This is a genomic window from Segeticoccus sp., assembly GCF_035708005.1.
Genome location: NZ_DASSTI010000074.1, coordinates 56,269 through 111,731, shown reverse-complemented (window position 1 = coordinate 111,731; position 55,463 = coordinate 56,269). Strand labels below are relative to the sequence as shown.

General features: G+C 72.6%; 58 protein-coding genes (2 of these 58 only partly in view). 29 read left to right on the top strand and 29 right to left on the bottom strand.

What is annotated here, in order from left to right; all coding sequences use genetic code 11:
• Together VFL99_RS08585 and VFL99_RS08580 are read left to right on the top strand one after the other, a co-directional pair.
• Positions 1-185: the 3' portion of a hypothetical protein gene (locus tag VFL99_RS08585; protein WP_325105927.1), read on the top strand. Its footprint begins 181 nt before the window's first position; 185 of the gene's 366 nt are visible here — the last part of the coding sequence; its start codon lies beyond the left edge, outside the window; its stop codon occupies positions 183-185.
• A 79-nt stretch (positions 186-264) separates the two neighbouring features.
• Positions 265-450, top strand: coding sequence for a DUF5302 domain-containing protein (locus VFL99_RS08580; protein WP_325105926.1), 186 nt, complete (start codon positions 265-267; stop codon positions 448-450).
• 134 nt (positions 451-584) lie between these two features.
• On the opposite strand, the gene VFL99_RS08575 is transcribed toward VFL99_RS08580, so the two are convergent.
• The gene (locus tag VFL99_RS08575; protein ID WP_325105925.1) at positions 585-2,159 is read right to left on the bottom strand and encodes a leucyl aminopeptidase; all 1,575 of its coding nucleotides are present in this window, start codon (positions 2,157-2,159) and stop codon (positions 585-587) included.
• 110 nt (positions 2,160-2,269) lie between these two features.
• On the opposite strand from VFL99_RS08575, the gene gcvT reads away from it, so the two are divergent.
• Complete coding sequence (gcvT, locus tag VFL99_RS08570) at positions 2,270-3,373, top strand: glycine cleavage system aminomethyltransferase GcvT (RefSeq protein ID WP_325105924.1); 1,104 nt, start codon at positions 2,270-2,272, stop codon at positions 3,371-3,373.
• A gap of 80 nt (positions 3,374-3,453) precedes the next feature.
• Here gcvT and VFL99_RS08565 read toward each other — a convergent pair whose 3' ends face one another.
• From VFL99_RS08565 to VFL99_RS08555, 3 genes are all read right to left on the bottom strand, one after another.
• Positions 3,454-4,395 carry a hypothetical protein gene (locus tag VFL99_RS08565; protein WP_325105923.1) on the bottom strand — a complete coding sequence of 314 codons (942 nt, stop codon included), beginning with the start codon at positions 4,393-4,395 and terminating at the stop codon, positions 3,454-3,456.
• 90 nt (positions 4,396-4,485) lie between these two features.
• Positions 4,486-4,779 (bottom strand): hypothetical protein, encoded by a 294-nt coding sequence (locus VFL99_RS08560; RefSeq protein ID WP_325105922.1) that lies wholly within the window; start codon positions 4,777-4,779, stop codon positions 4,486-4,488.
• Positions 4,776-5,444, bottom strand: a complete 669-nt coding sequence (locus VFL99_RS08555; protein WP_325105921.1) for an RNA polymerase sigma factor — start codon at positions 5,442-5,444, stop codon at positions 4,776-4,778. Before VFL99_RS08555 ends, VFL99_RS08560 begins: the two co-directional genes overlap by 4 nt.
• Before the next feature lie 229 nt (positions 5,445-5,673).
• On the opposite strand from VFL99_RS08555, the gene VFL99_RS08550 reads away from it, so the two are divergent.
• A complete protein-coding gene (locus VFL99_RS08550) occupies positions 5,674-6,405 on the top strand; it encodes a hypothetical protein (RefSeq protein WP_325105920.1) in 732 nt (243 codons plus the stop codon).
• Between the two features lie 64 nt (positions 6,406-6,469).
• Here VFL99_RS08550 and ggt read toward each other — a convergent pair whose 3' ends face one another.
• The 7 genes from ggt to VFL99_RS08515 all read right to left on the bottom strand — a co-directional run bounded on the left by ggt (position 6,470) and on the right by VFL99_RS08515 (position 14,377).
• Positions 6,470-8,317 (bottom strand): gamma-glutamyltransferase, encoded by a 1,848-nt coding sequence (ggt, locus tag VFL99_RS08545; RefSeq protein ID WP_325105919.1) that lies wholly within the window; start codon positions 8,315-8,317, stop codon positions 6,470-6,472.
• Between the two features lie 131 nt (positions 8,318-8,448).
• A complete protein-coding gene (locus VFL99_RS08540; RefSeq protein WP_325105918.1) occupies positions 8,449-9,303 on the bottom strand; it encodes an adenosylcobinamide-GDP ribazoletransferase in 855 nt (284 codons plus the stop codon).
• Complete coding sequence (cobU, locus tag VFL99_RS08535) at positions 9,300-9,851, bottom strand: bifunctional adenosylcobinamide kinase/adenosylcobinamide-phosphate guanylyltransferase (RefSeq protein WP_325105917.1); 552 nt, start codon at positions 9,849-9,851, stop codon at positions 9,300-9,302. The genes VFL99_RS08540 and cobU overlap by 4 nt, the downstream gene beginning before the upstream one ends.
• Positions 9,848-10,711, bottom strand: coding sequence for an ECF transporter S component (locus tag VFL99_RS08530; RefSeq protein WP_325105916.1), 864 nt, complete (start codon positions 10,709-10,711; stop codon positions 9,848-9,850). Before VFL99_RS08530 ends, cobU begins: the two co-directional genes overlap by 4 nt.
• On the bottom strand, positions 10,708-12,423 hold the full coding sequence (locus tag VFL99_RS08525) for an ABC transporter ATP-binding protein (RefSeq protein WP_325105915.1): 1,716 nt from the start codon (positions 12,421-12,423) through the stop codon (positions 10,708-10,710). Before VFL99_RS08525 ends, VFL99_RS08530 begins: the two co-directional genes overlap by 4 nt.
• Positions 12,420-13,559 (bottom strand): energy-coupling factor transporter transmembrane component T, encoded by a 1,140-nt coding sequence (locus VFL99_RS08520; RefSeq protein ID WP_325105914.1) that lies wholly within the window; start codon positions 13,557-13,559, stop codon positions 12,420-12,422. Before VFL99_RS08520 ends, VFL99_RS08525 begins: the two co-directional genes overlap by 4 nt.
• Positions 13,560-13,576: 17 nt before the next feature.
• Positions 13,577-14,377, bottom strand: a complete 801-nt coding sequence (locus VFL99_RS08515) for an SCO2322 family protein (RefSeq protein WP_325105913.1) — start codon at positions 14,375-14,377, stop codon at positions 13,577-13,579.
• Between the two features lie 313 nt (positions 14,378-14,690).
• On the opposite strand from VFL99_RS08515, the gene VFL99_RS08510 reads away from it, so the two are divergent.
• Entirely contained in the window at positions 14,691-16,295 is a 1,605-nt protein-coding gene (locus VFL99_RS08510) for a cobyric acid synthase (RefSeq protein WP_325105912.1), read from the top strand.
• Here the strand turns inward: VFL99_RS08510 and VFL99_RS08505 are convergent.
• From VFL99_RS08505 to VFL99_RS08495, 3 genes are all read right to left on the bottom strand, one after another.
• Positions 16,285-17,349 carry a cation diffusion facilitator family transporter gene (locus VFL99_RS08505; protein ID WP_325105911.1) on the bottom strand — a complete coding sequence of 355 codons (1,065 nt, stop codon included), beginning with the start codon at positions 17,347-17,349 and terminating at the stop codon, positions 16,285-16,287. The genes VFL99_RS08510 and VFL99_RS08505 overlap by 11 nt on opposite strands.
• Positions 17,350-17,353: 4 nt before the next feature.
• Positions 17,354-17,758: a secondary thiamine-phosphate synthase enzyme YjbQ gene (locus VFL99_RS08500; RefSeq protein WP_325105910.1), complete on the bottom strand. Its 405-nt coding sequence runs from the start codon at positions 17,756-17,758 to the stop codon at positions 17,354-17,356.
• 95 nt (positions 17,759-17,853) lie between these two features.
• The gene (locus VFL99_RS08495) at positions 17,854-18,594 is read right to left on the bottom strand and encodes a PIG-L deacetylase family protein (RefSeq protein WP_325105909.1); all 741 of its coding nucleotides are present in this window, start codon (positions 18,592-18,594) and stop codon (positions 17,854-17,856) included.
• Between the two features lie 40 nt (positions 18,595-18,634).
• On the opposite strand from VFL99_RS08495, the gene cobT reads away from it, so the two are divergent.
• The 6 genes from cobT to VFL99_RS08465 all read left to right on the top strand — a co-directional run bounded on the left by cobT (position 18,635) and on the right by VFL99_RS08465 (position 24,366).
• On the top strand, positions 18,635-19,699 hold the full coding sequence (gene cobT, locus VFL99_RS08490; RefSeq protein ID WP_325105908.1) for a nicotinate-nucleotide--dimethylbenzimidazole phosphoribosyltransferase: 1,065 nt from the start codon (positions 18,635-18,637) through the stop codon (positions 19,697-19,699).
• 70 nt (positions 19,700-19,769) lie between these two features.
• Positions 19,770-19,985: a hypothetical protein gene (locus tag VFL99_RS08485; RefSeq protein ID WP_325105907.1), complete on the top strand. Its 216-nt coding sequence runs from the start codon at positions 19,770-19,772 to the stop codon at positions 19,983-19,985.
• Entirely contained in the window at positions 19,982-21,343 is a 1,362-nt protein-coding gene (locus VFL99_RS08480) for a serine hydrolase domain-containing protein (RefSeq protein WP_325105906.1), read from the top strand. Before VFL99_RS08485 ends, VFL99_RS08480 begins: the two co-directional genes overlap by 4 nt.
• Before the next feature lie 76 nt (positions 21,344-21,419).
• Entirely contained in the window at positions 21,420-21,827 is a 408-nt protein-coding gene (locus VFL99_RS08475) for an SRPBCC family protein (protein WP_325105905.1), read from the top strand.
• 70 nt (positions 21,828-21,897) lie between these two features.
• The gene (locus tag VFL99_RS08470; protein ID WP_325105904.1) at positions 21,898-22,395 is read left to right on the top strand and encodes a DinB family protein; all 498 of its coding nucleotides are present in this window, start codon (positions 21,898-21,900) and stop codon (positions 22,393-22,395) included.
• 132 nt (positions 22,396-22,527) lie between these two features.
• The gene (locus tag VFL99_RS08465) at positions 22,528-24,366 is read left to right on the top strand and encodes a hypothetical protein (protein WP_325105903.1); all 1,839 of its coding nucleotides are present in this window, start codon (positions 22,528-22,530) and stop codon (positions 24,364-24,366) included.
• A 140-nt stretch (positions 24,367-24,506) separates the two neighbouring features.
• Here VFL99_RS08465 and VFL99_RS08460 read toward each other — a convergent pair whose 3' ends face one another.
• Together VFL99_RS08460 and VFL99_RS08455 are read right to left on the bottom strand one after the other, a co-directional pair.
• Complete coding sequence (locus VFL99_RS08460; protein WP_325105902.1) at positions 24,507-25,439, bottom strand: LLM class flavin-dependent oxidoreductase; 933 nt, start codon at positions 25,437-25,439, stop codon at positions 24,507-24,509.
• 100 nt (positions 25,440-25,539) lie between these two features.
• Positions 25,540-26,112 carry a peroxiredoxin gene (locus VFL99_RS08455; protein ID WP_325105901.1) on the bottom strand — a complete coding sequence of 191 codons (573 nt, stop codon included), beginning with the start codon at positions 26,110-26,112 and terminating at the stop codon, positions 25,540-25,542.
• Between the two features lie 122 nt (positions 26,113-26,234).
• Between VFL99_RS08455 and VFL99_RS08450 the strand changes: the two genes are divergently transcribed.
• The gene (locus tag VFL99_RS08450; RefSeq protein ID WP_325105900.1) at positions 26,235-26,654 is read left to right on the top strand and encodes an MmcQ/YjbR family DNA-binding protein; all 420 of its coding nucleotides are present in this window, start codon (positions 26,235-26,237) and stop codon (positions 26,652-26,654) included.
• On the opposite strand, the gene VFL99_RS08445 is transcribed toward VFL99_RS08450, so the two are convergent.
• The 3 genes from VFL99_RS08445 to VFL99_RS08435 form a co-directional block, all read right to left on the bottom strand.
• Positions 26,647-27,120: a class I SAM-dependent methyltransferase gene (locus tag VFL99_RS08445; RefSeq protein WP_325105899.1), complete on the bottom strand. Its 474-nt coding sequence runs from the start codon at positions 27,118-27,120 to the stop codon at positions 26,647-26,649. The genes VFL99_RS08450 and VFL99_RS08445 overlap by 8 nt on opposite strands.
• Positions 27,121-27,129: 9 nt before the next feature.
• Complete coding sequence (locus tag VFL99_RS08440; RefSeq protein ID WP_325105898.1) at positions 27,130-27,399, bottom strand: class I SAM-dependent methyltransferase; 270 nt, start codon at positions 27,397-27,399, stop codon at positions 27,130-27,132.
• An 83-nt stretch (positions 27,400-27,482) separates the two neighbouring features.
• Positions 27,483-28,064: a DUF3043 domain-containing protein gene (locus tag VFL99_RS08435; RefSeq protein WP_325105897.1), complete on the bottom strand. Its 582-nt coding sequence runs from the start codon at positions 28,062-28,064 to the stop codon at positions 27,483-27,485.
• Positions 28,065-28,175: 111 nt separating this feature from the next.
• On the opposite strand from VFL99_RS08435, the gene VFL99_RS08430 reads away from it, so the two are divergent.
• The 4 genes from VFL99_RS08430 (at position 28,176) to VFL99_RS08415 (ending at position 32,588) form a co-directional block, all read left to right on the top strand.
• Complete coding sequence (locus tag VFL99_RS08430; RefSeq protein ID WP_325105896.1) at positions 28,176-29,564, top strand: dipeptidase; 1,389 nt, start codon at positions 28,176-28,178, stop codon at positions 29,562-29,564.
• Between the two features lie 9 nt (positions 29,565-29,573).
• Complete coding sequence (locus VFL99_RS08425; RefSeq protein WP_325105895.1) at positions 29,574-30,644, top strand: glutathione S-transferase family protein; 1,071 nt, start codon at positions 29,574-29,576, stop codon at positions 30,642-30,644.
• Between the two features lie 80 nt (positions 30,645-30,724).
• On the top strand, positions 30,725-31,411 hold the full coding sequence (locus tag VFL99_RS08420) for a pyridoxamine 5'-phosphate oxidase family protein (RefSeq protein WP_325105894.1): 687 nt from the start codon (positions 30,725-30,727) through the stop codon (positions 31,409-31,411).
• Complete coding sequence (locus tag VFL99_RS08415; RefSeq protein WP_325105893.1) at positions 31,404-32,588, top strand: GNAT family N-acetyltransferase; 1,185 nt, start codon at positions 31,404-31,406, stop codon at positions 32,586-32,588. Before VFL99_RS08420 ends, VFL99_RS08415 begins: the two co-directional genes overlap by 8 nt.
• Here VFL99_RS08415 and VFL99_RS08410 read toward each other — a convergent pair.
• Positions 32,585-34,000 carry a dihydrolipoyl dehydrogenase family protein gene (locus VFL99_RS08410; RefSeq protein ID WP_325105892.1) on the bottom strand — a complete coding sequence of 472 codons (1,416 nt, stop codon included), beginning with the start codon at positions 33,998-34,000 and terminating at the stop codon, positions 32,585-32,587. The genes VFL99_RS08415 and VFL99_RS08410 overlap by 4 nt on opposite strands.
• A gap of 10 nt (positions 34,001-34,010) precedes the next feature.
• Positions 34,011-35,072: a lipid II:glycine glycyltransferase FemX gene (locus tag VFL99_RS08405; RefSeq protein WP_325105891.1), complete on the bottom strand. Its 1,062-nt coding sequence runs from the start codon at positions 35,070-35,072 to the stop codon at positions 34,011-34,013.
• A gap of 172 nt (positions 35,073-35,244) precedes the next feature.
• On the opposite strand from VFL99_RS08405, the gene VFL99_RS08400 reads away from it, so the two are divergent.
• The 9 genes from VFL99_RS08400 (at position 35,245) to VFL99_RS08360 (ending at position 43,797) form a co-directional block, all read left to right on the top strand.
• A complete protein-coding gene (locus VFL99_RS08400; protein ID WP_325105890.1) occupies positions 35,245-36,060 on the top strand; it encodes a metallophosphoesterase in 816 nt (271 codons plus the stop codon).
• 37 nt (positions 36,061-36,097) lie between these two features.
• The gene (locus VFL99_RS08395) at positions 36,098-37,288 is read left to right on the top strand and encodes a glycerate kinase family protein (protein ID WP_325105889.1); all 1,191 of its coding nucleotides are present in this window, start codon (positions 36,098-36,100) and stop codon (positions 37,286-37,288) included.
• A 144-nt stretch (positions 37,289-37,432) separates the two neighbouring features.
• Positions 37,433-37,822, top strand: a complete 390-nt coding sequence (locus VFL99_RS08390; protein WP_325105888.1) for a HesB/IscA family protein — start codon at positions 37,433-37,435, stop codon at positions 37,820-37,822.
• A gap of 169 nt (positions 37,823-37,991) precedes the next feature.
• Positions 37,992-38,894 carry an LLM class F420-dependent oxidoreductase gene (locus VFL99_RS08385; protein WP_325105887.1) on the top strand — a complete coding sequence of 301 codons (903 nt, stop codon included), beginning with the start codon at positions 37,992-37,994 and terminating at the stop codon, positions 38,892-38,894.
• Between the two features lie 26 nt (positions 38,895-38,920).
• Positions 38,921-39,907 (top strand): carbohydrate kinase family protein, encoded by a 987-nt coding sequence (locus tag VFL99_RS08380; RefSeq protein WP_325105886.1) that lies wholly within the window; start codon positions 38,921-38,923, stop codon positions 39,905-39,907.
• Between the two features lie 23 nt (positions 39,908-39,930).
• Positions 39,931-40,605 carry a leucyl/phenylalanyl-tRNA--protein transferase gene (aat, locus tag VFL99_RS08375; protein ID WP_325105885.1) on the top strand — a complete coding sequence of 225 codons (675 nt, stop codon included), beginning with the start codon at positions 39,931-39,933 and terminating at the stop codon, positions 40,603-40,605.
• 119 nt (positions 40,606-40,724) lie between these two features.
• Positions 40,725-41,621, top strand: a complete 897-nt coding sequence (gene ctaC / locus VFL99_RS08370) for an aa3-type cytochrome oxidase subunit II (RefSeq protein WP_325105884.1) — start codon at positions 40,725-40,727, stop codon at positions 41,619-41,621.
• Positions 41,621-43,393 (top strand): aa3-type cytochrome oxidase subunit I, encoded by a 1,773-nt coding sequence (ctaD, locus tag VFL99_RS08365; RefSeq protein ID WP_325105883.1) that lies wholly within the window; start codon positions 41,621-41,623, stop codon positions 43,391-43,393. Before ctaC ends, ctaD begins: the two co-directional genes overlap by 1 nt.
• Before the next feature lie 2 nt (positions 43,394-43,395).
• Entirely contained in the window at positions 43,396-43,797 is a 402-nt protein-coding gene (locus VFL99_RS08360; RefSeq protein WP_325105882.1) for a cytochrome c oxidase subunit 4, read from the top strand.
• A 136-nt stretch (positions 43,798-43,933) separates the two neighbouring features.
• Here VFL99_RS08360 and VFL99_RS08355 read toward each other — a convergent pair whose 3' ends face one another.
• The 5 genes from VFL99_RS08355 to ctaE all read right to left on the bottom strand — a co-directional run bounded on the left by VFL99_RS08355 (position 43,934) and on the right by ctaE (position 48,944).
• Positions 43,934-44,299 (bottom strand): metallopeptidase family protein, encoded by a 366-nt coding sequence (locus VFL99_RS08355; protein ID WP_325105881.1) that lies wholly within the window; start codon positions 44,297-44,299, stop codon positions 43,934-43,936.
• Between the two features lie 88 nt (positions 44,300-44,387).
• Positions 44,388-46,217: a cytochrome bc1 complex cytochrome b subunit gene (gene qcrB / locus VFL99_RS08350; protein WP_325105880.1), complete on the bottom strand. Its 1,830-nt coding sequence runs from the start codon at positions 46,215-46,217 to the stop codon at positions 44,388-44,390.
• The gene (gene qcrA, locus VFL99_RS08345) at positions 46,214-47,323 is read right to left on the bottom strand and encodes a cytochrome bc1 complex Rieske iron-sulfur subunit (RefSeq protein WP_325105879.1); all 1,110 of its coding nucleotides are present in this window, start codon (positions 47,321-47,323) and stop codon (positions 46,214-46,216) included. Before qcrA ends, qcrB begins: the two co-directional genes overlap by 4 nt.
• A gap of 78 nt (positions 47,324-47,401) precedes the next feature.
• The gene (gene qcrC, locus VFL99_RS08340) at positions 47,402-48,199 is read right to left on the bottom strand and encodes a cytochrome bc1 complex diheme cytochrome c subunit (RefSeq protein WP_325105878.1); all 798 of its coding nucleotides are present in this window, start codon (positions 48,197-48,199) and stop codon (positions 47,402-47,404) included.
• A gap of 73 nt (positions 48,200-48,272) precedes the next feature.
• A complete protein-coding gene (gene ctaE, locus VFL99_RS08335) occupies positions 48,273-48,944 on the bottom strand; it encodes an aa3-type cytochrome oxidase subunit III (protein ID WP_414713733.1) in 672 nt (223 codons plus the stop codon).
• Positions 48,945-49,029: 85 nt separating this feature from the next.
• Here ctaE and VFL99_RS08330 point away from each other — a divergent pair, with 85 nt between their 5' ends.
• Together VFL99_RS08330 and trpD are read left to right on the top strand one after the other, a co-directional pair.
• Complete coding sequence (locus tag VFL99_RS08330; RefSeq protein WP_325105877.1) at positions 49,030-49,506, top strand: response regulator; 477 nt, start codon at positions 49,030-49,032, stop codon at positions 49,504-49,506.
• Between the two features lie 5 nt (positions 49,507-49,511).
• Positions 49,512-50,576, top strand: a complete 1,065-nt coding sequence (trpD, locus tag VFL99_RS08325) for an anthranilate phosphoribosyltransferase (protein ID WP_325105876.1) — start codon at positions 49,512-49,514, stop codon at positions 50,574-50,576.
• 39 nt (positions 50,577-50,615) lie between these two features.
• Here trpD and VFL99_RS08320 read toward each other — a convergent pair whose 3' ends face one another.
• The 3 genes from VFL99_RS08320 to VFL99_RS08310 all read right to left on the bottom strand — a co-directional run bounded on the left by VFL99_RS08320 (position 50,616) and on the right by VFL99_RS08310 (position 53,614).
• Positions 50,616-50,900 (bottom strand): Lrp/AsnC ligand binding domain-containing protein, encoded by a 285-nt coding sequence (locus VFL99_RS08320; protein WP_325105875.1) that lies wholly within the window; start codon positions 50,898-50,900, stop codon positions 50,616-50,618.
• 81 nt (positions 50,901-50,981) lie between these two features.
• On the bottom strand, positions 50,982-51,833 hold the full coding sequence (locus tag VFL99_RS08315; RefSeq protein WP_325105874.1) for an EamA family transporter: 852 nt from the start codon (positions 51,831-51,833) through the stop codon (positions 50,982-50,984).
• Complete coding sequence (locus VFL99_RS08310; RefSeq protein ID WP_325105873.1) at positions 51,830-53,614, bottom strand: DEDD exonuclease domain-containing protein; 1,785 nt, start codon at positions 53,612-53,614, stop codon at positions 51,830-51,832. Before VFL99_RS08310 ends, VFL99_RS08315 begins: the two co-directional genes overlap by 4 nt.
• Positions 53,615-53,856: 242 nt before the next feature.
• Between VFL99_RS08310 and VFL99_RS08305 the strand changes: the two genes are divergently transcribed.
• Positions 53,857-54,042, top strand: a complete 186-nt coding sequence (locus tag VFL99_RS08305) for a hypothetical protein (protein ID WP_325105872.1) — start codon at positions 53,857-53,859, stop codon at positions 54,040-54,042.
• A gap of 66 nt (positions 54,043-54,108) precedes the next feature.
• A protein-coding gene (locus tag VFL99_RS08300; protein ID WP_325105871.1) for a hypothetical protein crosses the window boundary here: on the top strand, positions 54,109-55,463 show its 5' portion. Its footprint extends 79 nt past the window's final position; the window shows 1,355 of its 1,434 coding nt (coding positions 1-1,355); it begins with the start codon at positions 54,109-54,111; its stop codon lies beyond the right edge, outside the window.

The window sequence follows — 55,463 nt, the reverse complement described above, 5'->3', positions numbered from 1 at the left end:
TGCTCATCGCCCACGACGGGGAGTGGACGCGGCGCGCGGTGCCCTCACGGCAGGCGGGTTTCCAGCTCGGCCAGCTGCTCGGCATACCGGTCTATGACGTGAACCAGACCGGCTACCCGGGCCGGATGCGGGAGTGGAACTCGCGGCAGCGACACCAGGACCGCACCGACGGGACGGCCGGCTGAGCCGGACCCACCACGAATATCGGTGGACCCCGGCCCCGGTCGGTGCGAGGGTGGTGCCGCACCGACGAAGGAGGCGCGCATGACATCCGGTGGCAGCAAGGGACCGTCCGACGAGACCAAGCGCAAGTTCCGCGAGGCGCTGGAGCGCAAGCAGGCCCATGCAGGCCGGGACGTGTCCGAGGAGGGGGAGCGCAGCAAGGTCCACAGCGCCCACCGCGCGGAGACCAGCGGGACGCAGCAGATGTTCCGCCGCAAGAGCGGCTGACGACGCCTCGCCCGAGACCGAAGGCGCGGACCCCGGGGATGGGGTCCGCGCCTTCCTCGTCTGGGCGGCCGGGCGCAGCGCTCGTCTCAGCGCTCGTCTCAGCGCTCGTCTCAGCGCTCGTCTCAGCGCTCGTCTCAGTGGCCGGCGCGCTCCTCGGCCAGCCGCACGAGGGTGCCCGTGCCGAAGCCGGTGCCCCCGCGGGGGGTGTAGCCGAAGGCGTCCTTCTCGTTGAACGCCGGCCCGGCGATGTCGAGGTGGGCCCACGGGGTGGCGCCCTCCTGACCGTCACCGTCCGGGATGAACTCGCGCAGGAACGCCGCGGCGACCATCATCCCGCCGACCGCGTCACCGGTGTGCTTGATGTCGGCGACGTGGGAGTCCATGCCGGCGCGGGTCTCCTCGGTGATCGGGATCTGCCAGAAGCTCTCGCCCGCGGCGTCGGCAGCCCGCTTGACGTCGGCCTCGAAGTCGTCGTCGTTGCCGATCAGGGCCGCGGTGCGGTTGCCGAGCGCACGGACCGCGGCGCCGGTCAGGGTGGCGATGTCCACGATGGCGTCCGGCCGGGTGTCCGCGGCGAGGGCGAGCCCGTCACCCATGACGAGGCGGCCCTCCGCGTCGGTGTTGATGATCTCGACCGTGCGCCCGTCGTGCATGGTCACCACGTCGCCGGGCCGCTGGGCGCTGGAGCCGGTCATGTTCTCGGCCAGGCACAGGTAGCCGGTGACGGCGATGGGCAGGCCCAGCTCGGCGATGGTGAGCACGGCCGCGGCGACCGCGGCGGCTCCTGCCATGTCGCACTTCATCGTCACCATGGACCCACCCGGCTTGAGGCACAGGCCGCCGGAGTCGAACGTGATGCCCTTGCCGATGTAGGCCAGCGTCGTCTTCGCCTTGGCCGGCTTGTAGGTCATCGTGACGATGCGCGGCGGTCGGGCCGAGCCCTGGCCGACACCGAGGATGCCGCCGCAGCCGGCCTTGGCGAGGGCCTTCTCGTCCATGACGTCGACCTTGACCTTGGTCCCGGCCGCGCGCTTGCGCACCGAGTCGGCGAAGGTCTCGGGGTAGAGCTGGTTCGGGGGCGTGTTGACCAGGTCGCGGGCGTAGTCAAGGTTCGCCGCCAGCACGTTGGTGCGGGTGACGGCCGCCTTGACCCGCTTGTCCTTGCCCAGCGGGGTCACGACCAGGACCGTTCCGGTGCGGCTCCGGTCGCCCTTCTCCTTCCCGGTCTGCTTGGCGTAGTCGTACGCCGCGAACGCCGCGCCCTCCGCGACCGCGCCCACCAGCTCGGCGTCCTCGACAGGGGCGGCGACGGCCACGCTCGCCTTGGCGCCAACGCGACGGATCGCCATACCGAAGCCGCGCCGCACGCTCTCCGGGGTGTATGCCGACAGCCCGGACCGGTGCGCCCGCTTGCCTGCCGCGGAGGTCGCCGTGGCCTTCTCGCCGACGACCTCACCGAGCCCGGCGAGCACCACGACCGGCGCGGTGACGCCGGGGACGGGGCCCAGGACGACCACCTCACCGGCCCGGCCCTTGACCCCCAGCGCCTCGATCATCGTCGCGACGTGGCCCGCGCTCTTGCGGCCCAGGTTCGGGCCGGCGAGCGCGGCGCCGTTGGCGGTGCTGACGGTGGCGAGGACCAGGGCGTCGGCCTTGACGTCGGCCGGCGACTGGTCGGTGAGCTTCACGGTGGTGGTCTGAGCGGGCACAGTGGGTCCTTTGCACGAGGGGTCGCTCGGGTCGAGTCGCCGCGGCCACGGTGGTGTGCGCGGTCGCGGCAGCCACGCCGAGGATAACGAGGACCGCTAGCCTTCACGTCATGACTGACCCGCAGTTGCTGACCTCACCGTTGCACGACCGGCACGTCGCCCTCGGCGCCAAGATGGCCGACTTCAGCGGCTGGGAGATGCCGATCGAGTATCCCGGGGGCGGGGTGGTGCGAGAGCACACCGCGGTGCGCGAGCGGGTCGGCCTGTTCGACGTCAGCCACCTCGGCAAGGCCCGCGTCAGCGGCCCCGGTGCCGCTGACTTCGTGAACCGGTGCCTGGCCAACGACCTGCGCAAGATCGAGCCGGGCAAGGCGCAGTACACCCTCTGCTGCACCGACACCGGGGGCGTCGTGGACGACCTGATCCAGTACCTCCGCTCCGACGACGACGTCTTCCTGATGCCCAACGCGGCCAACACCGCCGAGGTCGTTCAGATGCTGGCCGACGCGGCACCGGAGGGCATCACCGTCGAAAACCAGCACCAGGACTTCGGGATCATCGCCGTGCAGGGACCGAAGAGCACCGAGGTGCTGCAGGCGATGGGACTGCCGACCGACCACGGCTACATGAGCTTCGTCGACGCCGAGTGGCAGGGGAGCCCGTTCACGGTGTGCCGCACCGGCTACACGGGCGAGCACGGCTACGAGCTCGTCGTGCCGTGGGACAGCACCGGAGCCGTGTGGGACGCGCTGATGGAGGCGGCCGGGAAGTTCGACGGGCTGCCCTGCGGTCTCGGCTCCCGCGACACGCTGCGTACCGAGATGGGCTACGCCCTGCACGGACACGAGCTGAGCCGCGACATCACGCCGGTCGAGGCAAAGGTCAGCTGGGCCGTCGGCTGGAAGAAGGATGAGTTCTGGGGCCGGGACGCCCTCGTGGCGCAGCGGGCCGAGGGTGCGAAGCGCAAGTCGTGGGGGCTGCTCGTCACCGGGCGCGGGATCCCGCGGCCCGACTGCGAGGTCCGTCGCTCCGACGGGACGCGGACCGGCTTCGTCACCTCGGGCACGTTCTCACCCACGTTGAAGCAGGGGATCGCGTTGGCGCTGCTGGACGCCGACACCTCAGAAGGGGACGAGGTGGTGATCGACGTGCGCGGCCGCGACGTCGCAGCGACCGTGCAGAAGCCTCCGTTCGTGCAGACCCAGGTGCGCTGACTCCCGTTGCTGCGTGCAGGGTTTCACCCGCAGTATGCCGAGTGCCCGCCGCTCGGTAGGGGCGGTTGCTCGGTGCGCGGTCACTGCAGCTCCTCCAGACGCCGACGGGCGCGCTCCACGTCGGCCTCGGCGCGCTGGGCTGCGCGCGCTGCGCTGCCGTGGCGACGTTCGAGCTCGCGTGCGCTGTCCGTTGCGGTGCCGAGCTCGTCCTGCACCTGCTCGAGCTGCGCGCGCAGTGACTGCAGCTGCTCCTCCAGTTCGGCGCGGCGCTCGCGGGTCTGGTCCAGCTCGTGTCCCGCCTCGTCGCGCTCGGCCGTCGCGTGGGCGAAGGCCTGCTCTGCCTCGTCGAGTTCACGCTGGGCCCCGGCGACCTGGCGTCGGCGCTCCGCTTCAAGCCGTTCTGCCTCCCGGCGCTCCTCCTCGCGGCGCCGGCGCTCGGCGCGCTCCTGACGCCGGTCGTCGAGGGAGATCGGCTCCTCGACGCGTTCGGACGCCCCGGCCGCCGCCTCACCGAGCGGCGTGGTCAGCACCACCGACGCGGTGACGTCGACCTCGCCCCAGCCGGTGGCGGAGAGGGCATCGGTCAGCGTGCCGCTGCGGACCGCCTCGGCCGCGGATTCGCTGCTCATCGCGGCGTGCAGCGTCTCCTGGACCTGGTCGGCGACCGCCTGACTCACCTTCGCGCCGAGCTCGTGCGCGAGCCGGCGCCCTTGCGTCGTGACCGCGGCCGTGACCTTGCGTCGTTCCCGATCGAGCCGGCGCAGTTCCTCACCCTGCAGGTCGGCCTGCGCCTCGCGCAGCTGGGCGCCGAGGTCCAGCAGCTGGTCGATCTGCGCGGCCTGGCGCCGCACCAGCAGGTTGACCACCCACGCCGCGGTCGACGGCTTGGGCAGCTTCTGGACCCAGGCGGCGAGCTCACGGTCCCCGTCGGCCCGCAGCTCCTTCGCGCGGGCGTTCCGCGCGGCGGTGAACTCGCTGGGCGCAAGCCCGTACAGCTCGCTGGCCACGCCCTGCCGATCCACGCACCCTCCCGACGTCGTGCGCACCGCCGGTCGGCGCGCCCACCCTCCACAGTCTGTCCGATGGGAAACGCGCCCAGCCCGGGCCCGGCCTCAGGAGCTGCGCGCCGCCACCAGCCGTTCGAGGCGTCGCAGCGCCCCGGCGGGGTCGCGTCCGGTGTCGGCGGCGACCAGGGCGAGGAGTGCCATGGCCTCCTCGTGGCAGCCGGGGCAGCCCGCCAGGTGCGCGCGGAACGGGGCGGGCGGGAGACCCGTGCCATCCAGGAGGTCGTCGACGACGGCGTCCACCTGGTCGAAGCAGTCGTCGCACGACAGGAACGGCTCCGCGTCCTGGGTCAGACGCCGGGCGCCCTCGAGGTTGATGGTGTGCGGCCGCCGGGTCATCATGTCCCCTCCTCACCGAGGAATCCGGTCCGGGTCAGTTCGGCACGCAGCCGGACCCGGGCATCGTGCAACGTCTTGTACACCGCGTTGCGGTTGCTGCCGAGCCGCTCGGCCAGCACGTCGATCGGCACCTCGTGCACCAGCAGGGCCAGCGCGACCAGCCGCTGGTGGTCGGTGAGCACCCGCTGGATGGCTTCGGCGACCGCAGTCGTGAACGCCGCGCCCTCGACAATGCGGTCGGGCCCGGCGCTGGTCGCGACCGGTTCGGCGAGGAGGGCGAGGTCGACCTCCCGCCGGCGCCAGGTCATCCGGCGCACCTCGACGGCAGCGTGCAGGATGCCGAACTTGAACGCCCACGTGGTGAAACGACTGCGTCCCTCGAACGAGGACAGCCTCCTGAGCACCGCCACCGTCGCCTCGTCGGCCGCCGTCTGCACGATCTCCTCACGCTGGGTGGCACCCAGGTGGACCGCTGCCGGCATACGTCCGACCTGGTGGCGTGCGGCACGCTGCAGCAGCCGGTGCAGCACGCGGATCGCCTCGTCGCGATCCGGGCCGGGCAGGCTCAGCACGGCCACCCAGTCCTCGTCGGTCGCTCCCGCCCACTGCTCCGGGTCGATGGGGAAGCCGACCGGGATGGAGCGTTGGCGTGCAGGAACGGCGGTCATGCCCTCACCTCACTCCGGGCGGTCGGCCCTGGTCCCAAGGATGCGCGCGGCCAGCCATGGCGGGCAACCACGATCGACCACGCTGAGGCACAGCTGTTGGTGTCGCGACGGGGACAGTTCTTACCGACCCAGCATTCCCGACCGTTCTTCGCGGTCATCGCGGTCATCGCGGTAAGAGACGGCGGGCCCGGCGACACTCACGGGGCACGATCCGTCGAAAGGAACCCCGATGAACGTGCGACGACCTTCCACCCTGCGCGCTGGTACGGCTGCCGGCGCGGCCGGCCTCACCCTGGCCGTGGTCCTGTCCGGATGCGGTCTCGTGCAGGCCCAAGGCGAGGCCATCCCCGTCTCCGCCCAGCCCGCCCAGCTGCGGGCTACGCAGCCCTCGTCCTTCCGGACCGTCCACCGGAGCACGAGCGAGGAACGCCTGCGGACGCGCATGCGGCTGCTCTGGGAGCAGCACATGGAATGGACCTATGCGACGGTCGCGGCCTTCGCGGCCGACACGAGGGGACTGCCGCCGACGCTGGACCGCTTGCTCACCAACCAGGCTGACCTCGGCGCCGCCATCGAGCCCTACTACGGCCAGGCTGCCGCTGCGCGGCTCACCGCCCTGCTGACCACGCACATCAAGGACGCGGTTCCCGTGCTGGTCGCTGCCCGGGCCGGTGACGCTGCGGCGCTGCACACCGCCGTCGTCGCGTGGTACGCCAACGCCCGACAGATTGCCGACTTCCTCGCCGGGGCGAACCCGCATTGGCAGCGGGCGGAGATGCGCACGATGATGCGTCGCCACATCACCCAGACGATCACCTACGCCGGCGAACAGCTCACAGGCCACTACGCCCAGTCGATCGTCGACTACGACGCGGCCGAAGCCCACATGCTGCAGATGGCCGACATGCTCACGGCCGGCATCGTGGCCCAGTTCCCGGACCGCTTCGCCGGGACCTCGTAGGGCGACGCTGCCGAGACGGGAACACGGCGGCACCGGCGGTTTCGGTGTCGGTGACGGGGATCGGTCAGTTCGGTCGCACGACCAGGGCCGACCCGCCGCCACGACGAACCGGCTCGGCATCGGCCCGGAAGCGGTTGCCGCTCAACAGTTCCACCGCCGTCGCGGCTCCGATCTCCTTGTCCAGCTGGAGCGGTCCGGTGACGAGGCTGAACTTCTGCCCGTGTTCGTCCTCGAGCTGCTTCGCGACCGGCGAGTCGAGGAACGCCTGTTCGGCGAAGCTCGTCGGGGTGTTGAAGTTGCCCACGCGCGGAGCGGCGATCGCCTGCTCCATCGACATCCCGAAGTCGATGCGGTTGATGAGGATCTGCAGGACCGTGGTGATGATCGTGGCGCCGCCCGGGCTGCCCACCGCGAAGGCCGGCTTGCCGTCGCGCAGCACCACCGTCGGGTTCATGCTCGAGCGCGGGATCTTGCCGCCGGCAGGCAGGTTCACGTCCGGAGTGCCCGGGGTCGCCGGGACGAAGTCGAAGTCGGTCATCTCGTTGTTGAGCAGGAACCCGTAGCCGGGCACCGTCATCCCGGTCCCGGCGAAGTGCTCGATCGTGTTGGTGTAGGCCACGACGTTGCCCCACTTGTCGGCGGTGACGATGTTGTTCGTCGACTGCTCGTGGTCGGGGGCCGGCGCGGCGGTGCCACCAGATGAGCAGCCGGTGTACGGCGGGTGAGGGTCACCGGGTGCGACCGGGCTCGCGGCGGCCTGGTCGGTGATCAGGCACCGGCGCGTCGCCGCGAACGCCGGGTCGAGCAGCCCGTGCAACGGCACGTCCACGTAGTCCGGGTCCCCGACGTAGCGGTTGCGGTCGGCGAAGGAGTAGCGCAGGGACTCGAGGTAGTGGTGCAGCGCCAGCGCGCGCGACTCGCTCGACATCGGATAGCCGGAGAGGATGTTGAGCGCCTCGCCGGTGGTCGACCCGCCGGAGGAGGGCGGTGGCATGCCGTAGACGTCGTAGCCGCGGTAGGCCACGTGGGTCGGCGCCGGCTCCTCGGCGTGGTAGCGCGCCAGGTCCTTGGTCGTCATGATGCCCGGTCGCACGTTCAGCGGGGTGCCCTTCCACACGGGAGGGTGCTGGACGGTGCGGGCGATCGCCGTGGCCAGCGGACCGTCATACAGGTAGCGCGGGCCGTGCTGGGCCAGCAGCCGGTAGGTGCGTGCGAGGTCCGGGTTGCGCAGCCGGGTCCCGACGGGCAGCGGCTGGCCGTCCTTGAGGAAGAGCCGGCGGCTGGAGGTGAAGGCCTGCAGGTCGGCGAGCGACTCCTTGGTCTCCTGCACGAACGTGTCGTCGACGATGAACCCGCGCCGCGCGCGCTGGATGGCCGGTTGCAGGTCCTGGGCGAAGCTGCGCTTGCCGTAGCGCTTCGCGGCCTGCGCCCACGTGTCGACCATTCCGGGGACGCCGACGGCGAGGCCGGAGTGGCGCGCTTCCTCGAACCCCAACGGTTTCCCGTTCTCGACGAACAGGTCCGTGGTGCAGGCTGCGGGGCAGGTCTCGCGGCCGTCGATGGTGATCACGCGGTGCTGCTTGGCCAGGTAGACGACCATGAAGCCGCCGCCACCGGGGCCGGCCACGAACGGCTCGGTCACCCCGAGGGTCGCCGCTGTCGCCACTGCAGCGTCGATCGCGTTGCCGCCACGACGCAGGACGCTGATACCAGCTCGGGAGGCGTCGAGGTCGACCGAGGCGACCGCGCCACCCCGGCCGGTCGCGACCGGCTGCTTCGGCTCGTGCCCGGCCCCACCGCCGGGACCGGCGGCCGCGGGTGGGCCGGCCGTGGCCAGCGCGGTGGCGGCAGCGGCGGCGACGCAGCCGGCACCGAGGAGGATTCGACGACGGGGACGACGAGCAGGGTGCATGGTGGGTCTCCTTCACCGGGCTGAACGAGCCACCGCACACCTTCCCGCGCCCCGCCGGTGGGCGCAACACTTCTCGCCGGGCGAGGGGTCGGTCCGGTCCCCGCGCGGCGCGGCCTCCGGGCACGGCCCGCTCAGACCGACAGGACCCCCACCAGGATGGCGGCCGCCGCCAGCACCGCGGTGAACCCGATCTCGACGACCGCGCCGAGCACGTCCCCGGTGATCCCGCCGAGCCGGCGCACCGCACGTCGCGTGACCAGCGATCCGGTGAGTATGCCGACCGCCACCGTGGGCACCGGCAGCCACCAGAGTGCCTGCGCACCGGAGAGCAGGACCCCGCCGATGCCGAGCAGGGTGACGACCAGCAGCCCGACGGCAGCGGCAGCGGTGCCCACGCTGCCGGCGACGGTGGCGCCGAGACCCTCCGGGCGGGCGGCGGGCACGTCCCGCAGGCAGGTCCAGGCCAACAGCTGGCGGCTCAGCAGCAGGCACAGGCACGCGAGCGCCCCGCCGACGATCGAGCTGAACAGGACCGTGAGCGCGGAGACCTGCACGAGCAGGACGAGCACGACGGCGGCGACCCCGGAGGGCCCGATGTCGCTGCGCCGCATCACCGCGAGGGCGCGCTCCCGGTCGTCGCCGGCGGACAGGCCGTCGGCGGTGTCGGCCAGCCCGTCGAGGTGCAGCCCGCGGGTGAACAGGGCCAGGGCCGCGACGGCCAGCGCGCCGAGCAGCAGCGTCGCCATGCCGGAGAGCATGGCCACCACCTCGGCGACCGCGAGGACGACCAGCCCCGGGACCATCGCCACGGGCGCCAGGGCCATGGCGTGACCGGCGACCCGGCGGTCCACCCGGCTGGGCGGCGGCACCGGCACCGCCGTCAGCGTCCCCACCGCGAGCAGCAGGCCGTCCAGCCAGACCGGGCGCCCCGCCCGCCCGCGCCGCGCGGCGGAGGCGGACACCCCGCCCTCCGAGGACCTGCTCACGGCCCGACCACCGGGCACGCCGACAGGTCCAGCACCCGGCCGGCGACGACGAGGTGCACCCGCTCGCTGGCGGCACTGACCGCGGCGTTGAGCCGGCCGAGCTCGTCGCGGAACAGGCGACCGGACGCGGTCGCGGGCACGACCGCCATACCGACCTCGTTGGTCACGGCGACCACGTCGCACGCCGCCGATCGCCACGCGGCGAGCAGGTCCTCGGTGCGCTCGGCCACGTGAGCGGAGACGCCATCGGGCCGGCGCCACCCGTCCACGTCGTCGACGACCCGGGTCAGCCAGGTGGCCAGGCAGTCGACCAGCACGGGGCTGTCCGCGGTGCGCAGCACCGCGGCGACGTCGCCGGTCTCGGCGGTGCGCCACGCGTGCGGTCGCCGGGCGCGGTGGCGCTCCACGCGTTGCCGCCACTCGGGATCGGCGTCGTCGACGGGCGGACCCGGGGCGACGTAGGTGACGACGTCGTGTCGGGCGAGGAGGGCCTCGGCGTGCCGGCTCTTGCCGCTGCGCGCGCCACCGAGCACGAGGGTGCGCGTCACGGCGACGTCTCGCCGAAGGTCGGGGCGGCCCCGAACGAGGCCCGGCGGACCGCCCGGCGCAGGGTGCCGAGGACCGGCCGGCCGGCGATGAGCACCAGCGCGGCGGTGAGCAGCCCGCGGGGCAGGTCCCACGTGAGGGAGGTCGCGACGTAGAAGACGGCGTAGTGGCCCAGGTTGGTGGCGGCGTCGGCACCGGGCACGAAGCCGGCGCCCTGCGGTGCGCTCGCGCCCATGAACGGCCAGAACCACAGGTTCATCGCGGCACCGTAGAGCATCCCGGACACCAGCCCGTAGCCGGCCAGCAGGAGCCGCTCAGGCAGACCCCGCAGCGGGGGCAGGAGGGCCGCACCGAGCCCGACCCACCCCATGCAGATCATCTGGAACGGCAGCCACGGCCCGACACCGCCGGTGAGGAACGCGCCGGTCACCAGGGCCAGGGCGCCCACGACGAAACCGAGGCTGCGCCCCAGCACCCGCCCGGCGAGGACGATGAGGAAGAACATCGGCTCCAGCCCCGCGGTGCCGGCGCTGACGACCCGCAGCGCGCCACCGGCCGCCGTGAGCACGCCGAGGACGGCGACGGTCTTGGCGTCCAGCCCGCCCGCGGCGATCTCGGCGAGCACCACCAGCGCCAGCAGTCCGAGCAGCACGGCGAAGAACCACGGCGCGTCCTGCCCGTGCGCGAGGGCCTGGGGCGAGCTGACCACGAACGGCCACCCGAACGCCGCCACGCCGACGAGGCTGACCAGCCCGAGGCTCACCGCAGCTGGCCACCGGAAGCGCAACGGCTCCCGGCCCTCGCCGGTGGGGGGCGCCGGCGCCGGCCGCTCGCGGCGGAGGGGCGCGGCCGCGCGGCTCACGAGGCACGCTCCAGGGCCTCGGCGACGGCGTCCACGGTGAGGAAGGGCAGCGGCTGCAGGATCTTGGCGACCTGCGGCGCGAAGGCGGGGGAGCCGGTCAGCACCCGAGGGGCCGGCCCGTCCGCCACCACCTCGCCCTCGGCGAGGATCAGCACCCGGTCGGCCACGTCGGCGACGATCTCGACGTCGTGGGTGGCCAGCACCACGGCGTGCCCACGCCCGGTGAGTTCCCGCAGTATGCCGGCCAGTCGCGCCTTGGCGGCGTAGTCGAGCCCGCGCGTGGGCTCGTCGAGCAGGAGGACCCGCGGTTGCCCGGCCAGGATGATCGACAGGGCCAGGGCGAGCCGTTGTCCCTCGGACAGGTCGCGGGGGTGGGTGGCGGGGTCGAGGTCGCCGGCGAGCCGGGCGAGCAGCGCCGCGGTCGTCCCGGGGGCAACGCCGAAGTCGGCGTCCGCGCCGGCGCACTCGGCGGCCACCGAGTCGGCGTAGAGCAGCACCTCGCAGTCCTGCGGGACGAGCCCGACCCGCTTGACCAACTGTGCTGGTGCGGTCTCGGCGGGGACGACACCGTCGACCGAGACCACCCCGGCGGTGGGGCGCAGCTGTCCGGCGAGCGTGGCGAGCAGCGTGGACTTCCCGGCGCCGTTGCGGCCCATGAGCGCGGTGACCGAGCCGGGGGCGAGGTCGAGGGTGACGTCGCGCAGGGCGGTCACGGTGTCGCGGTGCACGAGCAGGCGGCGCAGGTGCGCGATGCTGCCCGTTGTGGTGCCGGTGGCCCCGCCCGCGCCGCTGCTCGCTGCCGTGCCGTTGTTCGCTGCCGTGCCGTCGTTCGCTGTCGTATCCGTCGCGCTGGCCGTGGCCGTGCGCGGGTCTGCCACGGCCGCGTCCGGGTCGAGGCGCCCGCGCAGCTCGCCCGCCCGGCGCCGGGCGTCGCGCACGGACAGCGGCAGCGGCGACCAGTGCGCGAGCCGCCCGAGTCCGATGACCGGCGGGTAGACCCGGGAGACGGCCATGGCCTCCTCGGGCGCCAGCATCGAGGACACGCGGCCGTCGTCGACGAGCAGCACGTCGTCGGCGTGGTGGATCACCCGCTCCAACCGGTGCTCGGCCAGCACGACGGTGACACCGAGGTCGTGCACGAGCCGGTGCAGGGCGGCGAGGACGTCCTCGGCGGCCACCGGGTCGAGCGCCGACGTCGGCTCGTCGAGCACGAGGATCCGTGGTCCGGCGGCGAAGACGGCACCGATCGCCACCCGCTGCTGCTGCCCGCCGGAGAGCTCGGTGAGCGGCCGGTGCCGCAGGTCGGCCAGCCCGAGGACGTCGAGCGTCTCCTCGACGCGCCGGCGCATCGCCTGCGGGCCGAGCCCGAGCAGCTCCATGCCGTAGGCGATCTCCTCCTCGACGGTGTCGGTGACGAACGAGGAGGCCGGGTCCTGCCCGACCATGCCGACGAGGTCGGCGAGGTCGCGCGGCCGGTGCTCACGGGTGTCCCGTCCGACCACCACGACGTGGCCGGCCAGGTGCCCTCCGGTGAAGTGGGGCACCAGGCCGTTCAGGCAGCGCAGCAGGGTCGACTTGCCGCTGCCGGTGGGGCCGACCACGAGCACCAGCTCGCCCTCGGGCACCGCGAACGACACCGCGTCCAGCGCAGGACGGTCCCGGCCGTCGAACCGGACGGTGACGTCCTGCAGCTCGATCACCGGGGCGATCACGGCGACACCGCCGTGGGTGTGGCGCCCGACGTCGCCGCCCGCAGCTCGGCCCGGCGCGGCGGGACAGGAGAAACGGTGGCCGCCAGTGCCGCCGCGGCGATGCCGACCACGGCCACGACCGGCACCGCCGGGAAGGTCAGCGGCACCTGGACCGGGACGATCCCCGGCCAGGCTCGTCCGCTGGCGACGACCAGGACCACGGCGGGCGCGACGCCGCAAGCGAGCACGCCCCACTCCGGCAGGCCCCACGGGTCGCGCCGGTAGCCGCTGCGCCGATCCCGTCGAGCGCCGGCCCACAGCGCCGCGGTGGCGACGAGCGCCCCCGCGAGAAGCAGCGGCAAGCCGAGCAGCTCGGGGGTGGAGGCGTCCAGCAGTCCGTAGAGCCCGGCGACGACGCCGAGCAGGCCCACGAGGGCCAGCGTGCTGGCGGTGCGGCGGCTGCCCGTGCTGCGCCGCACGGCCCGGCCGTAGCCGCGCGACTCCATGGAGGCGGCCAGCTCCATCGACCGCTCGAAGGCGTTCTCCAGGACGGGGACCAGCAGCCGGGCGAGCTCACGCAGCCCCCTGCCGGAGTGGCCCCGCAGGCGGCGGGCGGCCCGGACCCGGGCCGCCTCGTGCGCCAGCTGCGGGGCGAAGGTGAGGCCGACCACGACGGCCGTGCCCACGTCATACAGGGTGGCCGGGAGGTAGCGCAGCAGGCGACGTGGGCTCGCCAAGGAGTTGGCGGCACCGAGGCACACGAGGATCGCGGCGAGGCGCAGTCCCTCGCACGCGGCGGCATACAGGCCCTCGGCGGTGACCGCGCCGCCGACCCGGACTCCCGAGGTCCAGGCGGGCAGCGGGATCTCGGGCAGGCGGAAGAGGACCACCCGGCCGGTGACCCCGCCGCCGAGCAGCGCCGCCATCACCACCCGCAGCACGATCGCGAACAGCCCGATCCACAGGAACATCGCGAAGGTCCCGGGCCGTCCGGACTCGCGCCGCTCCAGCACGCACCACGTGGCGACCGCGAGGACGAGCAGGAGCAGGACCGGGTTCGTCGTGCGCGAGGCAGCCGTCGCCAGGCCCAGCCCCCAGGCCCACCACGCGACGGGGTGGAGCAGGCGGGGCAGTCCGAGGCGGTCGGCGGCGCGCACGACGGGACCCGGGTCCTTCAGTCCCGGCGGCGTCGTTGCAGCGTCACGACGGCCAGGGCCGCGACGATCAGGATGGCGATGGCGGAGCCCACCCACGTGGCGGTGGAGCTGCCCGAGCTGCTGCTGGACGTCTGGCTGGTGGACGTGTTGCTGCCGGCTGCCTTGGTCGACTGGCCGCCCGCCGCCTGCGTGGTCGACGCGGACGCGCTCGCGGTGGGGGTGGTGGAGGCCGGCGCGAGGGTGACCTTCTTGTCGGGGGCCTTCGCCGCGGCCGGCACGCTCTTCACCTCACCGCCGCAACCGCTCTGCGGGTAGCCGTCCACGCCGCAGATGAGGCCCTTGTCGGACCGCACCTGCGCCACCGCGGCGAGTACCTCCGCGCCGCTGGCCGCCGAGTCGACGACCGCGCAGTCGGCCTTGGGGGCAGGGGGCTTGGCCCCGGCGCCGCCGTCGACCGGGCGGCCGAAGTCGAGCACGACCGCGACCCGCTTCTTGCCGGTAGCGGCCGTGGTGCTGCCGCAGATGTCCTGAAAGCTCGGGGTGGCCCGCGGGAACCGCGGCGTGCTCTGGTCGGCGAGGGCGAAGCGCCACCCCTCGACGCTGCCGTTCTTGGGCGTGACCTGGTCGGGGCCCTTCTGCGCGAACTGCCACGTGCCCTGATGCAGGTGGTAGTAGCCCCAGAAGCGGTAGGACGCGGCGTGCGCGGCTCCGGCGGGGAGCACGAGTGCGGTGAACAGGGCCGCCACGAGGGCGGCGAGGGTGACGAGCGCGAGCGGTCGGGACGACCGCGGGGAACGATGCGCACGCGAGAGAGACATTCCAGACCTCCTCGCGGACGGGGGCGGGAGAGTCCGGTGGCACGGGCGCCATCGCCTCTGCAGCTCCGATCCGCATACCACGACGGACAAAGGGAGCCGATGCCCGCCGTAGGTGCTCCGGCTCGCCGTCGTGGCACAGTGTCCCCGAGCGGGGCGGTCCCTGGGATCGGGTCGGCCCAGCCGGTGGCGGTGCCGCGACGGCCCACGGTTGCGGGTCAGCGCCGGATTTCGACCGGCTTCCCCTGACCGCGGGCGTTCGGTACCCCGAACAGTCCCACGCGCGCCACCCCGGCGTCAAAGCGAAGGAGCACCGATGGACCCGTTGCCGGCGCCGCGCCCGACCACCGGACGTGGTCTGCTTGTCGCGGGCACCACCTCCGACGCGGGCAAGAGCCTCGTCACGGCCGCGCTGTGCCGGTGGCTGTCCCGCCGTGGCGTGCGAGTGGCGCCGTTCAAGAGCCAGAACATGTCGAACAACTCCATGGTCTGCGTCGACGGCGCGGAGATCGGCCGGGCGCAGTGGCTGCAGGCGCTGGCCGCCCGGGCCGTGCCCGAGGCGGCGATGAACCCGGTGCTGCTCAAGCCCGGCTCGGACCTGCGCTCCCACGTGGTGCTGCTGGGCCGGCCCTGGGGTGAGCTGCGGGCGGGGGAGTGGGCCACTGCGCGGGTGACGTTGGCAGAGCATGCGTTTGCGGCGTTCGACGACCTCGCGTCCCGGTTCGACGTCGTCGTCGCCGAGGGCGCCGGCAGCCCGGCCGAGGTCAACCTCCGCGAAGGCGACTACGTCAACCTCGGCCTCGCCCGCGCGAGGGACCTGCCCGTGGTGGTCGTCGGTGACATCGACCGGGGCGGGGTGCTCGCCGCGATGTACGGCACGCTTGCCCTGCTCGACCCGGCCGACGCCGAACTGGTGCACGGCTGGATCATCAACAAGTTCCGCGGCGACCTCGGTCTGCTGCAGCCGGGTCTGCGCACCCTGGAGGAGCGCACCGGGCGATCGGTCCTCGGCGTCCTGCCCTTCCTGTATGACGTGTGGCTGGACGGTGAGGACGCCCTCGCCGTGGCCGGCTGGTCGGGTGCCGAGTCAGGCCCGCCGCTCGCGTCTGGCGGGGGCCCGGACGACCGGGCGGGCACGCAATCCGGATGCGGGGTGCTGTCGGTCGCGGTCGCGCGGTTCCCGCGCATCTCCAACACCACCGACGTCGACGCGCTCGCCGCCGAACCGGGCGTCGACGTGCGGGTGACTGCCGACCCCGACGTGGTCGCCGGGGCCGACCTGGTGCTGCTGCCCGGTTCGCGGGCGGTGCTCTCCGACCTCGCGTGGCTGCGTGAGCGGGGGCTGGACCGCGCCCTGCGGGCTCGGGCAGCGCGGGGCCGGCCGGTCGTCGGGGTCTGCGGGGGCTACCAGGTGCTGGCCGAGCGCATCGAGGACCCGGACGGGGTCGAGGCGGGGAAGCCGGCCGCAGCCGAGGGGCTGGGACTGCTGCCCACCACGGTGCGCTTCGAGCGTGCCAAGCGGCTGGGCACACCGGCAGGTGCGTGGCGCGGTCACGCCGTGACGGCATACGAGATCCACCACGGCGTTGTGGAACTGGCGGGCGCGACCCCCGGGGCAGCCCGCTCCGCGGGCGGGGCCGTTGCCGCGGGGGAGTGCGAGCCGTTTCTCGACGGGTGGCGTCGCGGTGCGGTGTGGGGCACGACGTGGCACGGGACGTTCGAGAACGACGGGTTCCGGCGGGCGTTCCTCACCGAGGCCGCGCGACAGGCGGGGGTGCGGTGGGCTGCGCGGACCGACGCGCCGGGCTTCGCGCAGCGACGCGAGCAGATGCTGGAGCGGCTCGCCGACGCGGTCGAGGAGCACCTCGACACCCGAGCACTGCTGCGGTTGCTGGGACTCGGCGGCGGCGTCACTCGGTGATGCTGGGCTCGTCCTTGACCGAGAGGCTGAGCACCGCGTCGACGACGGCAGGCGACTCACGCAGCCGGGCCTCGAGGTAGCGCAGCGTCCGGGCGACCTCCGGCTCGGCCTCGTCGCCGGTGACGTCGACGTCCCCGACGACGTAGATGTGCCGCGGGCCGACGACCTCGAGGCGCAGGTAGGTGACCCGGTCGATCTCGGGCATCTCCAGCAGTGACCTGATGGTCGCGGCACGCACCGCCGGGGCGGCCTCCTCGCCGACGATGAACTCGCGGTTGCGGTCGAGCAGGATGTAGGCCGTGCCGGCGAGCAGCAGCCCGATGAGCAGGGAGCCGAGCGCATCGAAGACCGGGTTCCCGGTGACCTGGTGCAGGGCGAGGCCGCCGCCGGCGAGCACGAGGCCGATGAGTGCGGCGGCGTCCTCGAAGAACACCGCGCGCAGCGTCGGGTCCGAGGTCTCCAGGACGTGGTCGATCAGGTCCCGTTGCAGCGACTTCGCCTCCGGTCTGGCCTGTTTGGTCGAGCGCGTGAACGAGATGCCCTCGAAGATGAACGCCACGGCCAGGACGATGTAGCTGATCAGGAAGTCGCCGCCGGGCTCGGGGTGCAACAGCTCCTGGACGCCGCGGAAGAGGGAGACCACGGACCCGGCGATGAACAGCCCCATAGCCGCGAACAGCGACCAGACGTAGGCCTCCCGGCCGTAGCCGAGCGGATGGTCGCGGTCGGGCGCCTTGCGCGAGCGCCGGTCCGCCACGATGAGCAGCACCTCGTTGCCGGTGTCCGCCCACGAGTGCGCGGCCTCGGCCATCATCGACGCCGAGTGGCTCAAGAACGCGGCCGCGCTCTTGGCCAGGGCGATGATCAGGTTGGCGCCGAAGGCGATCAGCACCGTCCTGGTGCTCTCGCCCTCCCCGGAGCCGCTGGCTGCCGGCCCCATGTCGACCGGCCGGACCCGGCGCTGGTCCGGCTGATGGGGCTGGGGGCGCGGCTCCTGCCGGTCCTGCTCCTGTCGGTCCTGTTCTTGCTGGCGCTGTTCCCGCTGGTCGGCCATGGGCTCAGCCCGCCAGGAAGGACAGCCGGACCTGCCGCTCGTGGTTGTCGACGTTCAGGTCGACCAGGCAGATGCTCTGCCAGGTGCCGAGCTGCAGCTGTCCGTCGAGCACGGGCACCGTGAGGTAGGGCGGCACGAGCGCCGGCAGCACGTGGGAGCGTCCGTGTCCCGGGGAGCCGTGCTGGTGACGCCAGCGGTCGTCCGCCGGCAGCAGGTCACCGAGCGCTGCCAGCAGGTCGTCGTCGCTGCCGGCGCCGGTCTCGAGGATCGCGAGGCCGGCGGTGGCGTGCGGCACGAAGACGTGCAGCAGCCCGTCGCCCTCCTCGCCGGCGAACGACGCGCACTGACGGGTGAGGTCGAGCACGGTGTCCCGGTTGCCGGTCCGCACGCTGAAGGTCTCCGAACGCATGCCCTCCACTGTGGCATCGCCCGTGGCCTCCCGCTGGTCGGCCGCCGCGCGCCTTCTTCGACGGCTACGACCCACCCGTGGTGGGAGCCGATTACTTAGAGGTCGAAGACCTCGAACAGCAAGGCGTGCTCCACACCGAGTCGCTCGCCGGCCCCGCCGAGGATCGTCTGCAGCAGCTCGGCCGGTGCCGGGTGGCCACCGGACAGTCCGGCGAGGTACTGCCGGTGCGCCTCCAGCGAGGCGACGGCCGGCTCCAGGTGACCGGTCACGTCCAGCCCGTGGGTCGGCTCGGGAGAGCCGGAGAAGCACACCATCCGCACCCCGGACCACGGCTCGAGCCCCTGCTCGGCGAGCTCGGGAAAGATCCACCGGTTGCCGGCGTCCTTGCTGGCGTCGAGGGCGGCCAAACCGACCGCCCGGTGGTCGGCCTGGTTGGTGCCACCGCCCATGAAGCGCTCGCGGTGCGTGATGCCGACGACGACCTCGGGGCGGTGCCGCCGGATCGCGCGGGCGAGGTCGCGGCGCAGGCCCAGGCCGTACTCGACGACTCCGTCGCGCTGGTCGAGGAATTCCACCACGTCCACGCCGACGTGGTGCGCGCCGTCGCGCTCTTCCTGCTCGCGCAGGGGCGCCGCCTCCTGCGGCGACAGTCCGTCGATCCCCGCCTCGCCGCGGGTGGCGAGCAGGTAGGACACCTGCTTGCCCTGCCCGACCCAACGGTGCACCGCCGCCGCGGTGCCGTACTCCAGGTCGTCCGGATGGGCCACGACGCACAGGGCGCGCCCCCAGGACTCATCGAGCAGTGGCAGGGCGGCGTTGATCTCGGAGGGCGTCATGGCCGCCAATGTAGGCTCCGGCCGACCCGAAGGAGAACCCGTGCCGTCGCTGCTGACCGAGACCCTGGCCGCCATCCGCCCCGTCGACGGGGACGCCGTCCGCGCCGCGCAGGAGCGGCAGTCGCGCCTCACCAAGCCCCCGGGCTCGCTCGGCAGGCTCGAGGACCTCGGTGCTCGCCTCTGCGGGATGTATGCCGTGTGCCCGCCTCCGCTGCCCGAGCCCGTGGCCGTCGCCGTCTTCGCCGGGGACCACGGTGTGCACGCCCAAGGCGTCACGCCGTGGCCGCAGGAGGTCACCGCGCAGATGGTGGCGAACTTCCTCGCCGGCGGCGCCGTCATCAACGCCCTCGGGCGGCAGCTCGCCGCCGAGGTGGTGGTCGTGGACGTCGGAGTGGCCGCGGAGGTGCCGGAGGCTCCGGGACTGTTGTCACGCAACGTTGCCCGCGGCACGGCCGACATGACGCTCGGTCCGGCCATGACGACAGGGCAGGCGGTGCAGGCGGTCGAGGTCGGGATCGAGGTCGCCGAGCGCCTCGTCCGGGACGGGCACCGGCTGGTGGTCACCGGCGACATGGGGATCGCCAACACCACCGCCTCGGCGGCGCTCATCGGCGCCCTGACCGGCGCGTCGCCCGAGGTGGTCACCGGACGGGGGACCGGTGTCGACGGCGACGTGCTGCGCACGAAAGTGCAGGTGGTGCGACAGGCCTTGGAACGCAACGGGATCGGCGGCGATTCGTCGGCGATGGACGTGCTCGCCGCGGTGGGGGGACTGGAGCACGCCGGCCTGGTGGGGCTGCTGCTGGGAGCTGCGGCACGGCATACCCCTGTGGTGCTGGACGGGGTGATCGCCTGCTCCGCCGCACTGGTGGCGCACGCGCTGTGCCCGGACGCCGTCGGCTACTGGGTCGCCGGGCACCGGTCGGCCGAGCCGGCCGCGACGGTGGCGCTGGAGCACCTCGGGCTGGAGCCACTGGTCGACCTGGGCCTCCGGCTCGGGGAGGGCTCGGGCGCCGCGCTCGCCGTCCCGCTCGTGCAGGCGGCCGCGCGGGTCCTGCGGGAGGTGGCGACGTTCGATGCCGCCGGCGTCACCGAGAGGGCCTGAGCGACAACGCTTGGAGCGCCAGGGCGCACACGACGGGAGGGCGTCGCAGGCGCTGGTTAGTGTTGAGGCCATGACGGACTCGTGGACGTGGACCTACCAGGACGCCAACGGGGCGCCGATGACGCCGGGCGGCTCGACGATCGCGCCGTTCCCCACGCAGAGCGACGCCGAGAGCTGGCTGGGGGAGTCCTGGCACGAGCTGGCCGACGCGGGGGTGGAGACGGTCACGCTGCTGCACGAGAACGAGGTCGTCTACGGTCCGATGAGCCTCCGGGCCGCCGAATGAGTCCTCCGGCAGAACCGTTGCAGGACAGCACCGTTCGGGAACTGGACCGGCTCGCCCGACAGGCCCAGCACGACTGGCGCACCCCAGGCCTGAGCGTGGGTGTCGTGCGGCACGGCCGGCTGGGGTGGTCGGCCCATGTCGGCTCCGGCCGGTTGGACCCGGCAGCTCCCGCCGACGACGACACCCAGTTCCTGATCGGTTCGGTGACCAAGACCTTCACCGCGGTCGTCCTCATGGCGCTGCGCGACGAGGGGAAGCTGTCGCTCGACGCTCCGCTGTCGACGTTCCTGCCAGGGACCCGGCACGGCGCGGTGACGGTCCGGCAGGTGCTGGCTCACGCGTCCGGGCTGCAGCGCGAGCCGGTGGGGCGGATCTGGGAGGGGCTGCAGCCACCCGACCGCGATCGGCTCCTGCGCGAGCTGGAGGACGCCGAGCAGGTGCTGCCCGCCCACTACGCGTTCCACTACTCCAACCTCGCCTACGCCCTGCTGGGCGAGATCGTCGAGCAGGTCGACGGCCGCCCCTGGGAGGAGGCGGTCAGGGCGCGCATCCTGCGGCCGCTGGGGATGCGGCATACCGGGTTGGTGCCGGACGAGCAGTCGCGGGCACGCGGCTACTACGTGCACCCGCACACCGGCGTCCCGGTCGAGGAGCCGCTCGTCGAGCTGGCCGCGACCGCGCCGGTGGGCGGGTTGTGGAGCACTGTCGCCGACCTGGGGCGCTATGCCGCGTTCCTCGCGGACCCGGTCGAGGAGGTGCTGCGGCCCGACACCGTCGACGAGATGTGCCGGCCGCTCATCATGATCGACCCCGAGGAGTGGACCCGTGCATACGGCCTCGGCTACGACCTGCAGCGCGTGGGTGGGCGGGTGATGGCAGGTCACGCCGGCGGTATGCCCGGCTTCGTCACCGGCCTGCGCGTCCGCCGCTCGGACGGCGTGGGGGCGGTGGTGTTCGCGAACTCCACGGCGGGCGCCGAACCGCTCGGTCTGGCCGGTCAGCTCGTAGCCGCCGTGCTCGACCGCGAACCCGAGGCCGACCAAGTCTGGCAGCCGTCGTCACCGCAGCCCCACCTCGACGGGATCCTGGGCAGCTGGTGGACCGAGGGGTCGGAGATCGTCCTCGAGGTCCGCGACGACCAGCTGTGGGCGCGGGTCCCGGGCGGGCCGAAGCTGTCCGAGACGCGGTTCGAGCCCGACGGGCTGGACCGGTTCCGGGCGGTCGAGGGACGCGAACGCGGTGAGCTGCTCGAGGTCGTCCGCGACCACGAGGGCCTCGTGGACCGGCTGTACTTCGCGACGTATCCCATGACGCGACGGCCGGCCGCGTTCGCGGACGTGGCCGCGCGGCCGACGTGACGTCGGGCGTGCGTGACGTCGGGTGCGCCGTCCTGGTTGCACCGTTGACGTCGGTCGCACCACCTACGTTGGCGACATGAACGTCCGCTCCCAGCACCTCAGCATCGCCATCGAGCGTCCGGCGGACGTGGTCTACGACTACGCGGCCGACCCCCGGAACCTGCCGACGTGGGCGGCGGGGTTGGCCGGCGCGACCGTTGAGCAGTCGCCGGAAGGGGAGTGGTCCACGCAGTCCCCGATGGGCCGGGTCACCGTCCGCTTCGCGTCCCGCAACCAGTTCGGGGTGCTCGACCACGAGGTGGTGCTGCCGTCGGGGGAGAGCGTGCTGAACCCGATGCGGGTCATCCCGGACGGGGCGGATGAGTGCGAGGTCGTGTTCACGCTGCGGCTCCGGCCGGGGATGAGCGATGCGGAGTTCGCCGCCGACGCCGCTGCGGTCCACGAGGACCTCGCCAGGTTGAAGGCGGTCCTCGAGGGGCGGTGATGCCGCCCTCGCGCGTGGGGCCCGGGGAGCACGGCGTCGCGGCCGGGAGGCGCGGGGGTACGGTCGCGTCATGCGGTGGCAACCCGCTGTCCCCGTGTGCGAGGAGTGCGGCTTCGACTGGAACGGCAGCGCCTCTGGGGCTGTCGAGGACGTGACGGCAGCTCCCGCGACAGTGGCTGTCGCGCTCTCTGCCGTGTCCGACCCGTACCGACGGGTGAACGGCCGGTGGTCGGCGGCGATGTACGTCTGGCACCTCGTGGACGCTCTCCGGGTCGGGACCGAGCGACTGCTGACCGTGGCCCTCGAGCCGGACTGGGGTCTTGTCTGCTGGGACGAGCGGTCTCTCGCCGAGGCTCGCCGCTACGAGCAGCTCTCACCGGCCGTCGGGCTCGTGGTGCTCGAACGCGTCGCCCGTGACTGGGCAGAGGCCGCCGCGGTGGTGCCCCAAGAGGTCCTGGTGCAGCACCCGGTGCTCGGGACGGTGACCGCCGCGGACCTGGTCCGACGCGATGCCCACGAGGTGCACCACCACGTGTGGGACATCGCGGGGTCGGAACCGTCGCACTGAGGTCGGGCGGCCCACCGCGCGGTCCCGTCCCGGCTGCCACAGGAGGGGGTCCTGTCGGTGGGCGGGTCTAGTGTTTCGAACATCAGTTGGAAGCACGGTTGGTCGAAGCACCGTTGGTCGAGGGGAGGCGGCATGGCGGAGAACGAGGGCCCGGCCGACGACGGCGTCTCGGGCGTCGGCGGCACCGGCGGCGTGGTGAGGGTGGGCGTGGTGACGGCGCGCGTGGACTCGGCGTTGGAGGCCGAGCTGGAGGGGGTGTTGACGGCGGCGTGGGAGCGGCTGGTCGCCGAGGTGCCCGGGGTGCGCTGGGTGGAGGGGTATGCCGGCCACGCCGGCTCCTCGCCCGGCTCTCCGGGTGTGGCCGACCCGCTGCCGGAGGCTACCGGCAGCCAGCCCGGCGCCTCGGTCGCGGTGGGTGAGGAGGTGATGCCTGAGCCGGTGCAGGCGGCGCTGCGGGCGCTGCTGGCCGCGGCCGCTCCGGGTGGGCTGGTCGGGGTGGACGGTGATGCGGCGCTGGCGGTCGTGGAGGCCGCCGGGGCGATGCGGGGGTGGGCCGATGCGGTGATGGTGGACGCGGCCCGGGTGTTGTTCGAGCAGTTGCGGTCGGTCACCGCCGGCGGGCCGGCGGGCGAGGCTGACCTGCCCGCGGGCCGGCGCGGCGAGGCGTTGGCGCGAGCGCGGTCGTTGACGGTCGATGAGGTGGAGGCGGCCACCGGCGCGGGTCGGGGGCAGTGTCAGAAGCTGGTCGGGTTCGCTACCGCAGCGCCGGTCCGCACGGCCGCCGCGCGGGCGGCGATGCGGGCGGGGCGGTGTGAGTTCTACCGGGCGCAGATCGTCGAGCAGGCCACCGACCAGCTCGACCCCGCGGACGCCGACCAGATTGCGGTCGAGGTGTTGGGGTGCCGCCCCGATGGCAACCCGTGGTCGCATCCGCAGTTCCGAGGCCGGTTGCGCCGCCGGGTGCTCAAGCACCAGGACCCGGTCGTGCGGGAGAAGACCCACCAGCAGGCCGTCGCCGACCGCGGCGCCTGGACGAGTCTTTCCGAGGACGGCACCGCCGAGCTGGCGATCACCGGCGACGCGCCCCGGGTGGTCGCCGCGCGGGAGCGCCTCGAGGCGATCGCCCGCGCCGTGCGCGCCCACGACGGCGGCCGGCGCACCTTGGACCAGCTGCGCTCCGACGTCGCCTTGGACCTGCTCACCCATGGCACCGTCCCACCCCTCCCCGCGGTGACCCCCAGCAGGGGCACCACCGCCGGCGCGGTTGGCCCGGTGCACGGTTCGGCCTGCGCACCGCCCACCGACGCCGACGCCTCCACCCCGGCGGGGACCGCCCCGCCCGAGGGTCCGGTGTCAGAGGCTGAGGACCGGTGGGCGGTGTACCGGGCGGTCGGGGAGCTCCCGGCGGCCCAGGTCAGCCTGACCGTGTCCCTGGAGACCCTGCTCGGGGTGGAGGACGGTGTCGGGCAGCTGGCCGGCTACGGGCCGGTGGATGCCGTCCAGGCGCGCCGGATCGCGTTCGCGCCCGGCTCGGTGTGGTCCCGGATCGTCACCGACCCGTTGACCGGGTGGGCGCTTGACCGCTCCGTGAACCGCTACCGCCCCGACCCGGCCATGGCCGAACAGGTCCGCACTCGCGACGGGACCACCCGAGAACCCGGCTCCACCACCCCGGCGCACTGGCCCACCGTGGACCTGGACCACCACCGGCCCTACACCAGCGACCCCGACGGCAACCCCACCGGCGGCCCGACCAGCGCCGCGAACCTCTACGCCCTGACCCGCCGCGGTCACAACCGCAAGACCCGCGGCTACTGGACCTATGAGGTCAACAGCGCCGGACTGTGCATCTGGACCACTGCCACCGGCCGCACCCACACCACCGCCCCCTGCGACTACGACGAACTCACCAACACCCACCGGCCCCGGGACGCCGACGACCGATCGAGCGACGAACCACCACCCTTTTGATAGGGGCCACCGTGAGTCCGGCGGAGGGCATCCGGGCAGTCCGAGCCGGTGGATGCCGCGGGGTGCGGGGAACGGGCGCACGGGCGGATGACGTGCGCGCCGCGGTCACCACACGTCCGCCCGTCGAGCGGGGGCGCCGCTCACGGAACGAGGGGGCGGACCTCCGCGGCGACGAAGCGGGCGTAGTCCGCCAGATCGATGCCTTGCTCGTCGTCACCGACGGCCAGCAGGATGGTGTGCGTTGCTCCAGCATCCGCATATCGCCCCACCACGTCGGCGACTCCCGCCGCGTCGAGCCCGTGGTCGACCGGGATGAAGGCGACGACCTGGGTCGCGGACGTCACCGCGGCGTCCGTACCGGGCTCGTCCGAGGAAGCGGGTTCCGCTGAAGCATCGCGCCGGTCTCCGACATCGAGCCCACCCGAGGCGCCCCGCCCGGCTGAGGCGCCACGCCCACCCGAGGCGCCCCGTCCGGCTGAGGCGCGAGCGTCGGCGATGGCCCGCACGACCTCGCGAACGCGCTCCGGCTTTGCCTCGTCCGTGAGGATCACCCCGTCGCCGACTTCGCCGGCGAGCTGGACGGTCTTGTCGCGGACGGCGCCCACGAGCACCGACGGCGGCGCCGCGGGCGGCCAATCGAGTGCCACCTCGCTGAGCCGCACGTAGCGCCCCTCCACCGTGACCTTGTCACCCGCGAGGAGCTGACGCAGGGCCAGCGTGTACTCCCGCAACAGCGTCATCGGCGACTCGGCGCGCGCCCCCACCTGTCCCATCCACTCCAGGACGCCGTGACCGACACCGGGCACCAGCCGGCCGGGGAACAGCCGCTCGATCGTTGCGAGCTCCATCGCGGTCAGCGCGACGTTGCGCAGCGGCACCGGCAGCAGCCCGATCCCGACCGCCAGCCGCTCCGTCCACCCCAGTACGGCGGCGGCGGTTGCGATCCCGCTCTCCTTGAAGCAGTCCTCCCAGAGCCAGAGCTGCTCCAGGCCGGCGTCCTCAGCGGCGCGGGCAGTCGCCTTCAGCTGCTCGGGCGGGCGGGACGGGGGGAAGATCAGGCCGAGGGTCGTCATACCGGGTCATCCTGCCGCGGGGCGCCGACAGCCGCACAGACCGGACCCGTCAGCAGCCAGCCGCAGCGACCCGGCCCGCCGCGCGCGACCCCGCCCCACTTCACCCGCCGTGGGCAGCGAGCCAGCGCAGCACCTCGGTGGCGTGTGCGTCCGGCGGGAACACCGGGTAGAAGACGTGCTCGACCCGGCCGTCGCGGACGATGAGGGTGAGCCGCTTGTACAGCCGCATCCCGGCCACCTCGAAGGTCGGCAGCCCCAGCGCCGCCGCGAGCTCGAGCTCGGGATCGGACAGCACCGGGTAGGGCAGCCGCAGTCGCACCACCATCTCCTGCTGGTAGTCCGTGTCCTGGCTGGACAGGCCGAACACCGCCTCCACCCCCGCTCGGCCGAGCTCGAGGTGGTGGTCGCGGAAGTCGCACGACTCAGCGGTGCAGCCACGGGCGCCCGGGATGTCGTCCCAGCCCTCCGGCAACGGCTCGCCGGGGCGACCGGTGCGCGGGTACACGTACACCACCGTCCGGCCGGGACCCAGCGCGTCCAGGGCCACGTCGTCGCCCTCGGTGCTCCGCAGCGTGAGCGAGGGCATCAGCGCGCCCGGCAGGTGGTCGGCCGCACCGTCGTCCGCCGGAACCGGCAGCCCCTCCGGCACGGTCGTCGGGTCGGTCCCCGCCATGGTCGTCCTCGCTCCCGTCGTGTCCGATCCTGCGCTGTTCCGGAGGCTCTCGCGGCTCTGGTCCTCCGGAGGCTCCCCTCATCATCGGCCCCCGACCGCTCGCCGGTCACTAGGCTTCCGGGATGGCCCACCCCAGGCGGTATGACGACCAGGACCCGTGGCTGCGCCGCCTCCGGCAGATCGCGCTCGCCTTCCCCGAGGCGGCGGAGAAGGAGTCGCACGGCCGGCCGGTCTTCTTCACGCAGAAGGTCTTCGTCATGTACGGCGCATCGGTGAAGGGCGACCACCAGTCCCGCGTGTGGGACCAGTCGGTCGTCATCAAACCGGATGAGGAGGAGCGGCGCGCCCTGCTGGAGGATGAGCGCTTCTTCGCGCCCGCCTACGTCGGCGCCTCCGGCTGGGTCGGTCTCGACCTGCGTGCCGCGACGCCGGACTGGGAGGAGGTCCGCGAACTCGTCGACGCGTCCTACCGCAACACCGCGCCGAAGCGTCTGGTGGCCGAGCTGGACGCTCGGGGCAGCACGGTGCCGGACGTCAGGTAGCCGGTCGGCGCGCCACGAGGTGCATCAGCGTGCCGAGCCGCCGGTAGGGGTCGGTGCTCCCGAGCCGCTCCTCCGCGTCGAGCAACCGTGCCAGCTCTGTGGGTTCGGGCACCGCTTGGTCCACCGACACACCGTCGGTCGCGACCCGAACGCCGTACCACTCCTCCACCGCCAGCCCCGCCTCCTCGAGCAGCCGCACCAGCTCGGTACGCCAGTCGGCGCGGGCGTGCACCCCGATCTCGTTGTCGTAGCCCGGTGAGCGTCCCTCGCCCCGCGACCCCTCCAGCTCGTCGAGCATCGTCACCACTCCGGCCCAGTCCCGCCGCAGCGCGGGCCGCCACGCCATGGCCTCCGCGTTGCGCGTCACCACCGACATCACCCCGCCGGGCGCGACCAGCGCGGCGAGTGTGCGCACCGCAGTCGCCGAGTCGGCCAGGTACATGAGCACCCCGTGGCACAGCACCACGTCGTATGCCTAGTGCCGGACCTGCTCTGGCAGGTCACCCAGTGATCCGGCCACGACGCGCACCCGTCCGGTGCCAGGCCGGCCGGCAGCGCCCTGTTTCGCGACGCTGTCCGAGAGCGCCCGACGCATCTCGGGATCGGGCTCCACCGCGTCGACCCGCAGACCTCGCGCGGCCAGCGCGAGGGCCTGGGTGCCCTGACCGGCGCCGACGTCGACGGCACGCGGCGGTGGGGTGGCCTGGCCCTGGGCAGGCAGGTGCGCCGCGAGTTGGCGGGTCACCAGCTCCTGCCGGACGACGTTGCGCAGGTTGCCGAGCCGCGCGAGCCACGGCCCGCGGCCGGCGGCGAACGAGCTGTCTCCGCTCAGCGCGGAGTCCCGCCGCGGTTGATGCCGGGGCGCGGGATCCGGGAGCGCCGCATCTGGAAGGAGCGCATGATCGCGTACATCGCCGAACCCCGCGGCGGCGGCTCGTGGAACCGCTCCTGCACGCCCTTCTTGATCCGGCGCCAGAGCAGGTAGGAGTCGACCACGGCGATGACGACCAGGAAGTAGACGACGTAGTAGACGGTCGTCCGCGCCCACGGTTGCTGGATGAACGACAGCGCGAGCACGATCACCATGAACGGCAGCAGGAACTCCCCGAGGTTCCACCGGCGGTCGACCATGTCCCGCATGTAGCGCTTGACCGGCCCCCGGTCCCGCGGCGGCAACGCGCGTTCGTCGCCGCGCATCATCGCCTCGCGCTGCTTCATCCGCTCGTCGCGGGCCTTCGCGCGGTCCTCCTTGGTGGCCGCCTTGCGGTCACTGGGCACGAGTGGACGCTTCCGGGCCGCCTCCTGGTCCCGCCGCTTCGGGGTGGGCCGGTTCTTCGCGCCCGGGCGCGACGGCTCCTCTTTCACGGCTGTCGGCGCCTCGTCGTCGGCGGCCTTCTTACGTCCGAACACGACCCACACTGTATGTCGTCACACGCCCTCGCCCCGAACCGCGCCTCCCAGCGGGCAAGCACCGGGCAACGCAGGCCAGGAACGCTCAGCCCGATCGGTACAGTCGCGTCCGTGACGGACCGACCCACTGACGCCCCCGCCCCCACCACCTCCTCCGCCGCTGGTCTCCCCGATCGCGTCCACGCGCTGATGCCGCAGGTGCGCGCCGACCTGGAGGCGCTGACCCGCATCCCGAGCGTCTCCCTGGACGCGTTCGACCAGCAGCACGTCGCGGCGAGCGCGCAGGCGGTGGCCGCGCTGCTGCGGGCCGAGGGCCTCGACGTCGACATCGTCACCGAGGGCGGCCGCCCCGCCGTGATCGGGCACGTCGCAGGGCCCGAGGGTGCCCCGACCGTCACGCTGTATGCCCACCACGACGTCCAGCCGCCGGGGGACGACGCGGATTGGGACACCCCGCCGTTCGAGCCGATCGAGCGTGAGGGCCGTCTCTACGGCCGGGGTGCCGCCGACGACAAGGCCGGCATCATGGCGCACATCGCGGCACTGCGCGCCCACGCCGGCAAGCTCCCGGTCGGCGTCACCGTGTTCGTCGAGGGCGAGGAGGAGATCGGCTCCGACAGCCTGCCGCGGATCCTCGAGCGGCACGGCGCCAGGCTGGCGGCCGACGCCATCGTCCTCGCCGACTCGCAGAACTGGGCGATCGGCACCCCGGCCCTCACCACCACACTGCGTGGCCTGGTTCGGGTCGTCGTCGAGACCCACGCCCTGGACCACGGCATCCACTCCGGCATGTTCGGCGGCGCCGTGCCCGACGGGATCACCGCCATGTGCCGGCTGCTGGCCACCCTGCACGACGAGCACGGCAACGTCGCCGTGCCGGGACTGCGCGAGGACACCGCCGCCGACCTGGACTTCACCGAGGAGCAGCTGCGCGCCGACTCCGGGCTGCTCGAGGGTGTGCAGACGATCGGCACCGGGTCGCTGCTGGACCGGCTGTGGGCCAAGCCGTCGCTGACCGTCATCGGCATCGACGCCCCGAGTGTGGACAGGGCCGCGAACCTGCTCTCCCCGTCCTGCCGCGCCAAGGTGTCGATGCGGATCGCTCCGAGCGAGAGCCCGCGCACGGCATACGAGGCGTTGCGCAACCACCTGGAGGAGCACGCGCCGTGGGGCGTCAAGGTGAGCGTGGCGCTGGACGACGAGGGCGCTGGCTTCGCCGCGGACGCCCAGGGACCGGTCTACGACCAGGCGAGGGCGGCGTTCGCCGACGCGTGGGGCACCGACCCGGTCGACATCGGCGTCGGCGGCTCCATCCCGTTCGTGGCCGCGTTCGCCGAGAGGTTCCCCGACGCCGCGATCCTCGTCACGGGGGTGGAGGACCCGGACACCCGCGCGCACGGCGCCAACGAGAGCCTGCACCTGGGCGAGTTCGAACGCGTGTGCCTCGCCGAGGCGGCCCTGTTGGCGCGGCTGGGTTCGTTGGCGGGCAACGAGGGGTAGGGGACCGGTATGACGCAGACGCAGGAGACGACCAGAGCCGGCAGCTACGTCGAGGACAGCTTCGAGCGCGACACCAACTACATCCAGGACCGGATCACCGCCGACGGCTCCGGCGAGTGGCCGGTGGAGCCGGGTCGCTACCGGCTGATCGCGGCGCGCGCCTGCCCGTGGGCGAACCGGACCATCATCGTGCGCCGGCTGCTCGGGCTGGAGGACGTGCTGTCCATGGGGCTCGCCGGGCCGACCCACGACAAGGACAGCTGGACCTTCGACCTCGACCCCGGTGAGGTGGACCCGGTGCTGAAGGTGCACCGGCTCAAGGAGGCCTACGAGAAGCGCTTCCCCGGCTACCCGCGCGGCATCACGGTCCCCGCAATCGTGGAGGTCTCGAGCGGCAAGGTCGTCACCAACGACTTCCCGCAGATCACCGTCGACATGGAGACGCAGTGGCGTGCCTACCACCGCGAGGGGGCCCCGGACCTCTATCCCGAGCCGCTGCGCGACGAGATTGAGGAGGTGTCCCAGCGGGTCTACGAGGACGTCAACAACGGCGTCTACCGTGCTGGGTTCGCGGGCACCCAGGAGGCCTACGACGCGGCTTACCACCAACTGTTCGACGCCCTCGACTGGCTCTCCGACCGGTTGGCGACGCAGCGCTACCTCGTCGGCGACACGATCACCGAGGCGGACGTGCGGCTGTTCACCACGCTGGCGCGGTTCGATGCCGTCTACCACGGCCACTTCAAGTGCAACCGCAACAAGCTCTCCGAGCAGCCGGTGCTGTGGGACTACGCCAAGGACCTGTTCCAGACCCCGGGCTTCGGCGACACCACCGACTTCACCCAGGTCAAGCAGCACTACTACTGCGTGCACACCGACATCAACCCGACCCGGATCGTGCCGGCGGGCCCGGACCTGACGGTCTGGGGCGAGCCGCACGGGCGGGAGAAGCTCGGCGGCCGGCCGTTCGGCGAGGGCAGCCCGCCGGGGCCCCCGCCGGAGGGCGAGCGCGTGCCGTCGGCGAACAACCCGCTCGTGGACGGCACCGGCATGGTCGTCGCGGCGGGCGCGACCCGCTGATCCGCCGGATAGGCACGTTGATGAGGCGTGTCACGACGAATTCTGTTGACGGCGGCTGAGACCGCCACGATTATCGTGGCGTGCGTACCGAACTGACCCGGCTGCCCGAGAAGGGCGTCACCGACCGAGGCGTCCTCCACGCGCTGCTCGACGAGGCACTCGTCGCACACGTCGGCCTGGTCGCCGAGGGCCAGCCGGTGGTGATCCCGACCGCGATGGCCCGGGACGGTGACCACCTGCTCATCCACGGCTCGACCGGCTCGCGCTGGATGCGTGCGCTCGCGGCCGGGGCACCGGCCTCCGTGGCCGTGACGGCCCTCGACGGGCTGGTCGTGGCGCGGTCGGCGTTCGAGTCCTCGGTGCACTACCGCAGCGCCGTGCTGTTCGGCCGGTTCCACCCGGTCGTCGGCACCGAGAAGGCCGCCGCGCTGACCCTGCTGACCGACGCCCTCATCCCCGGGCGGTCGCGCGAGGTTCGCGAGTCCACGGCCAAGGAGCTCGCCGCGACGCTCGTGCTGGCCCTGCCGATCGAGCGCTGGTCGTTGAAGGTGTCCGACGGCTGGCCCGAGGACGAGGAGGACGACGTCGCCGGCCCGGCCTGGGCCGGTGTCGTGCCGATCCGCCGGGTCTACGAGGCACCGGAGCCGGCCCCCGACCTCGGGCCGGGCCGACCGGTGCCCGCGTCGGTGCGCGCCCTGACCGGCGGTGGTGCGACAAATCCTGCGACGGCGCCGGTCGGCACTGGCTACAGTCGCGCGGGTGAGTGACCTGCAGCTGCGCGACCTGACCGAGCGGGACTTCGAGGCGGCGCTGGACGTGCGCAACCGCTCGTTCGGCATCCTGCCCCCGGCCGACCGCCCCTGGTGGGAGCGGGCGCAGCGCCAGGCGATCGAGACGCACCGGGCGGTGGCGGTGTTCGACGGCGACCAGCTGGTCGCCCACGCCAAGGCCCGCCCCTTCCAGCAGGTCTGGGGCGGCCGGCCCCTGCCGATGGGCGGCGTCGCCGGCGTGGTCGTCGCACCCGAGTACCGCCGGCGCGGCGTCGGCAGCCTGCTCATGCGCGGCCTCACCGACCGGATGGTCGAACTCGGCGACGCGGTCTCGGCGCTGTACCCGGCCACGATGCCGCCCTACCGCAAGCTGGGCTGGGAGCTGGCCGGCGCGCAGCACCGCTACAGCTTCCCCTCGGCGGCGCTGCGCCTGCTGGAGTCGGTCGCCCGCACGCCGCCGGTGCCCGTGCGCCGGGTGGGCCCCGACGAGTCCGCCGAACTGGTCGAGCTGGTGCGGCGCCACCACGCCCGTCACCGCTCCAGCGGCCCGCGGGTCTACACCGAGGCCGACCTGCGCCGTGAGCTCTCCGAGCCGGACGTGTTCGCCTACCGCACCGAGGACGGACTCGCGCTCTACGAGTGGTCGGGCGGCGACCTGACGGTCTCCTGCGTCTTCGCCGAGCGCGAGGAGTCGCTGCGCGCCCTCTGGTCCGTCGTCGGGTCCGGGTCGTCGGTCGCCCCGACCGTGCACGCCTACCTGGCCCCGCACGACGCTCTTCCCCTGCTGCTCGCCGAGAAGGCCGGGCACGACGTCCGGGTCGAGCGGTGGATGTTCCGTGTGCTCGACCCCGCCGCGGCGGTGGCCGGCCGCGGCTTCCCCTCCGGCCTCGACCTCGACGTGACGTTGACCCTCGAGGACCCGGTGCTGCCCGACGCCTCGGGCACCTGGCGCCTCATCGTGGCCGACGGCCGTGGGGCGCTCGAGCAGGTGGGTGGACAGCGGTCGCCGTGGGACGGCATACGGCTGGGTCCGCGCGGCTTCGCCGCCCTGTATGCCGGCACGCCCCCAGCCGTGCTGCGTTCCGCTGGTCTGGCCAGTGGGGGAGCGCCGGAGGCGGACGCGGCCCTGGAGGCGGCGTTCGCGGCGCGGCCGTACCTGCTGGAGTACTTCTAGCAGCCGGCCTGCTCCAGCAGCCGGAGCCACACCTCGCTCATCGTCGGGAACGACGGCACGGCGTGCCAGAGCCGGTCCAGTGGCACCTCGCCCACCACCGCGATGGTCGCGGCGTGCGCCATCTCCTGCACGTCCTGCCCGACGAACGTGACGCCGACGAGCACGCCGCGGTCCTCGTCCACGACCATCCGGGCGCAGCCGGTGTAGCCGTCGGCCTGCAGGGAAGCGCCCGCGGCCGAGGACATGTCCACGTCCACCGTGCGCACGCGCAGCCCGCGCTCCCGGGCGGCGCTGCTGGTCAGCCCCACCGAGGCGACCTCGGGGTCGGTGAAGACGACCTGGGGCGGGCCGAGGTGGTCGGCCCACGCCCGCATGCCCGGCCCGTCGTCGGGTCGGCCCGCGGCGCGAGCCGCGATCACGTCGCCGCAGACCCGGGCGTCGTACTTGCCCATGTGGGTCAGCAGGTTGCGGCCGGTGACGTCACCGCAGGCGTACAACCAGCCGCCGGCCACGGAGGTCACCTGCAAGGTGTCGTCGACCACGACGTAGCCGCTGTCGTCCATCGTCGCCCCGACGGTGTCCACACCGAGGTCCGCCGTGGCCGGTCGCCGGCCCAGGGCCGCGAGCAGCTCGTCGCCGGTGACCGTCTCGCCGTCGTCGCACTGCACGGTCACCTCGCCGCCGGGCCGCGGCCGCTGGACCGTGGTGGCCTGGACGCCGAGCCGGACGTCGACCCCTGCGGCCCGCAGGCCATCGGCGACCAACTCGCCGGCGACGTCCTCGGCGCGGCCGAGCAGCCGCGGCCCGCGCTGGAGCAGCGTGACCCGTGACCCGAGGGCGGCGTAGGCGGTGGCCAGCTCGCAGGCGACGACGCCGCCGCCGAGGACCACCAGCCGCTCGGGGATGACCTCGGCGGTGGTCGCCTGACGGTTCGTCCACGGCTGCGCGTCGCGCAGGCCCGGGATGTCCGGCAGGGCCGGGTCGCTGCCCGTGGCGAGCACGACAGCAACCCGGGCCTCGTGCCGGTGGCCGTCGACCTCCACGGCGCGCTCGCCGACGAGCCGGGCGTGACCGCGCAGCAGGGTGATCCCGGCGTCGTCCAGCCAGCTGACCTGGCCGCTGTCGTCGAGGTGGGAGATCCACGTGTCGCGTCGGTGCAGCACGGCCGAGGGCGCGAGGCGGGCGCCGGTGACACCCTCGACCCGCTCGGCGGCGTGCTGGGCGAGCACCGGGCGCAGCAGCGCCTTGCTCGGGGTGCAGGCGTAGTAGCTGCACTCGCCGCCGACGAGCCGTCGCTCGACGATGGCGACCCGCAGCCCGTCCCGGCCGGCGCGGTCGGCCGCGTTCTCCCCGACCGGTCCGGCCCCGATCACGATCACGTCGAAACTGTCGGCAGCGGACGCGCTCTCCATCTGCGCGACGCTAGCCCTCCGTCGACCCCTCGGCACCTCGTCCGAGCCGAGCCAGCTGTCCAGCAGCGAGCCCCCGGACGTCGCCGACGCCCCGCAGCGCCCGGCGGGCGAGGGGCAGCCCGCGGTCCCACACGGCATACAGGGGGGAGAGGGGACGGTCCCAGGTGCCGGCGAGCAGGTCCTCGTGGTCGGCGAAGCCCTGCTTGAAGTGGCTGATCCCGTCGTTGAGCAGCCCGTTGACGTCGTAGCGCCGCACACCGCGCTCGCGCATCGCCTGGATGGCGTGCCACTTCAGGGCATAGTTCGCCCGCAGCCGCTGCCCCTCCTCGGTCATGCCGCCGTAGAGCTCGAACGCCGTCTCGGCGCTGGCCGCGAGCCACACGAACGCCGCCGGCGCCCCGCCCGAGAACGCGGCGAAGACGGGGGAGTGCTCGCCGAGCATCCGGGCCACGTCGCGGTAGTAGCCGTCCTGGTGCAGCCCGAATCCCGCCCGCTCGGCGGTCTGCCGGTAGACCACGAGGCACGCCTCGAGCTCCTCCGGCGCCGTCACCGCCCGCAGCTCAAGGTCCTCCCGAGCCGACTTGCGGATGTACTGCCGGGTCTTCTTGGCCATCGCCTTCATCAGCTCGTCCTCGTCCTTGGTCAGGTCGAGGATGAGCGTGCGCGGGATGAGGATGGTGTTGTCGGAGTGGCGCCAGCCAGCGGCGGCTGCCTCGGCCGGGACCTCGGTCCAGTCGGGCTCGACCGTCAGCGCGACCGAGCCGTGGCTGCGCCGGACGTGCCCGGCCAGCGCCTCGAGCACCCGCGCCCGGCCCGGTTCCGGCCCCACCGGTCCACGCGGCACGTAGGCCAGCGACTTCAGCGGGAACGGCAGCGCACGGAAGAGCACCTGCGCACCGCCCAGCAGCCCACCGCCGTCGGCCCGCACCAGCACGCGCTCGACCCGCCAGCCATGGGCGGCCTTCGCCTCGCCCCAGCCCCACAGCTGCAGCGGGTGTCCGGCATGGGTCAGGACGAACTCGTCCCAGGCGGACCGGTCCTCGCAGACCTCGACGGCGGGGGTGTGGGCCACGGTGACGACTCTCCAGCAGGCAGGGGACGGGGCCCGACCACCTTACGAGCACCACCCCGGTCGCCGGCCCGCGCCACGCGTCCGCACGCCGGCGCGGATTGCCCGCGTCGTTCCGCTGCCGCCCGCGCTCCCGCTCTGCTTTGATCAGGTCGTGGACGGCGGCGGTGGAGGGATGGCGGCGAGCAGCCCGTCCCCCATGTATGCCGTCAGCGACGTCCACGGCCACCTCACCGAGCTGCGCCACGCCTTGCTCGACGCCGGGCTGGTGGACGCGGCGGACCGCTGGACCGGTGGAGCGGCGGTGCTGTGGGTGCTCGGGGACTTCCTCGACCGCGGCCCGGACGGGGTCGGCGTCATCGACCTCGTCCGCTCCCTGCAGCAGCAGGCCCCCGATCAGGGCGGCCGGGTGGCAGCCGTGCTCGGCAACCACGACGTCATGGCGCTGGCCGTGCGGAAGTTCGGCGGGCAGGTCGTCCCCGGCGGCACCGGCCGGCCGCGCAGCTTCGCGCTCGCCTGGACGGTGAACGGGGGCCGGCTCAGCGACCAGCAGCGGCTGTGCGACGAGCGGGCCGCGTGGCTCGCCGCCCTGCCGGCGATGGCCGTCGACGGCGGGTGGCTGCTGGTGCACTCCGACACACGGAGCTACCTGCACTACGGGCGCACCGTCGACGCGGTCAACCAGGCGGTGCGCGACGTCCTCGACGGCGACGAGCTGACCGAGTGGTGGGAGCTGTTCCGGCGGCTCACCGAACGCCACGCCTACCGCGGCCGCGACGGCGGCGCCCTGGCCCGGCACATGCTCGCCACCTACGGCGGGGAGCGGATGGTCCACGGCCACTCCGTCCTCGCCAGCCTCACCGGGACACCGTCGGCGCAGGTCACCGGCCCGCTGCAGTACGCCGACCGGCTCGTCCTCGGCATCGACGGTGGCCTGTATGACGGGGGCCCCTGTCTGCTCACCCGCCTGGACCGGGTGCCCCGGCCCTGAGGCTCGGTCGCGGCGCGTCGGCTGCGACGATGGCGCCGTGCGCGTCCTGATCGCCCCTGACAGCTTCTCCGGCACGCTCACCGCGACCCAGGCGGCCGAGGCGATCGCCGCGGGGTGGCGCGAGCAGTCCCCCGGCGACCAGCTCGGGGTGCTGCCCCTCTCGGACGGGGGGCCCGGCTTCCTCGACGTGCTCCTGCGGGCCCGCGGCGGCCGCACCGTGAGCGTGTCGGTCAGCGACCCGCTGGGGCGCGAGGTGCCCGCGGCGGTGCTCGTCGTGGACGACGGGGGCAGGCCCGGCGAGGGCGGGCGCGGCGGTGGGCGCACGGCATACCTCGAGGCGTCGCAGGCCTGCGGGCTGCACCTGCTGGCCGAGGAGGAGCGGGATCCCTCCCGCACCACGACCGCGGGCGTGGGGCAGCTGCTGGAGGCGGCCCTCGCCGAGGAGCCGCACCGGATCGTCGTCGGGATCGGGGGCAGCGGCACGAACGACGGGGGAGCGGGCATGCTCGCCGCCCTCGGGGCGGGCTCCCGTGCGGCCCTGGACCGCGGGGGTGCGGCCCTCGCCGACCTGCCCGACGGCGCCCTGGGCGAGCTGGCCGCCGTGCGGGAGCGGCTCGCCGGGGTCGAGCTGGTCGTCGCCGCCGACGTCGCCTCCCCGCTGCTGGGCTTCAAGGGCGCCAGCGCCGTGTTCAGCGAACGCAAGGGGGCCTCGCCGGAGCAGGCGCAACAGCTCGAGGCGGCGCTCGGACGGTTCACCGAGGTCGCGGGCCGCGTGCTGCCCACCCGCACCGACCTGCTCACCGGTGAGACCCGGCGACTGGACCGCCAGCCCGGCGCCGGGGCCGGCGGGGGTCTCGGGTACGGGCTCCTGCTCCTCGGGGCCCGTCCGGTGGGCGGCGTGGACGCCGTGCTCGAGGCGGTGCGCTTCGACGAGGTGCTCCGCGGCGCCCAGCTGCTGGTCACCGGCGAGGGCAGCTTCGACTACGACAGCCTGCAGGCGACGGTGGTCAGCCGGGCGGCCGAGGCGGCGTTGGCGCACGCCGTGCCGACCATCGTGCTGGCCGGGCAGGTCCACGTCGGCCGGCGGGAGACGATGGCGCTCGGCATCACCGGCAGCTACGCCGTGGCCGAGCACCCGGACGAGGTGGCGGCGGCCCTCGCCGACCCGGTCGGCACGCTCACCGCGCGGGCGCGACGCGTGGCCGGCACCTGGTCACCCGCGGGCTGACGTGGCGCGCCCGGTCGCACGGACCGCGGGCCGCGACGTACGCTGGAGGCACCGGGAACAGATCCCGCCCTTCACGAGTTGACGCGTTCAGCCGGGAACCGCGGGAATCGGCAGCCCAGACATCGACAGCGGAGGACGCATCACATGACTGACCAGGTCGACACCCAGGTCCGCCCCGACGCCGCGGAGGCCCCCACGGCTGCTCCCACGCACGGCGTCGTGCTGACCGACGTGGCCGCCACCAAGGTCAAGAGCCTGCTTGAGCAGGAGGGCCGTGACGACCTCCGCCTGCGGCTCGGCGTGCAGCCGGGCGGATGCTCCGGGCTGATCTACCAGCTCTACTTCGACGAGCGCACGCTCGACGGTGACCTCGTGGCGGAGTTCGGCGGCGTCGAGGTCGTCGTCGACCGGATGAGTGCCCCCTACCTCGACGGCGCCACGATCGACTTCGCCGACACCATCGAGAAGCAGGGCTTCACCATCGACAACCCCAACGCGGGCAGTTCCTGCGCCTGCGGCGACAGCTTCAGCTGAGCCACCGGCCGGTCGGGCACCACGGGTGGTGCCCCACCGGACCAGCCGAGCGGCCGGCATACCCGCGGGTATGCCGGCCGCTCGCGTCCCCGCACCCCGCACGGTCGCGCCCGCAGGGTCGCGCGCCCGAGCACTTGCCCTGGGCGCCCGGGACGCGCACCGTGGGCCCATGAGACTGGGTCTTCAGGTCCCGAACTTCACCTGGCCGGGCGGCCCGGAAGCGCTCGGGCCGGCCTTCGGCCGGGTGGCCCGCGCCGCTGACGAGACCGGCCTGGCGAGCCTGTGGGTGATGGACCACTTCTTCCAGATCCCCATGGTCGGCCCGGTGGAGCACGAGATGCTCGAGAGCTACACGGCCCTGGCCTACGCCGCCGCCTGCACCCACCGCGTCCGGCTGGGCGCCCTCGTCACCGGCGTCACCTACCGCCACCCCGGCCTGCTCGTGAAGACCGTCACGACCCTCGACGTGCTCTCCGGCGGCCGCGCCAACCTCGGCATCGGAGCCGCCTGGAACGAGGAGGAGCACCGCGGCCTCGGCGTCCCCTTCCCGCCGGTGGCCGAGCGCTTCGAACGGCTCGAGGAGACGCTCCAGATCGCCCTGCACATGTGGCAGGGCAAGCAGGGCCGGTATGCCGGGAAGCACTACCAGCTCGACCGTCCCCTCAACAGCCCCCCGGCCCTGAGCCGGCCGCACCCGCCGATCCTCATCGGCGGCACGGGGGAGCGCAAGACGCTGCGGCTCGTGGCCCGCTATGCCGACGCCTGCAACATCTTCGAGATGGGCCACGACGCCATCGCGCACAAGCTGGCGGTGCTGCGCGAGCACTGCGAGCGGGAGGGCCGCGACTACGCCGACCTCCGGCGCACGACGCTCGGCCGGCTGCGGCTCGCGCGGGACGGCGCGGAGCGAGCCTCCACCGTCGACCAGGCGGTCGACCGGTTCGGGCGGCTTGCCGAGCTGGGTGTCGACGAGGCCATCGTCAGCGCCCCGGGTGAGCCGGACGAGGCGTGGTTCGAGCTGGTGGCCCGGGTGGCCGACCAGCTGGCGCCGGTGACGCCGACCGGGCGCTGACCGGCCGACACGATAGGTTCGCTGTCGTGCGCATCGCAGTCACGGGCTCCATCGCGACCGACCACCTGATGACCTTCGAGGGCCGGTTCGCCGACTCCCTCGTCGTGGAGCAGCTGGACAAGATCTCGTTGTCCTTCCTCGCCGAGGACCTGCAGATCCGCAGGGGTGGGGTGGCGGCGAACATCGCCTTCGGGATGGGCAACCTGGGGCTGCGCCCGATCCTCGTCGGCGCCGTGGGGGAGGACTTCCGCGACTACCGGTCGTGGCTGGTGCGCCACGGCGTCGACTGCGACTCGATCCTCGTCTCCGAGGTGCGACACACCGCCCGGTTCGTGTGCACGACGGACTCCGACATGGCGCAGATCGCCACCTTCTACGCCGGCGCGATGAGCGAGGCCCGCGCGATCGAGCTGGGGCCCGTCGCCGAGCGGCTCGGCGGACTGGACCTCGTCGTGGTCAGCCCGAACGACCCCGAGGCGATGCTGCGCCACACCGCCGAGTGCCGCAGCCGTGGCATCCCCTTCGCCGCCGACCCCTCCCAGCAGCTGGCCTGGATGGACGGGGAGTCGATCCGCCAGCTCATCGACGGCGCGACCTACCTGTTCACCAACGAGTACGAGGCCGCCCTCGCCGAGCAGAAGACCGGCTGGAGCCCGGCGGAGATCGCCGAGCGGGTGCACACCCGCATCATCACCAAGGGCCGGGACGGGGTGACCGTCGCGGCGAAGGGTCAGGACCCGGTGCACGTGCCCATCGCCCGCGAGGCCCGCACGGCCGACCCGACCGGGGTGGGCGACGCCTTCCGGGCCGGCTTCCTCGCCGGTCTCGGCTGGGGCCTGCCGGCCGAGCAGTGCGCCCAGGTGGGCTCGATGCTCGCCACCTACGTCATCGAGACGGTCGGCACCCAGGAGTACGAGCTGGGGCAGCAGCGGTTCCTCGCCCGGTTCGCCGAGGCCTACGGCGCAGGCGCCGCCGACGTCGTCCGACCGCACCTGCACTGCCTGCGTCCCTGACCATCACGCCGAAAGTGCCGTCCGTGCCCGTGGAGCCACCTCCGACGGCCTGGGACCTGCGTGTGTCCGCCGCCGAACCGGGGGAGGACCTCGTGGGGGTGGGCGCCGACCTCGAGCCGGGCACCATCCTCGCCGCGTACCGGGCAGGGATGTTCCCGATGGGGCTCGGCGACAACGGCACCGACCCGATGGGCTGGTGGTGCCCCGACCCGCGGGGGGTGCTGCTGCCCGGCGGCTTCCACGCGAGCCGTTCCCTGCGCCGCTCGGCCCGGTCGATGGAGGTGCGGGTCGACACCGCGTTCGCCGACGTGGTGCGCGGCTGTGCCGCGCCACAGCGGCGGGGGAGGTGGATCACCCCGGCCGTGCTCACGGCATACACGCGGTTGCACGAGCTGGGGTGGGCCCACTCGGTCGAGGTGTGGCAGGGGCCCGACCTGGTAGGGGGTCTCTATGGGCTGGCCATCGGCGGCCTGTTCGCCGGGGAGTCGATGTTCCACCGGGCGACCGACGCGTCCAAGGTGGCCGTCTGGGCGCTGACCGACCTCGTCTTCGCCGACGGGGACCCGTGCCGCCTCATCGACGTGCAGTGGCGGACCCGCCACCTGGCCACGCTCGGGGTGGTCGAGACCAGCCGCGCGGACTACCTTGCGCGCCTCGAGCGGGCCCTCCTCGCGGAGCTGCCGCCCGCCTTCGCGTGAGCACGTCGCGGCCCGTCCCGACACCCGTCTCGACACCCGGTCCGACATGGTCAACCCTGCGCGCACCACCGGGTCACGCTGGAGTAGGGTTCCCGTGTTGCTGGTCGATTTCATGGAAGGTGCGTCCGTTGCGTCGGCACGATGACACTTCCGCGCGCGTGAAGCCGCGGCGGGCACTGGTGGCCGCCGGTCTGGCGGCGCTGTGTGCGGTGGCCCTTAGCGGCTGCAGCCCTGTCCTGCACCGGGGCTTCCTGCCCAAGGGAGTCACCAAGCAGTCCCTGTTGGTCGAGCGGCTCTGGGTGAACGGCTGGATCGCCGCCCTGTGCGTCGGCGTGCTCGTGTGGGGGCTGATCATCTGGTCGGTCATCCGCTACCGCCGCCGCAAGGACGACATCGGCCTGCCGGTGCAGATGCGCTACAACGTGCCGATCGAGATCCTCTACACCGTCGTTCCGGTGTTCATGATCGCGGTGTTCTTCACCTACACCCAGCGCTACGACGTCCAGCTGCTCGACACCAGCAAGAAGCCCGACCTGACCGTCAACGTCGTCGGCAAGCAGTGGAGCTGGGACTTCAACTACGTCGAGCCCAACACCTACGAAGCCGGCACCCAGGCCGAGCTGACCGGCAAGCCCGGTGTCGAGAAGAAGCTGCCGACCATGTGGCTGCCGGTCGACAAGCGGGTCGAGTTCGTGCTCACCTCGCGCGACGTCATCCACTCGTTCTGGGTTCCCCAGTTCCTCATGAAGATGGACATCATGCCGGGGCGCGTGAACAAGTTCGCCGTCAACACGACGGAGACCGGTACGTTCCAGGGCAAGTGCGCCGAGCTGTGCGGCGCCTACCACTCGGCGATGCTCTTCAACGTGAAGGTCGTTCCTGAGAAGGAGTTCCAGCAGCACATGGCGAAGCTGAAGGCGGAGGGCAACGTCGGCCAGCTCCCGACCTCCTTGGGTCGATCCAAGTTGGTGCACGGAGAGCAGAAACTCCTGCCGAAGAGCGACAGGAGCAAGTAATGGCGACCATCACCACCGCCCCGGAGCTGACCAGGGCGGGCGCCCCCCGACGTGCCCGGACCCCTGGGCGGCTCGTCTCCTCGTGGCTGTCGACGACGGACCACAAGGTCATCGGCAACCTGTACTTCATCACCTCGTTCTTCTACTTCCTGTTCGGCGGCGTGCTGGCACTGCTCATCCGCGCCGAGCTGTGGGAGCCGGGGCTGCAGATCGTGCAGGACCCGCAGCAGTACAACGAGCTGTTCACGATGCACGGCACGATCATGCTGCTGCTGTTCGCGACTCCGCTGTTCGCCGGCTTCGCGAACGCGATCATGCCGATCCAGATCGGCGCGCCGGACGTCGCGTTCCCGCGGCTGAACATGCTCTCCTACTGGTTGTACTTCTTCGGCGCGGCGATCGCGTGCGCCGGCTTCCTCACCCCGCAGGGCGCGGCCGCGTTCGGCTGGTTCGCCTACGCGCCGCTGTCCGACACGACCTACAGCCCCGGCCTCGGCGGCAACCTGTGGGTGTTCGGACTCGCGATGACCGGGTTCGGCACGATCCTCGGTGCCGTCAACTTCATCACGACCATCATCTGCATGCGCGCCCCCGGCATGACGATGTTCCGGATGCCCATCTTCACCTGGAACATCTTGGTCACGTCGCTGCTCGTGCTCATGGCCTTCCCGGTGCTGGCGGCGGCGTTGTTCGGGCTCGGCGTCGACCGGATCCTCGGCGGTCAGATCTTCGAACCCGCGAACGGCGGTGCCATGCTCTGGCAGCACCTGTTCTGGTTCTTCGGACACCCGGAGGTCTACATCATCGCGTTGCCCTTCTTCGGCATCGTGACCGAGATCTTCCCGGTGTTCTCCCGCAAGCCGCTGTTCGGCTACAAGGGCATGGTGATGGCGACCGTCTCCATCGCGGCCCTGTCGGTCGGCGTGTGGGCGCACCACATGTACGCCACCGGTCAGGTCCTGCTGCCCTTCTTCGCAGTCATGACCATGCTCATCGCGGTGCCCACCGGCATGAAGTTCTTCAACTGGGTCGGCACGATGTGGCGCGGGTCGCTCAGCTTCGAGACGCCGATGCTGTGGTCGCTCGGCTTCCTGGTGACCTTCCTGTTCGGTGGTCTCACCGGTGTCATCCTGTCCAGTCCCGCGCTCGACTTCCACATCTCCGACACCTACTTCGTCGTGGCGCACTTCCACTACGTCGTGTTCGGCACGGTGGTGTTCGCGATGTTCGCCGGCTTCTACTTCTGGTGGCCCAAGCTCACCGGCAAGATGCTCGACGAGCGGCTCGGCAAGATCCACTTCTGGCTGCTGTTCATCGGCTTCCACACCACCTTCCTCATTCAGCACTGGCTCGGTGTCATCGGCATGCCGCGGCGCTACGCTGACTACATGCCCGAGGACGGGTTCCAGTGGATGAACGACGTGTCGACGATCGGTGCGTTCATCTTGGGTGCGTCGATGATCCCGTGGTTCTACAACCTGTGGAAGACGGCGAAGTACGCACCGTTGGTGGAGAGCGACGACCCGTGGGGCTACGGAGGCTCGCTGGAGTGGGCGACCTCGTCGCCGCCGCCCCGGCACAACTTCGACTCCATCCCGCGGATCCGCTCCGAGCGGCCGGCGTTCGACCTGCACCACCCGGAGGTTGCGGAGCTCGACTCGCCGACTCCTGACAAGAACACCTTGGACAGTCTGCTCGGGGAGCCGGACCTGGACCACGAAGGCGGCCTGACGACGGATTCGCGCCGTCGGAACGAGGATGAGAGGCGCTGACGATGAAGGTCGAAACGGGCGTGTTCGCCGGCCTGACGGTGTTCTTCGCGGTGGTCGGCACGCTCTATGGCATGTGGGGCGACTGGTACGAACCGGTCGGTTTCATCGCGTTGTACCTTGCTGGCGGGCTATCGGCCCTCATCGGGTTCTACATGTTCTGGACCGGCCGCAAGCTCGAGCCGCGTCCGGAGGACGACCCCGACGGCGAGATCGCGCAGGCCGAGGGCGACTACGGGTTCTTCAGCCCGCACAGCTGGTGGCCGCTGGCCCTCGGCGCCAGCAGCGCCGTGATCTTCGCCGGCCTGGCCGTCGGCTGGTGGCTGGTGATCCTCGGGATCCCGTTCGCGGTCCTGGCCACCATCGGCTGGACGTTCGAGTACTTCCGCGGCGACCACGCGCTCTGAGCCTTGTTCGGTGTCCTGAGCCGCTGAGCTGAGCTGGGGCCGGCCAGGCTCGCCGGCCACGCGTGAGAGGGCCCGTTGCCTCTGTGATCCGTTCGGAGGCAACGGGCCCTCTTGCATGTGTGCAGCGGTCCGCCGTTCAGCCCCACCCCAGCTCGTGCAGCCGTGCGTCGTCGATGCCAAAGTGGTGGGCAATCTCGTGCACCACGGTGATTCGCACCTCCTCGACCACCTCGTGCCGACTGCGGCACAGGCGCAGCGTGGGTCGACGGAAGATCGTGATGCGGTCCGGCAGTGACCCCATCGCCCACGTCAGGTCTCGCTCGGTCAGGGGAGTTCCCTCGTAGAGGCCGAGCAGGTCCGGGTCCTCCGGTGGGGCCTCGTCCTCCACGAAGAAGGCCACGTTGTCCACGAGCCGCAGGAGCTGCGGCGGGATGCCGTCGAGGGCGTCCGCGACAGCGGCCTCGAACTCGTCCTCGCTGAGGAACAGGTCGTCGCCACTCATGGTCGGTTGCTTCCGGACGGGGGCAGGTACGCGTCCGGCCCGGTCACCACGAGGCGAACCGGGCCGGAGGCAGCGGAGAGGACGAGGGTCAGTGTCGCTCTGACTCCCCGGCTTCGAGCTCGCGGGGGCCGCCCTCACCACCGACTTCGACTTCGGACTGGTGCGTGTAGGCGTCGTCCAGCGCACGCTCCTCGGCGCCGCCGTGCATGCGGCCGACCCAGGAGTCCGGGTGCGGGTGCAGCGCCTCGTGTGCCTCGCCGTCGTGGTGGGCGGCAGCGAGCTCAGCGGGGGTCACCGGGGCGATCCGGTCGGAGAAGTAGAACTGAGACAGTCGCTCGCGGATACGGTCCTTGCCCGCGCCGCGGCGCAGCACGCCGTTCTCGTCGACGAGGCTCTCCAGCTCGAGCGGCGCCTGCTCCTCGAAGGAGACCAGCGGCCAACGCTCATACTCGGTGAGCGGCTCGTGCGCCTCGAAGAAGCGGCCCTCCGCGGTGCGGTTGATCCGGCCCGACTCCCGCCCGTGCAGGACCAGTTCGCGGTCCTTGCGCTGCAGGCTCAGGCAGACGCGCTTGGTGACGATGAAGGCGATCGGCGGTCCGATGAGCAGCAGCACCCGGATCGTGTTGGTGATGTCGTCGATCGACAGGTGGAACTTCACGGCCATGATGTCGTTGCTGCCACCGACGACGAGCAGCGTGTAGAACGTGATGGCCATGGCGCCGATGCCGGTGCGGGTCGGGGCGTTGCGGGGACGGTCCAGCAGGTGGTGCTCACGCTCGTCACCGGTGACGTGCTTCTCCAGGAACGGATAGATGCCGGCGATGGTGAACAGCAACCCCAGCAGCAGGACGCCCGGCACCAGCACGTTCAGGCTCAGCGTGAAGCCGGCGAACGACCACTCCACCGGGGGCATCAGCCGCAGCGCGCCCTCGGCAAAGAGCATGTACCAGTCGGGCTGCGACCCGGCACTGACGGCGGTCGGGTCGTAGGGTCCGTAGGACCAGATCGGGTTGATCGTGACGATCGCCGCGATCAACGTCGTCACGCCGAACACCATGAAGAAGAAGCCACCGGCCTTGGCCGTGTAGACCGGCATGAACGGGTAGCCGACGACATTGTTGTTCGTGCGACCGGGGCCCGGGTACTGCGTGTGCTTGTGGACGAACACGAACAGGATGTGCGCCGTGAACAACCCGACGATCAGCGCCGGGATGATCAGGACGTGGAGGATGAAGAACCGCGGGATGATCACGTCGCCCGGGAACGGACCACCGAACAGCAGGAACGGGATGTAGGACCCGAGCACCGGGATGGACTGCATGAAGCCCTCGGCGATGCGCAGGCCGGTGCCCGAGAGCAGGTCGTCCGGCAGGGAGTAGCCGACGAAGCCCTCCATCGTCGACAGGAACAGCAGCGAGACGCCGATGACCCAGTTGATCTCACGCGGCTTGCGGAACGCGCCGGTGAAGAACACGCGGAACATGTGCACGGTGATCGACACGACGAACAGCAGCGCCGACCAGTGGTGGATCTGCCGAATGAGCAGACCGCCCCGGATGTCGAACGAGATGTCCAGGGTCGAGCGGTACGCCTCGCTCATCGTGACGCCCTTGAGCGGCACGTAGGAGCCGTTGTAGACGACCTCTCCCATGCTGGGCACGAACCAGAAGGACAGGAAGGTACCGGTCAGCAGCAGGATGATCAGCGAGTACATCGCGATCTCGCCGAGCATGAACGACCAGTGGTCGGGGAAGACCTTCTTCAGCAGGGCCGGCATCCCCTTGGCCGCACCGGTGCGGTCGTCGACCCAGCTCGCGAGCCCAGCGAGCTTGGGGTTGACCGTGGGGTTCGGGGAGACGTCGCCTCGGTCCTGGGCGCGCAGTCCTGCGGCGCCTTGCGGAATCCTTGTGGTGCTCATGTGCGCTCCCAGTAGCTCGGGCCGACGGCTTCGCGGAAGGAGTCGGCGGCCGTGAGGTAGCCCTCGGCGTCAACGGTGATCGGCAGCTGCGGCAGCGGCCGTCCGGCCGGTCCGAAGATCACCTTGCAGTCCTGCGTCACGTCGAACGTCGACTGGTGGCAGGGACACAGCAGGTGGTGGGTGGTCTGCTCGTAGAGGCCCACCGGGCAGCCGACGTGGGTGCAGATCTGGGAGTAGGCGACGATGCCGTGGTACCCCCAGTCGTTCTCCTTCGTGCTGTGGATCTCGTTCGGGTCGAGTCGCATGAGCAGCACGGCAGCCTTGGTCTTCTGCTCCAGGAAGTCCTCCGCCTTCTCGATGCCCTCGGGGAGGATGTGGTATGCCGACCCGATGGTCACGTCGGTCGCCTTCACCGGCGTCATCTCCGGGTCGCGGACCAGTCGCATGCCCTTCTTCCAGTACGAGGTGGACAGCCAGTCGTGGGGGAGCGGGCCGAGCCCGGCGACGAACTGCACCGCGAAGGGGAGCGCGAACAGGCCCAGCGCACCGCCGAGGGTGTACTTGATCAGCGGACGCCGCGTGATCTGGGCAGCCTCGGCGCCCTGGAAGAGCGTGTTGACGGTGCTCTCACGCTTCTCGTCCGGCGAACGCTGTGGGTGGCGCTCCTCGACGACCTCCTCGTCGGGCATGAGCGTCTTGGCCCAGTGCACCGCACCGAAGCCGATCCCGAGCAGGGCGATCCCGAGGGTGACGCCCAGCATGATGTGCAGCAGGCTGGCGTGGCCGATCCCGGGGACGTAGGTGTAGGTGCCCTCGGGGATGGCGAAGTAGGCCGCGATGAAGCCGATGGTCCCGAGGATCGACAGGGTGAACAGGGTCGCGACCTGCCGCTCCGCCCGCTGGGCGGCGCGCGGGTCCACGTCGGACATGCGGTGGACGTGCGGCGGCAGTCCCGGATTCTCGAACCGCTCCGGGATCCCGCCGGAGCCGATGACGTGGCCCTCGTCGAGACGTGCCGGCGGCGTCGCCCCGTGGAGGACGTGGTGTCCGTCGCCGTCGCCCGCGGCGCCGTCCGGGCGCTGCGGCGGGTTGGCGTTGTCGTTCATGGTCTGCAAGGTTCCTGTCGCGTCAGATCGGGAATCAGTCAGTCAGTCTTGTACGGGCGGCGCAGGGACGCAATGACCTCAGGCGGCCTTGCGTCCGAGCCACACGGCACAGCCGATCAGCAGGCCGATGCCGAAGGTCCAGGCGAACAGGCCCTCCGAGACGGGGCCGATGTGGCCCAGGGTCAGACCGCCGGGGTTCTCGTTCTTGTTGAGGTTCTGCAGGTAGGCGATGATGTCGCGCTTGTTCTGCGGGGAGATGTTGTTGTCGTTGAACACGGGCATGGACTGCGGACCGGTGTCCATCGCCTCGTAGATGTGCTTCGGCTCGACGTTGCTGAGGTTCGGCGCGTGCTTGCCGCGGGTGAGCGCGCCGCCAGCGCCGGTGAAGTTGTGGCACATCGCGCAGTTGACCCGGAAGAGCTCGCCGCCGTGTGCCGGGTTGCCACCGGAGAGGTACTTCTTCTCCGGGATCGCCGGGCCCGGGCCGAGGGAGGCCACGTAGGCGGCGAGCTGGGAGATCTGCTTGTCGTTGAAGCGGATCTCCCCGCTGCGCTCGGCCTGCACACCTGGCTCGGTCAACGGCATACGACCGGTGCCGACCTGGAAGTCGACGGACGCGGCGCCCACACCGACCAGCGACGGGGCGATGATCTTGCCGCCCGTGTCCGAACGACCCTGCGCGTTCTTACCGTGGCAGCTGGCGCAGTTGGAGAGGAACAGCTTGTGCCCGGCCTGGACGTCGCTCTGGCTCGCACTGGCCGCTTCGGCCGGCTTGGGGGACAGCGCGGCATACAGGCCGCCGGTGGCGACCAGCCCCAGGAACAGCAGGATGACGATCGCAGCCGGGTGACGGCGGCGGGCGGCAAGGGCTTTCACGGTGCGGTCCTGTCGTTGGGGATGAGGGGGACGAGGGCGGTGCTCACCGGCACCGTGCGGCAGCGGGCAGACCTCACTGCAGCAGGTAGATGACCGAGTACAGGCCGATCCAGACCACGTCGACGAAGTGCCAGTAGTAGGAGGTGACCACCGCACCCGTCGCCTGCGCGTGCGTGTAGCGCCGCGACGTGAAACTGCGGCCGATGATGAGGAGGAAGGCGATCAGGCCGCCGGTGACGTGCAGGGCGTGGAAGCCGGTCGTGAGGTAGAAGACCGAGCCGTATCCGTCCGAGGAGATGGTGATCCCCTCGTGGATCATGTCGGCGTACTCCTTGATCTGCCCGGAGACGAAGATCGCGCCGAAGATGTAGGTGAGGACGTACCACTCACGCATGCCCCAGCGCATGAAGTCCCAGACGGGGCCGGTGCGCGCCACCTGGCCCTGCTCGGCCTTGAAGACGCCCCACTGGCACCAGACCGAGGAGATCACCAGGATCAGCGTGTTGCCGGTCGCGTAGGGCACCGCCAGCTTGGCCGTGTGGTTGGCCCACAGGTCGGGGTTCACCGAGCGGATCGTGAAGTACATCGCGAACAAGCCCGCGAAGAACATCAACTCACTCGCGAGCCACACGATCGTGCCGACCGACGCCATGTTCGGTCGCGTCACCGGACCGTGCCCGGGGATGGTGCGGGGGGCCGGTCCGGCCGGCCCTGTTGCTGCTGATGCGGTCGCCACGGGCGCCATTATGGCCCCAAGCGCACCCGGTTGTGCCCCCGACCCCCCGATGGGGCGCAAAGGGGTTCGGGGTCCCACCGGTACGATCGTCGCCATGACCGCCTCCCACCACATCGCGCCCGCTGCACCGGCCTCGAACACGACGTCCGGAAGCGGCGGCGGAGGCGCGATCCACCGCGTGAAGGTCCTGCTCTACAGCGACGACATCACCACGCGTGACGCGGTCCGGCTCGGCGTGGGGCGCCGGCCCGCGCGCGACGTGGAGATCGAGTCGTGGCACGAGTGCGCGACGGCTCCGGCGGTGATCGAAGCGGTGGACGCAGGCCGGTTCGACCTGCTCATCCTCGACGGCGAGGCCACGCCCGTGGGCGGCATGGGCCTGTGCCGGCAGCTGAAGAGCGAGATCTACCGCTGCCCGCCGGTGGTCGTCCTGACCGGTCGTCCGCAGGACGGGTGGCTCGCGGCGTGGTCGCAGGCCGACATGGCCGTCCCGCACCCGCTCGACCCGCTGGCGCTCAGCACGGCGGTGGCCCAGGTGGCGCGGGAGCGTGCGACCCGCGCGGACGACTGAGCGCGGTGTCCTCCGTCGAGGGGGAGCTGGTCACCTGGCCGGCGCTGCTGACCTCGCTGCTGGACCGGCGGGACCTGTCCACCGCGGAGGCGGGCTGGGCGATGGACCAGATCATGCGCGGTGAGGCCTCGCCGGTGCAGGTCGCGGCCCTGCTCGTGGCCTTGCGGGCCAAGGGGGAGACCGTCGAGGAGATGCGGGGCCTGGCGGACGCCATGCTCGCGCACTCCACCCCCATCACCGTCGACGGACCGAGCCTGGACATCGTGGGCACCGGGGGCGACCGCGCCCACACCGTGAACATCTCCACGATGGCCTCCATCGTCTCGGCGGCGGCCGGGGTCCGCATCGTCAAGCACGGCAACCGGGCGGCCTCCTCGTCCTCCGGCTCGGCGGACGTGCTCGAGGCCCTCGGGGTCAACCTGCGGCTGTCCGCAGAGGCGGTCCAGCAGGTGGTGCAGGCGTGCGGCATCACCTTCTGCTTCGCGCAGGTGTTCCACCCCTCCTTCCGCCACACCGCCGCGGCACGTCGCGACCTCGGGATCGGGACGGCCTTCAACTTCCTCGGCCCCCTGACCAACCCGGCACAGCCCACCTACGCCGCCGTCGGCGTGGCCGACGCGCGGATGGCGCCCCTGATGGCCGGCGTGTTCGCCGAGCGGGGCCGGGATGCGGCGGTCTTCCGGGGCGACGACGGCCTCGATGAGCTGACCGTGTCGACGACCTCGTCGGTGTGGTGGGTGCGGGCGGGCGAGATCCAGGAGCACACGCTCGACCCGGCCGAGGTGGGGTTGGAGCGGCACCCCCTGTCGAGCCTGCGGGGGGCCGATGCGGCGCACAACGCCGGTGTGGTGCGGGCGCTGCTGGCCGGTGAGCGGGGTCCGGTGCGTGACGCCGTCGTGCTCAACGCGGGCGTGGCCCTGGCCCTCACCCGTCCCGACCGTGGCCGGGGTCACGGCCCGTTCGTGCAGCACGTGCGCGAGGGGATGGACCGGGCCGAGGAGGCCATCGACTCCGGAGCCGCGGGGAAGGTGCTCTCCCACTGGGTCGACACGACCTCCCGGCTGGGCTGACCCCTCCCGACCGGAGAGGGCTTCCGGCGCCGCGCGGGATCAGGCGTCGTCGAGCCCGAGGCTGAAGGCCGCGTCGAGGTCGTGCTTGGAGTAGGTCCGGAACGCGATGTGCGTCTGCGTGTCGAGCACGCCGTCCACCTTGTTGAGCCGATCGGCGATCACGTCGGCGAAGTCCTCGTGGCGCCGCACCCGGGCGATCGCGATGAGGTCGGCGTCCCCGGTCACGGAGTAGACCTCGCTCACCCCCTCGATCTCGGCGATGGCCTCTGCGGCCTCCGGGATGCGCGCGACCTCGCACTTGATCAGGACGATGGCGGAAATCACGCTCGTCACCCTAGCCGGTGCGCCCCACACCCTCCGGTATGCCGGGCACGCCCGCCTCCCAGCCCTGGTCGTCCTGCGCGCTCAACCGACCGCGAGCAGCACGATGCCCGTGGCCACCAGGACCGACCCGACGATCCGGGCGGAACCGAACCGTTCGCGGAAGACCACGGTGCCGATGACAGCACCGACGACGACGCTCGACTCGCGCAGGGCGGCCACCGCCCCGAGGGCACCTCGCGTCTGGGCCCACAGCACCAGAGCGTAGGCACCCACGCTGAGCACACCGCCGGCGAGCCCGCGCCACAGGTGCGGGCGGAGCCGCTCCAGCAGGCTCGCGCGCCACCGCGCCGCGGCGTAGGCGGGCACGGCCAGAGAGTTGAGGAACATCAGCCACCCGGCATAGCCCGCGGGGGAGCCGGACAGGCGCACACCGATCCCGTCCACGGTCGTGTAGCCGGCGATCACCAGCCCGGTCGCCACCGCCGCGACCAGCGCCGGCCGTCCGGCTCGGCCCCCACCGCCGAGGAACGCCAGGGTGGCGAGGCCGGTGGACACGACCACGATGCCGGCCAGCGCCCACGGGGTCGGCACCTCGGCCACGAAGACCGCGGCCAGCAGCGTGACGACCAGCGGTGACGTCCCGCGGGCGAGGGGGTAGACCTGACCGAAGTCGCCCAGCCGGTAGGCCGTCATGAGCAGGACGTTGTAGACGACGTGGGTGGCGGCCGACCCGGCAAGGAACGGCCAGCTCGCCCGAGCCGGTGCCGGCGCGACGAGCAGGACCACGACGGCGCAGGCCGCAGCTCCCAGGCCCAGCAGCACGAAGCCGGTGAGCTTGTCCTCGATCGCGTGGGCGATGGCGTTCCACCCGGCGTGGGCGAGCGCGGACAACAGCACCGCCCCGGTGACGACCAGCGGGAGGGCGCTGGTCATCCCGTCGCGGACAGCACGGCCCCCGGGGGCTGGTGCAGGGTGCGGGCGTGCCGCGGCTCGTCGAAGCCCACCACGTCGCGTGCCGCCGCCACCAGCGGCTCGAGCCGGTCGCGCGCGCCGCCGGCACCGTGCAGGGGGCACGTCCACTCGCCCTCGAGGGACACGATCCGCACCCCGGGCGCCTCGAGCCAGCGCAGCAGCTTCTCCGTCTCCTCCGGGGAGGCGGCCGGGGCGGGACCCGCCGGTGCCGGCACGACCTCCGCCGCGGCCACGAGCGCGTCGATCGCCGGCATCGGGTCGGCTCCCGGGGGAGTGACCGACGTGCCGGCCAGCCGGCCGTGGCGCACGCACACCAGCTCCCAGCCCCGCTCCGCGGTGCGCCGCGCGGCCACGAGCTCGGGGGAGGCAGCGAGGGGCGCCAGTCGCTGCGCCCGAGCAGCGGCGCGGACCAGTTGGATCATCCGGTCGCGGACCGCGGCGGCGTCCTCGTAGCGCTCCTGCGCCGAGAGCAGCTCCATCCGCGCCCGCAGGGCGCGCACGATGGGCCGCGCGTCCCCGGCCAGGGCAGCAGCCGCCTGCTCGGCCACACGGGCATACTCCTCCACCGTCTGCCGGCCGGTGCAGGGTGCGCCGCACCGGCCCATCTCCGCCAGCACGCACGCGCTGGCGTCGCCGCGCAGGCTGAGCCGCTGGGTGCACTGGCGCAGCGGGAGCACCTCGTGCACGGCGGCCACTGCGGCCTCCGCGGCAGCGCGGGAGGAGAACGGGCCGACGTAGCGCGCCCCGTCGCCGCGGACCTCCCGCACGATGGACAGCCGGGGGAACGGCTCGGCGGTCAGCTTCACCCACGGCATCCGGTCGGGGCGGCGGGACCGGCGGTTGTAGCGCGGCTGGTGCTCGGCGATGAGACGCAGCTCGCGCACCTCCGCCTCCAGCGGGGTCTGGCACACGATCGGGGTGATGCTCTCGGCGAGGCCGACCATCTCGGCCATGCGCGTGCGCTGCTCGCTGGCGGTGAAGTAGGTGCGGACCCGGCGGCGGATGTCCTGGGAGGTGCCGACGTAGAGCGGCCGGCCCTGCCCGTCCTTGAAGATGTAGACGCCCGGGGCGGAGGGCAGTCCATCGGCGAGGAAGCGCTTGCGCCGCTGCGCCGGGGTGACCTTGGCGGAGTAGCTCGCCAGCTCCTCGAAGGTGGTCACCCCCAGGTTGCCGACCCGCGCCAGCATCGCGTGCAGCACGTCGACGGTCGCGCGGGCGTCGTGCAGGGCGCGGTGGTCGGGGGTCGTGGCGGCCCCGAACAGCCGGGCCAAGGTGGCCAGCTTGCGGTTCGGGGCCTCGTCGCGCGTCACCAGCTGCCGCGCCAGCTGCGCCGTGTCGACCACCCGCTGCCCGGGCCACTCGTGCCCGGTCTGGGCGGCGGCGGCCTTGAGGAAGCTGATGTCGAAGGGCGCGTTGTGGGCCACGAGCACGGAGCCCCTGGCGAACTCCAGGAAGGCCGGCAGCACCGTGTCGATCCGCGGCGAGTCGGCGACCATCTGGTTGGTGATGCCGGTCAACACGGAGATGAACGCCGGGATCGGCTCGGACGGGCGCACGAGCGTCTGGAACTCGCCGAGCACCTCACCGGCGCGCACCTTGACCGCCCCCACCTCGGTGATGTGGGCACCGGCCGGGCTGCCGCCGGTCGTCTCGAGGTCGACGACGACGAAGGTGAGGTCGTGCAGGGGCGTGCCGAGCTCGTCGAGCGTCCCCTGGACGAGCCGTCCCTGCGCCGAGTGCATGACCGTGACGTTAGGGGGCCGGTCCGACAGGCCCCGCACGACACGCACGACACGCTCGTCCCTCCCGTTGTCGGATCCTGTGTGTCGGACCCCCCACCTAGCGTTCCCGTCACGCGGTCGCGCCACGCGGCCGGAGCAGTGGGCCCGGCCTGACGTCGGGTCCTTCCCAAGGTCAGGAGGAGGGCCAGATGCTCATCGACTGCCAGTCATGCCCCGTGCGGGGGCAGCGATGCCAGGAGTGCATGGTCACGGCCCTGCTCGCGGGACCGGCGCCCCTGCCGGAGCCGGCGCCGGCGGAGCTGCCGCTGGACGCGAACGAGCGGGCCGCGGTGGGGGTGTTCGTCCGTGCCGGGCTCGTCGAGACGCAGGAGGCGGACGGGTTGCGCGCCCGGCGCGAACCATGGGGCGCTTACCGGGCCGTGAGCTGACCACGAGCTGACCACGAGCTGACCGGCGTGCGGCGCCGTGACCCGCCAGCCGCCATACGATGAGGCGTGCTCGCCGCTCGCCGTGTCCGCCGTGGCGCACCGGCACGGGGCCAGCGGCCGTGGGGGCCGCGGAGGGCGCTGGCCGGCGCCGCCTTCGCGGTGGCGCTGGTCGCGGCCGGGTGCTCGGGCGCGACGACCACGAGCACTCCCTCGGGTTCCCCGGCCAGCTCGTCGGCGCGGGCCGCCTCCGGTGCCTCCGCACGGCCCTCCACGGCTCCCTCGCCGGCATCGACGAGGAGTGACACCGCAGCTGCCTCCTCGCCCCGACTCGCGACCGGGGCGACCGCGGGTCGCGCGAACGACGAGGCGGGACTGCGCCGGCTGCTCGACCGCCGCGCACAGGCGCTCGCCGACGGCGACGCCGGGGCATGGATCGCGACGCTGGGCGCACAGGCATCCCCGGCGCTGCGGTCGGCGCAGGCCCAGGCCTTCACGAACCTGCGCCGCCTGCCGGTCACCGATTTCGGCTACACCTCCGTCGGACCGGTCTCCGCCACGGACCGCGTCCGGGTGGAGGGCCGCTTCTCCCTCGCCGGCTACTGGACGGGCACCCGGACATTCACCCAGGTCCTCACCGTGCAGCCCCCGTCGGCGCCCGGGCAGCGGTGGGGCATCGTCGGCGTGGCGGAGGGACCGGGCCGGCGGCAGGTCTGGCAGCTGCCCCACCTGCAGGTGGCCGCTGGCGACCGGGTGCTGGTGGCCGGCAACGTCGCCCAGAAGGAGCTGCAGGCCTACCAGCGGCTCACCCAGCAGGCCGTCGACGCCGTCTCCTCGGTCTGGGACGATGGCTGGTCCGGTCACGTGGTGGTGGTCGTGCCGAACTCCGTCGCCGACTTCCGCACGCTCTCGGGGCTCGGGACCGGCTCGGCGCGCCGGGGGGTCGCCGACGTGGCGGCGGTCACCGTCGGTCCCGTGGCGACCGGTGTGCCGGCGGCCGCGGACGAGGTCGTCGTCAACCCCGACGCCTATGCCGAGCTCCGGCCGGACGGCCGGCGCGTCGTCGTCCTGCACGAGGTCACCCACGTCGCCACCCGGGCCACGACCACCGCAGACGTGCCGCTGTGGCTGTCCGAGGGCTTCGCCGAGTACGTCGCCTGGTCGACGGTGCCCGTGCCGACCGGGCAGGTCGCCCCCGATGTGCTGCAGCGTGTCCGGGCGGGCGTGGGCCCCACGGCGCTGCCGGACCGGGCGATGTTCGAGGACTCGACCGCGACGGCCACCCGCGCCTACCACGAGGCGTGGCTCTACTGCCGCTACCTGGCGGACCGGTTCGGCAGGGACCAGCTCGTCGCCTACTACCGCGCGGCGGCGCAGCCGGGCGCCGACGACGCCGACACCCGGGCCGCGGGCGCCGCCATCCG

Bases quoted from the DNA above. Each gene is read 5' to 3' on its own strand.
- qcrB (WP_325105880.1), bottom strand. From the start codon at position 46,217: ATGAGCACCACAAGGATTCCGCAAGGCGCCGCAGGACTGCGCGCCCAG.
- VFL99_RS08355 (WP_325105881.1), bottom strand. From the start codon at position 44,299: ATGAGTGGCGACGACCTGTTCCTCAGCGAGGACGAGTTCGAGGCCGCT.
- VFL99_RS08505 (WP_325105911.1), bottom strand. From the start codon at position 17,349: ATGGCCGACCAGCGGGAACAGCGCCAGCAAGAACAGGACCGACAGGAG.
- VFL99_RS08455 (WP_325105901.1), bottom strand. From the start codon at position 26,112: ATGGCGGGGACCGACCCGACGACCGTGCCGGAGGGGCTGCCGGTTCCG.
- VFL99_RS08465 (WP_325105903.1), top strand. From the start codon at position 22,528: ATGGCGGAGAACGAGGGCCCGGCCGACGACGGCGTCTCGGGCGTCGGC.
- VFL99_RS08495 (WP_325105909.1), bottom strand. From the start codon at position 18,594: ATGACGCCCTCCGAGATCAACGCCGCCCTGCCACTGCTCGATGAGTCC.
- VFL99_RS08385 (WP_325105887.1), top strand. From the start codon at position 37,992: ATGAGACTGGGTCTTCAGGTCCCGAACTTCACCTGGCCGGGCGGCCCG.
- VFL99_RS08310 (WP_325105873.1), bottom strand. From the start codon at position 53,614: ATGCACTCGGCGCAGGGACGGCTCGTCCAGGGGACGCTCGACGAGCTC.
- VFL99_RS08560 (WP_325105922.1), bottom strand. From the start codon at position 4,779: ATGATGACCCGGCGGCCGCACACCATCAACCTCGAGGGCGCCCGGCGT.
- VFL99_RS08515 (WP_325105913.1), bottom strand. From the start codon at position 14,377: ATGTCTCTCTCGCGTGCGCATCGTTCCCCGCGGTCGTCCCGACCGCTC.
- VFL99_RS08410 (WP_325105892.1), bottom strand. From the start codon at position 34,000: ATGGAGAGCGCGTCCGCTGCCGACAGTTTCGACGTGATCGTGATCGGG.
- VFL99_RS08315 (WP_325105874.1), bottom strand. From the start codon at position 51,833: ATGACCAGCGCCCTCCCGCTGGTCGTCACCGGGGCGGTGCTGTTGTCC.
- VFL99_RS08580 (WP_325105926.1), top strand. From the start codon at position 265: ATGACATCCGGTGGCAGCAAGGGACCGTCCGACGAGACCAAGCGCAAG.
- VFL99_RS08500 (WP_325105910.1), bottom strand. From the start codon at position 17,758: ATGCGTTCGGAGACCTTCAGCGTGCGGACCGGCAACCGGGACACCGTG.
- VFL99_RS08390 (WP_325105888.1), top strand. From the start codon at position 37,433: ATGACTGACCAGGTCGACACCCAGGTCCGCCCCGACGCCGCGGAGGCC.
- VFL99_RS08510 (WP_325105912.1), top strand. From the start codon at position 14,691: ATGGACCCGTTGCCGGCGCCGCGCCCGACCACCGGACGTGGTCTGCTT.
- ctaD (WP_325105883.1), top strand. From the start codon at position 41,621: ATGGCGACCATCACCACCGCCCCGGAGCTGACCAGGGCGGGCGCCCCC.
- VFL99_RS08480 (WP_325105906.1), top strand. From the start codon at position 19,982: ATGAGTCCTCCGGCAGAACCGTTGCAGGACAGCACCGTTCGGGAACTG.
- VFL99_RS08475 (WP_325105905.1), top strand. From the start codon at position 21,420: ATGAACGTCCGCTCCCAGCACCTCAGCATCGCCATCGAGCGTCCGGCG.
- ctaE (WP_414713733.1), bottom strand. From the start codon at position 48,944: ATGGCGCCCGTGGCGACCGCATCAGCAGCAACAGGGCCGGCCGGACCG.
- qcrA (WP_325105879.1), bottom strand. From the start codon at position 47,323: ATGAACGACAACGCCAACCCGCCGCAGCGCCCGGACGGCGCCGCGGGC.
- VFL99_RS08330 (WP_325105877.1), top strand. From the start codon at position 49,030: ATGACCGCCTCCCACCACATCGCGCCCGCTGCACCGGCCTCGAACACG.
- ggt (WP_325105919.1), bottom strand. From the start codon at position 8,317: ATGCACCCTGCTCGTCGTCCCCGTCGTCGAATCCTCCTCGGTGCCGGC.
- VFL99_RS08400 (WP_325105890.1), top strand. From the start codon at position 35,245: ATGGCGGCGAGCAGCCCGTCCCCCATGTATGCCGTCAGCGACGTCCAC.
- VFL99_RS08425 (WP_325105895.1), top strand. From the start codon at position 29,574: ATGACGCAGACGCAGGAGACGACCAGAGCCGGCAGCTACGTCGAGGAC.
- VFL99_RS08360 (WP_325105882.1), top strand. From the start codon at position 43,396: ATGAAGGTCGAAACGGGCGTGTTCGCCGGCCTGACGGTGTTCTTCGCG.
- gcvT (WP_325105924.1), top strand. From the start codon at position 2,270: ATGACTGACCCGCAGTTGCTGACCTCACCGTTGCACGACCGGCACGTC.
- VFL99_RS08555 (WP_325105921.1), bottom strand. From the start codon at position 5,444: ATGACCGCCGTTCCTGCACGCCAACGCTCCATCCCGGTCGGCTTCCCC.
- VFL99_RS08305 (WP_325105872.1), top strand. From the start codon at position 53,857: ATGGTCACGGCCCTGCTCGCGGGACCGGCGCCCCTGCCGGAGCCGGCG.
- VFL99_RS08450 (WP_325105900.1), top strand. From the start codon at position 26,235: ATGGCCCACCCCAGGCGGTATGACGACCAGGACCCGTGGCTGCGCCGC.
- VFL99_RS08470 (WP_325105904.1), top strand. From the start codon at position 21,898: ATGCGGTGGCAACCCGCTGTCCCCGTGTGCGAGGAGTGCGGCTTCGAC.
- VFL99_RS08550 (WP_325105920.1), top strand. From the start codon at position 5,674: ATGAACGTGCGACGACCTTCCACCCTGCGCGCTGGTACGGCTGCCGGC.
- VFL99_RS08485 (WP_325105907.1), top strand. From the start codon at position 19,770: ATGACGGACTCGTGGACGTGGACCTACCAGGACGCCAACGGGGCGCCG.
- VFL99_RS08460 (WP_325105902.1), bottom strand. From the start codon at position 25,439: ATGACGACCCTCGGCCTGATCTTCCCCCCGTCCCGCCCGCCCGAGCAG.